Raw genomic sequence first — 55,507 nt, 5'->3', positions numbered from 1 at the left:
CGGCACTCAGGGGTGAGTCGGAGGAAATCGACTGGTCCCCTCGGGCGGGGAACGGGGAGGATGGCCCGGATCGGCACCGTCAGCCCCGACCCGAGACCGGAGACCGCGCCCATGCCCGCCACCCACGCCCCCCGTCCCGTCACGCTCGACCGGCGCGAGGGGCCGTACGGCGAGGTCGTCCTGCGGGAGCGCGGTGACGACTTCGAGATCATCGCCAACGGATGCTTCCTGATGGACACCTCGGACGGGCGCTCCGAGCGGCTGCTGATCGACGCGGCGCTCGACGCGCTGCCCGCCGGCCGGCCGGATCCCTCCGTGCTCGTCGGCGGACTGGGTGTGGGCTTCTCGCTGGTCCGGGCCGCCGCCGAGCCGCGGTGGGGCCGGATCCTCGTCGTCGAGCGCGAGCAGGCCATCGTGGACTGGCACACCGAGGGGCCGCTCGGCCGGATCTCCGCCGCGGCCCTCGCCGACCCGCGGACCCGCATCCTGCGGACGGACCTGGTCGACCACCTCCGGACGACCACGGAGCGTTACGACGCACTGTGCCTGGACATCGACAACGGCCCGGAATGGACCGTTACCGAGGACAACGAAGGCCTCTATTCGCCCACCGGACTGGCCGCCTGCCGGGCGCGGCTGACGCCCGGCGGGGTCCTCGCCGTGTGGTCCGCGCAGCCGTCACCGGCCTTCGGGGAAGCGTTGCGGAATGCCGGATTCCACGCGGTACGGACCGAAGAAGTAGCCGTTGCCCGAGGTGTGCCGGACGTGGTCCATCTCGCACGCGCGGCGCACTGACCGCATCCCGGCCCCCGGAGTCCCCGCACCCCACGGATGGGAGCGCTCCGGGGGCGTACTCCGGCGTGACCGAGGGGGTAACGGCTTCACGTCGTACAACACCCTGCGTAGCCGGGAGCCGTCCTCTGCCTCTACGCTGCTGAACGGCACAAGGGATCACCGACGACATCCACAAGCGACAACCGTGCCTCCGGGGGAATGGCCTCCGCGAGGACGGGCAGGGGCGGGGCGATGGAACAGACACACACCACCCACAACGGCGTCGCGGCCACCCCCGGGGCTCAGCGCCGGGTGCTGGTGGTCGAGGACGACCCGACGATCGTCGACGCCATCTCCGCCAGGCTGCGGGCCGAGGGCTTTCTGGTGCAGACCGCGCTGGACGGACCGGCCGCGGTGGACGCGGCCGAGGCCTGGCAGCCCGACCTGATGGTGCTCGACATCATGCTTCCGGGCTTCGACGGCCTGGAGGTCTGCCGCCGCGTGCAGGCCCAGCGCCCGGTACCGGTGCTGATGCTCACCGCACGCGACGACGAGACCGACATGCTGGTCGGCCTCGGGGTCGGCGCCGACGACTACATGACCAAGCCGTTCTCCATGCGTGAGCTCGCCGCGCGGGTCCACGTCCTGCTCCGCCGGGTCGAGCGTGCCGCGCTGGCCGCCGTCACCCCGCGCAGCGGCATCCTGCGCCTGGGAGAACTGGAGATCGACCACGCGCAGCGCCGGGTGCGGGTGCGCGCGGACGACGTCCACCTCACGCCCACCGAGTTCGACCTGCTGGTCTGCCTCGCCAACACCCCGCGCGCCGTGCTCTCCCGCGAGCAGCTCCTGGCCGAGGTATGGGACTGGGCGGACGCCTCGGGTACCCGCACGGTCGACAGCCACATCAAGGCCCTGCGCCGCAAGATCGGCGCCGAGCGCATCCGTACCGTGCACGGCGTCGGGTACGCCCTGGAGACACCGGCGCCATGACGCGGCCCGGCTCCGGACTGCGGCCTTTCTCGATCAAGGCGAAGCTGGGCACGCTCGTCGTGATCTCGGTGTTCATCACCACGGGTCTGCTGATCGTCGCCCTGCGGACCAGGACCGAGTTCCGGTTCATCACGGTCTTCTCGGTGATAGCCACCCTGCTGATCACCCAGTTCGTGGCCCACGGTCTGACGGCCCCGCTGGACGAGATGCGGGCCGTGGCCCGGTCGATCTCGCACGGCGACTACACGCGGCGGGTGAGCGGTGCCGGGCGGCGTGACGAGCTCGGCGACCTGGCGCAGACGATCAACCGCATGGCGGACGACCTGGAGGCGGAGGACCGGCACCGCAAGGAGCTGGTCGCCAACGTCTCCCACGAACTGCGGACACCCATCGCCGCCCTCCGGGCCGTCCTGGAGAACGTGGTGGACGGGGTGTCGGCCGCCGATCCCGAGACGATGCGGACGGCGCTGAAGCAGACCGAGCGCCTGGGCAGGCTGGTGGAGACCCTGCTGGACCTCTCCCGTCTGGACAACGGAGTGGTGGCGCTGAAGGCGCGCCGCTTCGAGGTGTGGCCTTATCTGTCGGGCGTGCTGAAGGAGGCCAATCTCGCGGCCTCGCAGCGCCGGCTCTCGTCGGGCTCCGGCAACCACTCCCGTACGGACGTCCATCTGCATCTCGACGTGTCGCCGCCCGAACTGACGGCGTACGCGGACGTCGAGCGGCTGCACCAGGTGGTCGCCAACCTGATCGACAACGCCGTCAAGCACAGCCCGCCGCACGGCCGGGTCACGGTGCTGGCGCGGCGCGGGGACCATCCCGAGTCGCTGCAGCTCGAGGTCATCGACGAGGGTCCGGGCATCCCGGAGACGGAGCGGCACCGGGTCTTCGAGCGGTTCAACCGGGGCCGGGCGCCGTCCCCGCACGGCCCCGGCAGCGACGGAGGCACCGGTCTGGGGCTGGCCATCGCCCGGTGGGCGGTGGATCTGCACGGCGGCCGCATCGGTGTGGCCGAATCGGCTCGGGGCTGCCGGATTCAAGTCACCCTTCCGGGGAACCCGCAGCTCTGGGATTGACCGTGCGTTCGACCTGGAGGGCCTCGTTCTCCTCGTCGCCCGAGAAGAGATACGGTCCAGGGGGCCGTACCACCGGCCTCGCGTACCCGAAGTGCAGCGGAACCCCGGTTGTTTCCCGCCATTTCATGCACCGAAACCCGGCTTCGGATGTGATGTGCACGACGAAGACCGGCCCGGCCTGCACGTTACGGTTGGGGAGGCGTAGCCTTGATTCCCGCTGTCCATCACCTTGTGAAGCGGAAGAGGGCGGTTGCCGCCGTGTCGTCTCAGTCCCCCAGTAACTCGAGCATCTCGACCGATCAAGAAGCAGGCTCCGGTTCCAACCCGGCCGCCGCTTTCGGCCCCAATGAGTGGCTCGTCGACGAGATCTACCAGCAGTACCTGCAGGATCCCAATTCGGTCGATCGCGCCTGGTGGGACTTCTTCGCCGACTACAAGCCGGGCACGTCCGGCACGGCGGACAAGCCCGTTCCCACAGCTGCGGCCGCGCCGGCCGCGCCGGCCGTGAACGCGGTCGACAACGCCGCTCCGGCCAAGGCTCCGGCACCCGCGGCTCCCGCCCCGGCGCCGGCCGAGGCGGCTCCCGCCCCGGCCGCGCAGCCCGCGGCACCGGTCAAGGCGGCAGCCCCGGCCAAGGCGGCCGCACCGGCCGCCGCGCCGGCGAAGGCCGCCCCGGCGCCCGCAAAGGAGGAGGCCTCCACCGAGGCCCCGGCCGGCCCTGAGTACGTGACGCTGCGCGGCCCGTCGGCCGCCGTCGCGAAGAACATGAACGCCTCGCTGGAGCTGCCGACGGCCACGTCCGTCCGCGCCGTCCCGGTGAAGCTGCTCTTCGACAACCGCATCGTCATCAACAACCACCTCAAGCGCGCCCGCGGCGGGAAGATCTCCTTCACGCACCTCATCGGGTACGCGATGGTGCAGGCCCTCAAGGCCATGCCGTCGATGAACTACTCCTTCGCGGTCAAGGACGGCAAGCCGACCCTGGTCAAGCCGGAGCACATCAACCTCGGCCTGGCCATCGACCTGGTCAAGCCGAACGGCGACCGCCAGCTGGTCGTCGCGGCCATCAAGAAGGCCGAGACGCTCAACTTCTTCGAGTTCTGGCAGGCGTACGAGGACATCGTCCGCCGCGCCCGCGTCGGCAAGCTGGGCATGGACGACTTCACCGGCGTCACCGCCTCGCTGACGAACCCCGGCGGCATCGGCACCGTCCACTCGGTGCCCCGCCTGATGCCCGGACAGGGCCTCATCATGGGCGTCGGCGCGATGGACTACCCGGCCGAGTTCCAGGGCACCTCGCAGGACACGCTGAACAAGCTGGGCATCTCGAAGGTCATGACCCTGACCTCGACGTACGACCACCGGGTCATCCAGGGCGCCGCCTCGGGCGAGTTCCTGCGCGTCCTGTCCCAGCTCCTGCTCGGCGAGAACGAGTTCTACGACGAGATCTTCAAGGCGCTGCGCATCCCCTACGAGCCGGTCCGCTGGCTCAAGGACATCGACGCCTCGCACGACGACGACGTCACCAAGGCGGCTCGGGTCTTCGAGCTGATCCACTCCTACCGGGTCCGCGGCCACGTCATGGCCGACACCGACCCGCTGGAGTACCGCCAGCGCAAGCACCCCGACCTGGACATCACCGAGCACGGCCTCACCCTGTGGGACCTGGAGCGCGACTTCGCGGTCGGCGGTTTCGCCGGCAAGACGCTGATGAAGCTCCGCGACATCCTCGGTGTGCTGCGTGAGTCGTACTGCCGCACCACCGGCATCGAGTTCATGCACATCCAGGAGCCGAAGGAGCGCAAGTGGCTCCAGGACCGGGTGGAGCGCCCGCGTCCGAAGCCCGAGCGCGAGGAGCAGCTCCGCATCCTGCGCCGCCTGAACGCCGCCGAGGCGTTCGAGACGTTCCTGCAGACCAAGTACGTCGGCCAGAAGCGGTTCTCCCTGGAGGGCGGCGAGTCCGTCATCCCGCTGCTCGACGCCGTCATCGACTCCGCGGCCGAGGCCCGCCTCGACGAGGTCGTCATCGGTATGGCCCACCGCGGCCGTCTGAACGTCCTGGCGAACATCGTCGGCAAGTCGTACGCGCAGATCTTCCGGGAGTTCGAGGGCAACCTCGACCCGCGGTCGATGCACGGCTCCGGCGACGTGAAGTACCACCTGGGCGCCGAGGGCACCTTCACCGGTCTGGACGGCGAGCAGATCAAGGTCTCGCTGGCCGCCAACCCCTCGCACCTCGAAGCCGTCGACCCGGTCCTGGAGGGCATCGCCCGCGCCAAGCAGGACATCATCAACAAGGGCGGTACGGACTTCACGGTCCTGCCCGTCGCGCTCCACGGCGACGCGGCCTTCGCCGGCCAGGGCGTCGTCGCCGAGACGCTCAACATGTCGCAGCTGCGCGGCTACCGCACCGGCGGCACCGTCCACGTGGTGATCAACAACCAGGTCGGCTTCACCGCCGCCCCGGAGTCCTCGCGCTCCTCCATGTACGCCACGGACGTGGCCCGCATGATCGAGGCGCCGATCATCCACGTCAACGGTGACGACCCGGAGGCCGTGGTCCGCGTCGCCCGCCTGGCCTTCGAGTACCGCCAGACGTTCAACAAGGACGTCGTGATCGACCTCATCTGCTACCGCCGCCGCGGTCACAACGAGGGCGACAACCCGGAGTTCACCAACCCGCAGATGTACACCCTGATCGACAAGAAGCGCTCGGTGCGCAAGCTGTACACCGAGTCGCTCATCGGTCGTGGCGACATCACCCTGGAGGAGGCCGAGCAGGCGCTCCAGGACTTCCAGGGCCAGCTGGAGAAGGTCTTCGCGGAGGTCCGCGAGGCCACCTCGGCTCCCTCGCAGCCGCATGTGGCCGACGTCCAGGCGCAGTTCCCGGTGGCTGTGACCACCGCGATCTCCCCGGAGGTCGTGAAGGTGATCGCCGAATCGCAGGTGAACATCCCCGACGGGATCACCGTCCACCCGCGTCTGCTGCCGCAGATGCAGCGCCGCGCGGCCTCGGTGGAGAACGGCACCATCGACTGGGGCATGGGCGAGACCCTCGCGATCGGCTCGCTGCTGATGGAGGGCACTCCGGTCCGGCTCGCCGGACAGGACACCCGCCGCGGCACGTTCGGTCAGCGTCACGCGGTCCTCGTCGACCAGAAGACGGGCGAGGACTACACCCCGCTGCTCTACCTCTCCGACGAGCAGGCCCGTTACAACGTCTACGACTCGCTGCTCAGCGAGTACGCGGCGATGGGCTTCGAGTACGGGTACTCGCTGGCCCGTCCGGAGTCGCTGGTCATCTGGGAGGCGCAGTTCGGTGACTTCGTCAACGGCGCCCAGACCGTCGTGGACGAGTTCATCTCCTCGGCCGAGCAGAAGTGGGGCCAGACGTCCGGCGTCACCCTGCTGCTCCCGCACGGTTACGAGGGCCAGGGCCCGGACCACTCGTCCGCCAGGCCGGAGCGCTTCCTCCAGCTCTGCGCGCAGAACAACATGACGGTCGCGATGCCCACACTGCCGTCGAACTACTTCCACCTCCTGCGGTGGCAGGTGCACAACCCGCACCACAAGCCGCTGATCGTCTTCACCCCGAAGTCGATGCTCCGCCTCAAGGCGGCCGCGTCGAAGATCGAGGAGTTCACCACCGGCGGCTTCCGCCCGGTGATCGGCGACGAGTCGGTGCAGGCCGAGGCGGTCCGCAAGGTCGTCTTCGTCTCCGGCAAGCTCTACTACGACCTCGACGCCGAGCGTGAGAAGCGGGGCGACACCGAGACGGCGATCATCCGTCTGGAGCGCCTGTACCCGCTGCCGGGTGCCGAGATCCAGGCCGAGATCGCCAAGTACCCGAACGCCGAGAAGTACCTCTGGGCGCAGGAGGAGCCGGCGAACCAGGGTGCGTGGCCGTTCATCGCGCTCAACCTGATCGACCACCTGGACCTGGCCGTCGGCGCCGATGTGCCGCACGGCGAGCGCCTGCGCCGCATCTCGCGTCCGCACGGCTCGTCCCCGGCGGTCGGCTCGGCCAAGCGCCACCAGGCTGAGCAGACCCAGCTGGTCGCCGAGGTCTTCGAGGCCTGACCCCGGAGGCCGTCGGAGGCCGAGGCCGCCGACGGCCAACCGGCCGCTTACCACAGAGGGCCCGGCCCCGCGCTCGACGCGCGGGGCCGGGCCCTCGGTGGCAGAGCCGCCCGGAACGATCCCGGCGGTTCCCGTAGCCCTACCCTTGCAGTGACCACCACTGTCCCCACCCGGAGCGAGCACAGGCATGTATTTCACGGACCGCGGCATCGAGGAACTGGAGAAGCGGCGCGGTGAGGAGGAGGTCACCTTCGAGTGGCTCGCCGAGCAGCTGCGTACGTTCGTCGATCTCAACCCCGACTTCGAGGTTCCCGTCGAGCGACTCGCGACCTGGCTGGCACGGCTGGACGACGAGGACGAGGACGAGTAGTCACCGCATGCGGCCGCTCACGGCCTTACGGCCCGCTTCGCCCCTGAACCTGTTGTACGCGAGCCCCAACGTGCCGTGGAGCAGCAGGATCAGGCCGGCCGCGAGCCAGCCGCCGCTGCGCCGGCGGGCGCCCCACAGGGTGAGCGGCACCCCCGCGGCGACCTGCGCCACGGCGACCGCGCGGGCCTTCGGACCGAGGACCCAGGGGCCGAGACTGCCGCTCTCCAGGGCGTCGAGTTCCAGCCGCACCGCATCGCGCCGGCCGCCCCACTCGATCTGCCGCACCTCACGGTGGGCCCCGGCGGACGCACGCAGCCGGTCGGCCGGTTCGCCCGGCGACAGTCCGGGCGGCAGCGACAGTCCGGTGCGGGCGAGGACGGCCAGCAGCCCACGGAGCCGGGCGTCGGCGTCGGCCTCCGGGTCCGGACGGGTGAGGGTGTCGAGCACCTGGGCGTCCAGGACGGGGTCCAGGCCCAGCCGGGCGGCGAACGACCGCATGGCCTCGTCCTCACCGGCCGGGGTGCCGTCGGCCAGCCAGACGTAGCCGACCGGGCGGCGGAAGCCCGCGGCCAGGGTGTAGCCGGACCTGTCGCCGTCCCACCACAGGGCGAGGGCGGGCCAGGCGGAACCCACGGCGAGCGCCGTGGCCCAGCCACCCACGACCCGGTCGACGGGCTCCGGGCCCGTGTCGCCCGTCACGCCGCCGCCGGCCTCGTGGCCCTCCGGCTGCCAGGGCTTCCCCTCGGGGACGAGCGCGCTCCAGCCGTCCCCGGCGGGCACGAGCAGCATGCGCTCCCGCAGGAGATGGGCCACGGGCCGTACGGTCTCGGGGTCGGCCCGGCACAGCAGCAGAGCGCCCACGGATGTCGCGGTCATGGTCCACACGCTAGGGCAATGTGCCCGCGTATGAGCTCTTTGATCCCTTGAGGGGCGACCCGTCGGCCTCCGTCGCCCCGCCGGACCACCTCCCGGATTCGCTCTTGACTTCGGCAATCCGCGATATATCGTGTTCCCAGAAGACGCGATATGTTGCGTCATGCCGCACACCAGGGAGGCCGGATCCATGCCCGAGTCGAGGTGGAACGTCGCCGAGCCGCAGAGGCTTGCCTTCGGCGAGCCCGTGACAGCGCTCCATGTGCGTATCGTCGACGGCACGGTCAACGTCGTCGGCACCGATGAGGCGACCGCACGCCTGGAGGTCTCCGAGATCGAGGGCCCGCCCCTGATCGTGACCCAGCAGGACGGCAGGATCACCGTGGCCTACGAGGATCTGCCCTGGAAGGGATTCCTCACCTGGCTCGACCGTAAGGCTCCGCGCCGCCGGGCCGTCGTCTCGCTCGCCGTACCCGCCGGCGCGGCGGTGGAGGTGGGGGTCATCGGTGCCGGAGCGGTGGTTTCCGGGATCCGAGGGCGCACGGAACTGCGCGGCATCACGGGCGACACGACCTTGGTCGGCCTCACGGGCGCGGTCCGCGCCGAGACCGTCTCCGGCAGCCTCGAGGCACAGGGTGTCATCGGGGACCTGCGCTTCCAGTCCGTGTCCGGCGACCTGACGGTCGTGGACGGCGCCGGCACCTCGGTCCGGGCCGAGTCCGTCACCGGTGACATGGTGCTGGACCTCGACACGTCGGACAGGCCGACGGACATCCGGCTGACCACGGTCTCCGGCGAGGTCGCCATCCGGCTTCCGCACCCGGCCGACGCCAGGGTCGAGGCGAACACAGCGAGCGGCGCGGTCTCCAACGCCTTCGAGGCTCTCCGGGTCAGCGGTCAGTGGGGCGCGAAGAAGATCACCGGCACCCTGGGGGCGGGCACGGGGAAGCTGAAGGCCACCACCGTCTCGGGGTCGATCGCCCTGCTGCGCCGCCCACCCGCCGAGGACGACGACCTGGTCGACGCCGAGCCGACCGGAAAGGTGCTCTGACATGGCCCCCGTATTCGCCCACGGCCGTCTGCGCCTCTACCTCCTGAAGCTGCTGGACGAGGCCCCGCGCCACGGCTACGAGGTGATCAGGCTCCTGGAGGAGCGTTTCCAGGGGCTGTACGCACCGTCGGCCGGCACGGTGTATCCGCGGCTGGCCAAGCTGGAGGCCGAGGGCCTGGTCACGCATGCCACCGAGGGCGGCCGCAAGGTCTACTCGATCACCGAGGCCGGGCGTGCCGAGCTGGCGGGCCGCAGTGGCGAGCTGGCCGATCTGGAGCTGGAGATCCGGGAGTCCGTCTCCGAGCTCGCCGCCGAGATCCGCGACGACGTGCGCGGTGCGGCGGGCAAGCTGCGCAGTGAGATGCGTGCTGCGGCGTCCGAGACCCGGCACGCACCGGACGGCGGACGGAGCGGCTGGGAGCCCGGCTTCGGCGAGGATCCCCGCGAGAGCGAGGCGTGGCGCATGGCCAAGGAGGAGCTGCGCAAGGCCAGGCACGAGTGGAAGGAACAGGCACGCCGGGCGAAGGACGAGTCCCGCCGTGCTCGCGAGGACGCCGAGCAGGCCCGCCGTCAGGCTCAGGAAGCGCACGAGAAGGCACGTGAGCAGATGCAGAACGCCGCCCGCCAGGTGCAGGAGCACTTCGCCCGCGGCGACTGGCCGACGGGTGTGCGGGAAGGACTCGCCGAGATCACCGGACAGCTCGGCGGCTTCGCCAGGACGGGCACCTGGCCGTCGTACAGCAGGCCGGACCCTGCGGCCCCGGACATCGAGTGGGCCGCGGACACGGCCTCCACAGGAGATCCGGCCCGTGATCTGGACCGTCTGCTGGACCGATTCCGCGACGACGTCCGGGACGCCGCCCGGGACCATGGCGTCACCGACGCCCAGCTCACGGAGGCCCGCGGTCACCTCGCCGCGGCAGCGACCCGGATAGACACGCTCCTGCGGAGAACGGCAGGGGACGGGGCGGCCTCGCGCAAGAAGCCCTGACCGCCGGGTCGCTTCCGGCCGGCCGCCGGTTGTCCTCCGTCTGCCCTCTCACCGTCCGGCGATGAGAGGGCGGACGGACGAGAGGGGGGTGGATGGCGCAGCACGGGTCGAAGGGGCGAAGGGAGCCGCGGCCCCGTCGCCGTACAAGGGCCGGGCCGGGGCCTCAGCGGGAAACCTCGGGATGCGGGGGTTCCGCCGCAGTCGTCACGAGGCGCTGAGCACGATCTTCCCGAACAGGTCCCCGGCGGCAAGCCGCTCGAATCCCTCGCGGGCCCGGTCCAGCGGCAGGGTCGCGTCGATGACGGGCCGGACCCCGGTGGCCGAGCAGAACGCCAGCAGGTCCTCCAGTTCGTCCTTGGTACCCATCGTGGAGCCGACCACCTTGAGCTCCAGGAAGAAGATCCGGGTCAGTTCGGCGTGTGGGGGCCGGTCGCCGCTGGTCGCCCCCGAGATGACCAGCGTGCCTCCGGGGCGCAGCGACTTGACCGAGTGCGACCAGGTGGCGGCCCCGACCGTCTCGATGACGGCGTCGACCCTCCGGGGCAGCCGCGCACCGGGCTCGTAGGCCTCGACGGCGCCCAGTTCGACGGCCCGCTCGCGCTTGGCCTTGTCACGGCTGGTGGCGAACATCCTGAGTCCGGCGGCCTTGCCCAGCACGATCGCGGCGGTGGCCACGCCACCGCCCGCGCCCTGGACGAGGACGGAGTCGCCGGGCCGGACACCCGCGTTGGTGAAGAGCATCCGATACGCGGTCAGCCAGGCGGTCGGCAGACAGGCCGCCTGCTCGAAGGTCAGTTCCTTCGGCTTGGGCAGCACGTTCCAGCTGGGGACGGTGACCAGTTCGGCGAAGGTGCCCTGGTAGCGCTCGGTCAGGATGGATCGGGGCTCGTCGGGACCGACCCCGTGGCCCGTCTGGCCGATCACGGAGTGCAGGACCACTTCGTTGCCGTCCTGGTCGATCCCGGCGGCGTCGCAGCCGAGGATCATCGGCAGCTTGTCCTCGGCAAGGCCCACGCCCCGCAGGGACCAGAGGTCGTGGTGGTTGAGCGACGCGGCCCTGACCTGGACGGTGGTCCATCCGGGTCGCGGCTCCGGTGCCGGGCGTTCGCCCAGTTCGAGTCCGTCGAGGGGCTGGTCACGGTCGATGCGTGCGGCGTAGGCGGCGAACATGGCCACGACCCTAGGGCGTGACGCCCCGTGACGTAACCGTTCGATGGTGTGACACACGCCCCAGCCGGCGGGAAGCGGCGAGGCGGTTGGTGGCCCCACCCCGGAGGACGCGACGCGAGGCGGTTGGTGCCCCCACCCCGGAGGACGCGACGCGAGGCGGGGAGCGGCCCACTCGGAGGGCCCGCACCCCGCCCCGCCCCGGTTCGCCCGCGTCAGCGGCGGGCGACGCCCTCGGCCCGCGCGGCCGCGGCCACGGCCGCGGTGACGGCCGGCGCGACCCGCTCGTCGAACGGCGACGGGATCACGTAGTCCGCCGCCAGCTCCTCGCCGACGACATCCGCCAGCGCGTTCGCCGCAGCGATCTTCATGCCTTCGGTGATCCGGGAGGCCCGGACCTGCAGCGCGCCGGCGAAGATGCCCGGGAACGCCAGCACGTTGTTGATCTGGTTCGGGTAGTCCGACCGCCCGGTCGCCACGACGGCCGCGTACTTGTGCGCGACGTCGGGGTGGACCTCCGGGTTCGGGTTGGCCATGGCGAAGACGAACGCACCGGGCGCCATCGAGGCGACGGCCGGCTCGGGGACCGTACCGCCGGAGACACCGATGAACACGTCGGCGCCCGCCAGTGCCGTCTCCAGGGGGCCCGAGAGGCCCGCCCGGTTCGTGAGCTCGGCGAGCTCACGCTTGACGTCGGTGAGGTCGTCCCGGTCCCTGCTGACGATGCCCTTGCGGTCGGCGACGGCGACGTCGCCGATGCCCGCCTCCAGGAGGAACTTGGCGATGGCCACACCGGCCGCGCCCGCTCCGGAGATGACGCCGCGCAGGTCGCCGAGCGTCCGGCCGGACAGCTTCGCCGCGTTGCGCAGCGCCGCGAGCGTCACGACGGCCGTGCCGTGCTGGTCGTCGTGGAAGACCGGGATGTCGAGGCGCTCCTGGAGCTTGCGCTCGATCTCGAAGCAGCGGGGCGCCGAGATGTCCTCCAGGTTGACCCCGCCGAAGGACGGCGCCAGCCGCACGACGGTCTCGACGATCTCGTCCGCGTCGGTGGTGGCGAGCGCGATCGGCACCGCGTCGACCCCGCCGAACTGCTTGAAGAGGATCGCCTTGCCCTCCATGACCGGGAGGGACGCCTCGGGGCCGATGTCCCCCAGGCCGAGCACTGCGGTGCCGTCCGTCACGACGGCCACGACCTGCGACTTCCAGGTGTAGTCGTGGACGAGTTCGGGATTGTCCGCGATGGCGCTGCACACCTTGGCCACGCCGGGCGTGTACGCGAGGGACAGGTCGTCCTTGTCGCGGATCGGGACGGTGGCCTGCACGGCCATCTTCCCGCCGCGGTGCAGGGCGAAGGCCGGATCGAAGGCCTCTTCCGCACCGGTGAGTCCGTCCGCACCGGCCGTACCGTGCGTCTTGCTGTCGCTGCGAGGATTGACGATCTCCGCTGCCATTGTGTTGACCCCTTAAGTCTTCATCAGTTGAGGGTGGCCACTCCTGGTTGAGGAGGGGTGGGCGGGCACCGCGTACGTTCCCGGCCCTGAGCGGTTGGCCCGCTCCGGCTGGGGAGTCACCTACGCGCGGGCGCGCCGCACACGCGCCCTGAGCCCCGGATGAGGGGTGTAAAGGTCTTTCTTACCGGACGGACCGGGCCTCGGACGAGTCGGTATCGACGCGGTGACATGACTCATAGTCGAATATCTGGACAAGTCCACTAAGCGCCACAAAGGTCGCCCGAAGGCTGAGACGCACCGGAGATCCTCCGGAGGGAAGCTCTGATTCCAACAGATGGTCCGGCCATGCGTACCGGCCTGTTGAGGTTCGGGGGTCGCCCGTTACCCGATTTTGACATGACTGGCCCCCTGGATGGGCTAGTCCGAATGGCAAGATGCCGTCATCACGCAAGGTGCGGCACTCGAAGGTGCGTGCGCATCCATCTGACCAGCACCCCTCACCGCCGGAGGATTCCCACCATGACCGCAAGCTTCATCTGCCGTTCGACCGCGAAGTCCCGGATAGCCGCGGTCTGCGCAGTCGCGGTCGCGGGCACCATGCTGCTGAGCGCCTGCGGTGACCAGACCGACAGCGGCAGCAAGAAGACCTCGGGTGCGGCCGCCGCCAAGGACGCCCCGCTCGCCGATCTCCTGCCCCAGGCGGTCAAGGACAAGGGCGAGATCAAGGTCGGCTCCGACATCGCGTACCCGCCGGTGGAGTTCAAGGACAAGTCCGGCAAGACGGTCGGCATCGACCCCGATCTCGGTGACGCCCTCGGCAAGCAGCTCGGAGTGAAGTTCGTCTTCGAGAACGGCACCTTCGACACGCTGCTCACGGGCCTGCGCTCCAAGCGCTACGACCTGGCGATGTCGGCGATGACCGACACCAAGGACCGTCAGGAGGGTGTGGACTCCGAGACGAAGAAGAAGGTCGGCGAGGGCGTCGACTTCGTCGACTACTTCACCGCCGGCGTGTCGATCTACACCAAGAAGGGCGACGACAAGGGCATCAAGACCTGGTCGGACCTCTGCGGCAAGAAGCTCGTGGTGCAGCGGGGCACGGTCTCCCACGACCTCGCCAAGGCCGAGAACGCCAAGTGCGGCAGCAAGGGCAAGATCAGCATCGAGGCGTTCGACAACGACCTCGAGGCCCAGACCCGCCTGCGCGGCGGCGGCGCCGACGCCGGCTCCTCCGACTTCCCGGTCGCCGCGTACGCGGTGAAGACCTCGGGCGGCGGCAACGACTTCCAGCTGGTCGGCGAGCAGGTCGAGGCGGCCCCGTACGGCATCGCCGTCGCCAAGGGCAACGACGAGCTCACCAAGGCGGTGCAGGCCGCCCTGGACGCGCTGATCAAGAACGGCGAGTACGGAAAGATCATCGCCAAGTGGGGTGTCGAGGCCGGAGCGGTCACCGAGGCCAAGATCAACGGCGGGTCGTGACCGGCGACCGGCACCGAAAGGCATCACCTGTGACTGACATCAAGAAGGCGGGCCCGGCGGCCACCCCGCTCATGCCGCCGACGGGGCCGGAGGCGATCAAAGCCATCCCGGTGCGTCACTACGGCCGGTACGTCTCGGCGGTCGTCGCTCTCGGCCTGCTGGCCTCGCTCGTCTACGCGTTCGCCCAGGGCGACATCAACTGGGGCGCCATCCCGGACTACTTCTTCGACGCCCAGATCCTCGAAGGCGTCAAGAACACCGTCATCATCACCGTCCTGGCGATGCTCATCGGCGTGGTGCTCGGCATCGTCCTCGCGGTGATGCGGCTGTCCAAGAACCCGGTGACCTCCGCCATCGCGTGGGGGTACATCTGGTTCTTCCGCGGCACCCCGGTCTACGTGCAGCTGCTGGTCTGGTTCAACCTCGGCATCGTCTTCGAGTACATCAACCTCGGGCCGATCTACAAGGACGAGTGGTCGTCCTTCATGACTCCGTTCCTCTGCGCGCTGCTGGGCCTCGGGCTCAACGAGGCCGCGTACATGGCGGAGATCTGCCGGGCCGGCCTCCAGTCCGTCGACGAGGGCCAGACCGAGGCGGCGCACGCGCTGGGCATGAGCCACAACAAGACGCTGCGCCGGATCGTCGTCCCTCAGGCGATGCGCGTGATCGTGCCGCCGACGGGCAACGAGGTCATCAACATGCTGAAGACCTCGTCGCTGGCGGTCGCCGTCCAGTACACCGAACTGCTGCGCTCCACCCAGAACGTCTCGCAGACCTCGGGTGCCACCGTGGAGATGCTGTTCCTGGCCGCGGCCTGGTACATGGTCCTCACCTCCCTGCTCAGCATCGGCCAGTACTACCTGGAGCGGTACTACGCGCGGGGTTCCAGCCGCAGCCTGCCGGACACCCCGTTCCAGAAGATCAGGGCCACCATGCTCTCGCTGGGCCGCCCGAAGGGAGGCGCCGCATGACCGCCATGGTGAAGGCCGAAGGCGTACACAAGTCCTTCGGGCCCGCGCACATCCTCAAGGGCATCGACCTGGAGGTCGCCCCCCGCGAGGTCTTCTGCCTGATCGGCCCGTCCGGTTCCGGCAAGTCGACGTTCCTGCGGTGCATCAACCACCTGGAGAAGATCAACGCCGGGCGGCTGTCCGTCGACGGTGAGCTGGTCGGCTACCGCCAGAAGGGCGACAAGCTCTACGAGCTCAAGGACAGCGAAGTCGCCCTGAAGCGCCGGGACATCGGCATGGTCTTCCAGCGCTTCAACCTGTTCCCGCACATGACGGCGATCGAGAACGTCATGGAGGCGCCGATCCAGGTCAAGGGGGAGTCCAAGGCCGTCGCCCGCGCCCGCGCGGAGCGTCTCCTGGACCGGGTCGGGCTGTCCGACAAGGCGAAGAACTACCCGTCCCAGCTCTCCGGCGGACAGCAGCAGCGGGTGGCCATCGCCCGCGCGCTGGCCATGGAGCCGAAGCTGATGCTCTTCGACGAGCCGACGTCGGCGCTCGACCCGGAGCTGGTCGGTGACGTCCTCGACGTCATGCGCGGGCTCGCCGAGGACGGTATGACGATGGTCGTCGTCACGCACGAGATGGGCTTCGCCCGCGAGGTCGGTGACGCGCTGGTCTTCATGGACGACGGGGTGGTGGTCGAGTCGGGCCACCCGCGCGACGTGCTGACGAACCCGCAGCACGACCGGACGAAGTCGTTCCTGTCGAAGGTGCTGTAGCCGCACACAGGTCCGCGGCGACAGGCGCGCGCACGGCGGCCGGCAGGGCGGTACGGGACCTGGTCCCGTACCGCCCTGCCGCGCGTTCCCCCTGCCCGGGGCAGCAGGTCCGGTCGCGGCATCAGCTACTTCAGGGCCAGCACCACACTGTCCGACGGGGAGGCCCAGACGGCACGCGCCTCGGTGAAGCCGGCTGCCAGGAGGGTGCGGGCGTGCCACTGCGGAGACGGCATGTCGCCGTCGGCGTGGTCGCCGTACAGGGTGAAGCGTTCGGCGGTCGGTCCCGCGAGGACCGGGTCCTCGGCGGCGAGGGCCCACCACTCGGACCAGTCCACCGCGCCCTCGGCCTTCGCCCGGTCCATGGCGGCGTGCCGATGGGCGCGCTCGGCCGCGTTGATGCGCGGCGTTCCGGTGTCGATCATGTGGTCGGCGTTCATGAAGACCCCGCCGTCCCGGACCAGCGTGCCGATCCGGCCGTACAGCGCGGTCAGCGGTTCCTCGTGGAGCCAGTGGAGGGCCGTCGCGGTGAGCACGGCGTCGTACGAGGGGTGCGGCAGCCGCTCGGTCCAGGTGGGGTCCTTGAGGTCCGCGGTGACGAAGGTGGCCCGGTCGTCGCCGTCGAACGTGCCGCGGGCGATGGCGAGCAGCGCGGGGTCGAGATCGACACCGGTCGAGGTGGCACGGGGGAAGCGCCTGAGGAGCCGGTCCGTGATACTTCCCGTACCGCACGCGAGGTCGAGGACTCTCGGTGCGGTTCCGACCACGGCCTCGACCATGTCCAGCATCACCCGGAACCGCTCCTCGCGGTCCGGCATGTACCACTCCTGCTGGCGGTCCCAGCTCTCCTGCCAGGCCCGCCAGTCGCCGCCCGCCGCCTTCTCCGTCATCCCGGCCTCCACGTGACACGCATGCGTGTATGTAATACCCGTTATCGAGTCCCAGCCATTACACTGGTCGACGCATCGACCATAGACCGACGCCGTAAGGACTACAAGTGGAATTGGCCTATTACTCGGATTACGCCGTGCGTCTGGTCAACACCGAGGAGCCGGCCCGCGGCAAGGACTCCCTCACCACGGTCGAGGCGGTCCGCGAGCTCTTCGGGGCGAACGCGCAGGCGGCCCGCCGCGCGACCGATGCGGACGTGACCCGTTTCCGTTCGGTACGGGCCCGACTGCGGGCGGTGTTCCAGGCGGCGGACAGCGGCGACGAGACCCTCGCGGTCGACCTGCTCAACTCACTGCTGCTGGAATTCCCCGTGAGCCCGCAGATCTCCGGCCACGACACCAGGGCCGAGGACGGGACACCGGACTGGCACATGCACCTCGCCGACCATCCGTCCAACGCGACGGCCGGGTTCGCGGCGATCGCGGCGATGGGCCTCGCCTTCCATCTCACCTCGCACGGCGTGGACCGGCTCGGCCTGTGCGAGGCAGCGCCCTGCCGCAACGCCTACCTCGACACGTCCACCAACCGGTCGAGGCGGTACTGCTCCGACCGCTGCGCGACCAGGGCCAACGTGGCCGCCTACCGGGCCCGCAAGCGCCTGGAGACGGAACGGTCCGAGGAGACGGGCCGCAGCGCGGACACCGCCCAGGCCAGCAGCCCGAACACCGACCGCTGATCCTTGCGCAGCGGCCGGTAGCGCGCCCGTACCCGGGCCAGCACCAACTCCTCGGGCACCGCCCCGTAGTCCGTGCTGTCCCCGCCCGCGAACGAGTTGTCGCCCAGCACCCACCAGCCGGTGCCGCGCCGTTCGGCGGCCCGCTTGACCACCAGCAGGTCCTGCTGGAACGGGTGACGCAGGATCACCACGTCCCCCGGCCGCACCGGCACGCCGTGCTGCACCAGCAGCCAGTCCCCGTGGTAGAGCGTCGGCACCATCGAGGGCCCCGTCACCTCCACCACCTGGAACGAGCCCTTACCCGTCCGCCCGCGCCCCGCCCCCTGCGCCGCTTCCGGCATCTGTGACACCTCCCGGTCCGTCCTCCAGTACACCGCTGCGCGCACCGCCCAGTGGTTTCGGCCACGGGTCACCTCCTGACCCTGGACTTTTGGCCTAAGCCCATGGGGGCAGCCGCAAAAAGCGGGCGCCCACGGAGTAATGTCCCACCTGAGAAGACGATCACGAGGAAGGACAGCTCCATGCTTTCCCGCCTGTTTGCCCCCAAGGTGAAGGTCAGCGCTCACTGCGACCTGCCCTGCGGCGTGTACGACCCCGCCCAGGCCCGCATCGAGGCCGAGTCGGTCAAGGCCGTCCAGGAGAAGTACCAGGCCAATGAGGACGCGGACTACCGCACGCGCGCCATTCTGATCAAGGAACAGCGTGCCGAGCTCGCGAAGCACCACGTCTCGGTGCTCTGGAGCGACTACTTCAAGCCCCCGCACTTCGAGAAGTACCCGGAGCTGCACCAGCTGGTCAACGACACCCTCAAGGCGCTCTCCGCGGCCAAGGCGTCGAACGACCCGGCCACGGGCCAGAAGGCTCTGGACCTGATCGCCCAGATCGACAAGATCTTCTGGGAGACCAAGAAGGCCTGACCCGGTCGGCGTTCCGCTGGATCGAGGTGGCCGCGCCCGGTCCGCGGGGTCTCTCACGGGAGGCCCTCGCGGGCCGGGCGCGGCCGTCCGTCCGTCCGTCCGGAAGGTGACGCCGGGTGCGACCGGCGGTATTCGGCCGGGCAAGCCGGGCGACCGCGGTCCCCGTTCCGGACACGGCCAGTGCCCCGGCCGCCACCGCCACCGACGCCGACGCCGACGCCGACGCGAGGAACGGCCCGCACCGCGGCCGGGACCCGGCCGACCGCTTACCACCGGCTTGAGCCCGAGCCTCGCCCCCGTCCCCCTCCCCGTCCCCCGGCAGCGACGCGGTCGGCCCTTACCGGGGTGCGGTCTCCTCTCCCGCCCCGGGACCGGTCCAGGGCCGCACCTCCACCACGGCGCTCACCGGCAGCGGTCCGTAGAGGTGCGGGAACTCCTCGCCGCCGGGCGCCAGGGCCTCGTAGCGCACGGGGAATCCGAGCCGGTCCGGGTCGATGACCAGCACGACCAGCCCCTCGTCGGCCGTCCCGTAGAGCGCCCGTGCCACACCGGGAAGCTGGTGGGGCAACGAGCAGTGGATGAAGCCCTCCTCTGCCAGGGTGCGGCCGCGGGTGGACATCTCGTACGTCCCGGTCCTGAGGGCGGCCTCCCACAGGGGCTCTTCGGTGAGGTGCAGCAACTGTTCGCTCATCCGGCCACGTTACGGGCTTCCGGGCGCCGCGAGGAGCTGTGCCTCGGTCTCCGGGTCGAGGCCGAGCCGGGGCCGGTCCGGACGCTGTGGCGCGGTGCCGCCCTGCTCCCGCAGCCAGGTCCAGGTGTCGGCGACCGTCTCCCCGACGGGTCTGCAACGCAGCCCCGCCGCTTCCGCCTTGGAGACGTCACCCTGGTGCAGCGTGTCGTACAACTCGCCGGCGGGCAGCCAGACGGGCAGGTCGCTCCAGGGCTCCACGCCTGCCGCGAGAAGTACCTCCGGATCGGTCCAGCGCAGTTCGGCACGGGAGCCGGTCACCCGGACACAGGCGTCCAGCAACTCGCCCATGGTGGTGTGCCCCGGCCTGCTGACCGTGTTGTAGGGGCCGCCGAGGCCCTGCGTCGCGGCATCCAGCAGCCAGCTCGCGAGGTCACGGGCGTCGATGTACTGGAGCTCGGCGTCCCGTGGGCCCGGCGCTATCACCGGACCGCCACGGGCCGTCCGGTTCAGCCACCACGGCAACCGGCCCACGTTCTCCCCGGGCCCGAGGATCAGACCGGCCCGGGCCAGCAGCGCGCGGTCGCCGAAGGCGTCGAGCGCCGCCAGCTCACCACCGCGTTTGGCCAGGGCGTACGACACGTCGTCTCCCGCGTCCGGGGACGCGCCGGCGACCAGGGGGCCGTCCTCCGACAGCCCGGCCGGTGCGGGGTAGGCGTACACGGACCGGCTGGAGACGTAGGTGAAGTGCCCGGCCCGGCCGGAGAGCAGCCGGGCGGCGTCCCGGACTGCCGAGGGCGCGCCGCTCCACGTGTCGACCACCAGGTCCCAGCGGCCGTCGGCCAAGGCGGCCAGGCCCGCGCCACCCGCCGTGCGGTCCCCGGTCAGCGCCCGGACGCCCGGCGGTGGCGCGTGACGGCCCCGGTGGAACACCGTGACCCGCCAACCGCGTTGCGAGGCTTCCTCGGTGACGGCCCGTCCGACGAATTCCGTACCACCCAGCATCAGGAGCTCCATGTGATCACCCTGCCCAGGGGCCGGGGGCGGTACATGGTTCCTCGCTGTGGGCAGAACGGGGAACTTCCGCCGGTCAGAGGGAGTACGCGAGAGGGCTGTGGTGGCGCAGCAGCCACTGGTGGTAGCCGGCGGCCCGCTGGGCGGCCTCGCGGTAGGCCGCTTCCAGCTCCCCGTACACCGTGTCCAGGTCCGCGCCCGGCCGCGAGACCAGCAGGAGCCGCACGGCCAGCGGGTCCCCGCGCAGCGGGCGGATCGCCATGTCGTCGCGCGGGCCCGACGTCGGCTGGCAGGGGGCGACGGCCTCACCGAGGACGACCAGGGACGCCGCCGTGAGGTAGTCGCCGTGCAGGACGGGCGGGTCGAGGCCGGCGGCGCCCAGGACCCGGCGGACGCCGTCCCATTCGCCGTCCACCGAGGGATCCACCATCCACCGGTCGTCGGCGAGATCGTCGAGGTCCACCACCGGACGGCCCGCGGCGGGGTGGTCGCGCGACAGGGAGATGAACTGCGGCTCCCGCTCCAGGAGTACGCGCTGCCGCAGGCCGTCCGGCACCACCAGCGGGCTGCCCTCCACCTCGTGGACGAAGGCGACGTCCAGCCGGCCGGCCGCCACGGCGCGCAGCAGAGAACGGGCCGAGACGTCGACCCGGAGGGAGATGTCCGTACCGGGCAGCCGGACCCGGAGGCGGCGCAGCCAGCCGCCGATGACCCGGCTCGCGGTGGATCCGAGGCGCAGCCGGGCGCTGTCGGCCCGGGCCGCTTCGGCCTCCGCCATCGCCGCGCCGACCAGTGCGGACATACCGTCCACCAGCGGGCGGGCCCGGCTGAGGACAGCGCGTCCGAGCAGGGTCGGCCGGCAGCCCGTCCGCTCCCGGCGGAAGAGTTCCGCCCCCATGGTCTTCTCGATCCGCTGCAGCTGGGTCGTCAAGGAGGGCTGACTGACACCGAGTCGCCGTGCGGCTTGGTGCAGGCTGCCCGTGTCCGCGATGGCGCAGAGCGCCCTGAGGTGTCTGACCTCAAGCTCCATGACGAGGAGCGTATGGCTGTTCGCGCGCTGAACACCAGATGGCCCAACCCCACTAAACAGGCCGATTCGGGGGCCGTTGGGGCGCCCGGTGCCCGGCCCTCCCGTGGGAGACGCACGGCGCTGATAGGGCGGCGCTATCGCCGGTTGACATCATCCGCCGCGGCCCCGACTGCCCTGACACTCACTCCGTACCCGCAACCCCCCACCCGTGTCCCGTCCGGCCCGCCGGACGGGACACGGCGGACAGGTAGGAGAGAACCCCCCATGAGACACCCCAGGACAGCCGTCATGTCGGCCGTGGCCGGTCTCGGTCTCGCCCTCGCCGCCGCTTTGGGCACGACCCCCGCGGTCGCCGCCGCCCCGGCCCCCGCCTCGGCCTCCGCGCCCACCACCCAGGCGGGTTACACCGCGTACGCCGGCTCCAAGGAGAACGCCGCCGCCAACAAGGCCTTCTTCGATGCCGTCATGAAGTCGGTCGCCGAGAAGCGGGCCGCCCAGCCGGGCGCTCTGGCCGTCACCGTGGTCTACAGCACCGCGAACGCCCCGAGCTTCCGCAGCCAGATAGCGAGCAGTACCAGCATCTGGAACAGCTCCGTCAGCAACGTCAAGCTGCAGGAGGGTTCCAACGCCGACTTCGCCTACTACGAGGGCAACGACTCGCGGGGCTCGTACGCGAGCACGGACGGGCACGGCAGCGGCTACATCTTCCTGGACTACGCGCAGAACCGGCAGTACAACTCGACCCGGGTCACGGCCCACGAGACGGGGCACGTACTCGGCCTGCCGGACCACTACAGCGGTCCGTGCAGCGAGCTCATGTCGGGCGGCGGTCCCGGCACGTCCTGCACCAACGCCTACCCGAACAGCACCGAGCGCTCACGGGTGAACACCCTGTGGCAGAACGGCTTCGCGGCCGCGCTCGCCACCGCGACCCGGTCCTGACACCTGGCGCGGCCACGCGTGACGCGCCGGGACCGTTCCGCCTCGCGGAGCGGCCCCGGCGCCCCCGCGGCCGGGCACCGCGGACGTGCTCAGGCGGTTTCCAGCGGGAAAGCACCCCGGTGGCCGGTTCCGGCGCCCTCCGCCGGACGCGGCTCGAACTCCCGGCAGCTCCATATCTCCTGGACGAATCCGGTGCGCCGGTCCCAGAGGCCGGCCACGGCATCCGCGCCCGCCGCGTCGCGGTAGGCGTCCTTCGCGTCCCGGAAGCAGGCGAGTCCGCCGGAGAGGCCCCGGCCCGGGGCGGGGAAGTAGTCGGAGAGTGCGCAGGCTATGCAGGTCTGCAGACGGATGCCCGGCGGGAGGATCCGCTGGATCGTGGCCAGCGCCGCGGCGAGGTCGCTCTCAGCGCGGTACGACTCGTACACCGCGCCGTCGAGGTGGAGGGCGAGGTACAGATCGGGGTCGTCCCGCCGCAGGGACAGCAGGCAGCTGAGGGTGGCCTGGCGCACCGTGCCGGACGTGAGGACCGGCAGGGGCAGGTCCCACTCCAGGACGCAGTCGCCGAGTACCCCGTCCACCAGGTCGAACACGCCGCCCTCGACCGGAACACCGGTCACGGGGCGCAGGCCGTCGAAGCTCGTGCCCTCGAAGTCGGTCCCCCGGACGCGGATGCGAAGGTGCTGCCCGTCCGTGGTGAGAATGACGGCCTCGGAACCGTGACCGTCCCGGTACCAGCCTGCCCACGACTCATCTGTCATGAGCAGGGACTGTAGCCCGTGGCCGACGTCCTTCCCCTGGCACCCTCCCCTTGCGTCCCGGCGGGTGCCGCATGCCCGTCAGACCGCCTATGGCACAAGCCCCATGGGCCACATCGAGGGGCCGTCCGGTGAAGGTGAAGCCGAGGCGCTCGTACTGCCTGCGGCTGAGCTCGCCGCTCCCCGCTTCCAGGTGGGCGGCGACGCGGGCCGTCCGGTCCACCGCGCCCGGCCGCGGCCGCCACCGGGCCCCGGGCCCCGGCGGGACGTCACCGCCGGCGGCCGACCTCGACGTTCTCCAGGACGCCGAGGGCGTCGGGCACGAGAACGGCGGCGGAGTAGTAGGCCGTCACGAGGTACGAGATGATCGCCTGCTCGTCGATGCCCATGAAGCGGACCGACAGGCTCGGCTCGATCTCGTCCGGGATACCGCTCTGCCGGAGCCCGATGACGCCCTGTTCCTCCTCTCCGGTCCTCATGCAGATGATCGAGGTGGTGTGGGCCTCGGTGACCGGGATCTTGTTGCTCGGGAAGATCGGGACTCCCCGCCAGGCCGGCACGTGGTGACCGCCCACCTCCACGCTCCCCGGGACCGGTCCGCGCTTGTTGCACTCGCGGCCGAACGCGGCGATGGCCCGGGGATGGGCGAGGAACAGCTTCGAACCATGCCTGCGCGACAGGAGTTCGTCCATGTCGTCGGGGGTCGGCGCCCCGTCGTGCGGCTGCAGCCGCTGCTCGTAGTGACAGTTGTGGAGCAGCCCGAACTCCCGGTTGTTGACGAGTTCGTACTCCTGGCGCTCGCGGAGTGCCTCGACCGTGAGCCTCACCTGCTGCTCGGTCTGGTTCATCGGCTGGTTGTAGAGGTCGGCGACCCTGCTGTGGACCTTCAGCACCGTCTGGGCGACGCTCAGTTCGTACTCGCGGGGTGACGTCTCGTAGTCGACGAAGGTGTGCGGGACGACGCTCTCCCCCACGTGGCCCGCCGAGAGATCGATCTCCGCCTCGCCGTAGGAGTTGGTCCGCTGCTGCGGAATGGCGAGGAGTCCGGCGAGGTGGTCGCGGAGCGGGGTCGCCCGGGCCGCGAGGTTGAGCACGTCCGAGCGGCGCAGCGTCAGGAGGGTGCACGCGGTGACGGCACGCACCGTGTACTCCCAGGCCGCGTCTCCGTCGACCAGCGCGTGGTCCCCGAAGTAGGCGCCGTCGGCGAGGACCCCGAGGACGGTCTCGTCCCCGTAGGGACCGGACCCGAGCTTCTCCACCCTGCCGTGGGCCAGCAGGTGCACACGGTCCGCCGTGTCGCCCGCCGAGGCGAGGACCTCACCGGCCTCCACCTCCCGCTGCTCGCATCTGCGTGCCAGTTCGGCCAGGACCTCCTCGTCCCCGAAACCACGCAGGGCGGGCAGCTCTCCGAGCTCCGCGGGGATGACAGCGACCCGATCGCCCGTCTGCACGAACGTCACCCGGCCGTCGCCGACCGCATAGCTGAGCCGGCGGTTCACCCGGTACGTCCCGCCCTGCACCTGCACCCACGGCAGCATGCGCAGCAGCCACCGCGAGGTGATCTCCTGCATCTGCGGGGCGGACTTGGTCGTCGTCGCGAGGTTCCGCGCAGCCGCTGTGCCGAGACTCTGCTGCGGCGGCTGCGTGTCGCGAACCTCTTCACCAACGGACATCCGACATCCTCTCGATCATGGGCTGAGCTGCGAGAAGAAGCCTTTCAGCTGGTGGACACCGTGCGCTATTACACAAAAGAGTGTGACTGTTCCGGCTCCTGGTGGGGCACGTCACCCGGCGCCGGGGCCCGCCCGGGTTAATTTGCATACCAGATGCAACTTACATAGTCTCAGCCCATGCGGCTGACGAGATTCACCGACGTGGCGCTCCGCGTGCTCATGCGCCTGGCCGTCGCGGCGGACGGCGACGACCCGCCGACCACCCGAGAGGTGGCGGCCGCGATGCAGGTGCCGTACACCCACGCCGCCAAGGTCGTCGCCCGGCTCCAGCACCTCGGACTGGTCGACGCCCGCCGCGGTCGCGGCGGGGGCCTCACGCTCACACCCGCCGGCCGGACCGCGTCGATCGGCGCACTGGTGCGCCGGCTGGAGGGCCCCGGCGAGGTGGTCGAATGCGAGGGTGCCACTCCGTGCCCCCTGCGTTCGGGCTGCCGGCTGCGCTCCGCGCTGCGCCGGGCCGAGGAGGCCTTCTACGCCTCCCTCGACCCGGTGACGGTCGCCGATCTCGTCTCCTCGCCCACGGGGCCGCTGCTGCTCGGCATCAGCGCCGGGCGCCCCGCACCCGGCTGATCGCACACCGGCGCACCCACCCGTGCGCCGGCCGCCGCGCGGCTCGAAATAGGTATCTCAGATGCACATTCGAAGCCGTATCGGCCCGGCCGTCGGGGCCTCGCCCCGCCTCCGCCCATCCCACGCACCCACCCCCAGGAGTCGACCGATGCTCTCCGAGACCTCGACCGCCACCGTCCGAGCCACCCTCCCCGCCGTGGGAGCCGCCATCGGGGAGATCGCGGACCTCTTCTACCGGAAGCTGTTCACCGTCCACCCCGAGCTGCACCGCGACCTGTTCAACCGCGGCAACCAGGCGTCCGGTACGCAGCGCCAGGCGCTCGCCGGCTCCATCGCGGCCTTCGCCACCCGGCTCGTCGAGCACCCGGACACCCGGCCCGACGTGATGCTCGGCCGCATAGCCAACAAGCACGCCTCGCTCGGCATCACCGCCCCGCAGTACGAGGTCGTGCACACCCACCTCTTCGCCGCCATCGCCGAGGTGCTCGGCGACGCGGTCACCCCCGAGGTCGCCGCGGCCTGGGACGAGGTCTACTGGCTGATGGCCAACTCCCTGATCACCCTCGAGAACCGGCTGTACGCACAGCAGGGCGTCATCGCGGGCGACGTGTGGCGGGAGTGGACGGTGGCCTCGCGGATCGAGGAGACCGCGGACGTGGTCACCTTCCAGCTCGCACCCGCCGACGGGGCCCCGGCCCCCGCATTCCGCCCGGGGCAGTACGTCTCCGTGCAGGTGGAACTCCCCGACGGTGCGCGGCAGATCCGCCAGTACAGCCTCTCCTGCGCACCGGGGTCCACCCTGCGCTCCCTGACCGTGAAGCGGGTACAGGGCGAGGGGACCCCGGACGGCGAGGTCTCCCGGCACCTGCACACCCACGTCCGGGAGGGCAGCGTGCTGCGCGTCTCGGCCCCCTACGGCGACCTGGTGCTGGAGGACGGCGACGCACCGCTGCTCCTCGCGTCGGCCGGTATCGGCTGCACCCCGATCCTGTCGATGCTGGACCACCTGGTCGCGCTGGACCACCGCGCACCCGTCACCGTGGTGCACGGCGACCGCTCGCCCGCCGACCACGCCCTGCGCGCCGACCACACCCTGCTCACGGGCAAACTGCACGACGCCGCCGCGCACTTCTGGTACGAGACCCCCGAGCCCGGCCACCCCGCGGAGCGGACCGGCCTGGTCGATCTGGCAGGGCTCCCCGTCGCCACAGGGACCCGTGCCTACCTCTGCGGTCCGCTGCCGTTCATGCGTGCCGTGCGCTCCCAGTTGCTCGCCAAGGGCGTCGCCCCGGCCGACATCCACTACGAGGTGTTCGGACCCGACCTGTGGCTCGCCCAGGACTGAGGCCGCGGATCACCCGTTGCTCGCGGGCGTACTCGGATCGGCTCGAACAGGGACCGAACAGGGGGCGAACAGGTAGCCCTGCCCCCCGCGTTCCGGTAGAAGCGGAGTAGGGACACACTCCCCCACCGGAAAAGGAGTCGGCCATGTCCTCACCGATGTCCGCGAGCAACTTCCTCAAGGCCCTCAAGGACGAAGGGCTCACCGTCGTCCAGGTGGGTGACTGGCGTACGCACAACCGCGACCACAAAGGTCCCTGGGGACCGGTGCACGGCGTGATGCTCCATCACACCGCCACCAAGGGCTCCGCACGCACCGTCGACATCTGCCGTGACGGATACTCGGGCCTCCCCGGCCCGCTGTGCCACGGGGTGATCACCAAGGACGGCAGGGTCCACCTGGTCGGTTACGGCCGCGCCAACCACGCCGGACTCGGTGACCACGACGTCCTGCGGGCCGTCAAGGCCGAGAAGCGCCTCCCGCGGGACAACGAGGCCGACACGGACGGGAACCGGCACTTCTACGGGTTCGAGTGCGAGAACCTCGGCGACGGGGACGATCCCTGGCCCGCCGTCCAGCTCGAGGCCGTCGAGAAGGCCGCGGCCGCGGTCTGCCGGTTCCACCACTGGGACGCCCCTTCGGTCATCGGGCACCGTGAATGGCAGCCCGGCAAGGTCGATCCGCGCGGCTTCTCGATGAACGGGATGCGCACCAGGATCCACGACCGCCTCAAGTAGTCCCGCCGATCCGCCGGCGGCACCGGCGAACCACAATGGGCACATGCCCCACGAAGCGCCCGGCCTCTCCCGGCTGCAGCCGGTTCTCCCCTCGCCCCTGCAGCCGGCCGATGACGAGCGCTTCGCGCGCAACGGTGTGACCCTGCTGCTCAAGCGCGACGACCTGATCCACCCGGACCTGCCCGGGAACAAGTGGCGCAAGCTCGCCCCCAACCTGCGGGCCGCCGCCGGCCGCACCGTACTGACCTTCGGCGGGGCCTACTCCAACCACCTGCGTGCCACGGCCGCCGCCGGGCGCCTGCTCGGCTTCCCCACCGTGGGCGTCGTGCGGGGCGACGAGCTGGCCCACCGGCCCCTGAACCCCTCCCTCGCCCACTGCGCGGCCGACGGCATGCGGCTGCACTTCGTCGACCGCGCCACCTACCGCTCGAAGACGTCCCCCGGGGTCCTGGAGGGCCTGCTGCGCCTCTTCGGCGACTGCCTGGTCGTCCCGGAAGGCGGCAGCAACGCGCTCGCCGCTCAGGGCTGCACAGCGCTCGGCCGCGAGCTGCGCGGACCGGGCGGCACCGTCGCCGTCGCCTGCGGCACGGGGGGCACACTGGCGGGGCTGGCGGCCGGACTCGGGCCGGACCAGCACGCCCTCGGCGTGCCGGTCCTGCGCGGCGGCTTCCTGGGGGACGCCGTGCGCGGCCTCCAGCGGGAGGCGTTCGGCGCGCCGGCGGGCCGGTGGTCCCTGGACGAGCGGTTCCACTTCGGCGGCTACGCCCGGACGACACCGGAGCTGCACGCCTTCGCCGACGACTTCGAGGACCGACACGGCCTGCCCGTCGAACGGCTCTACGTCGCCAAACTCCTCTACGCGCTCACGCGCCTCGCCGGCGAAGGCGCCTTCGCCCCGGGCTCCACGGTGACGGCGGTCATCACCGGACGGCCGTGAACCCCTGGGTGGCCGCCGCGGCCTGCGGGGCCCCTCAGGCGGCCTCCGGACGGAGCGCCGTCCGCGCGGAGGGCAGGACCGGCGGCGGCCGGTGCGCGCGATCGCACGGCGGAGGGCGTCCCCGGTACCGGACGCACCAGGGCGGTCCCGACGGCGCGGCCAGGCGCCGCCCGGGCGGACGGGACCATCGCAGCACGCCCTTAAGCCCCGTCCGACTCCCGGTAGGCCGCGGCCTCCTCCAGGTCCAGCCGGCGCAGCAGGGCGCGCAGCATCTCGTCGTCGATGCGCCGCTCGTCCCTGAGGCGGACGAAGACCTCCCGCTCGGCGCCGATCATCTCCCGGGCCAGCCGCCGGTACGTGTCGTCCGCCGACTCCCCCGTGACGGGGTCGGCCGCGCCGAGCCGCTCCCAGACGGCGTTGCGGCGGCGCTCCATCACGGTGCGCAGCCGGTCCGCGAGCGGGCCGGGCAGGGAGTTGCCGGGGCGGGCCAGCAGCTCGTCCAGCCGCGCCTCCGCGGCCGTGGACGCCTCGCTCTGCGCCTGCGCCTCGGCCAGCGTCTCGGCCTGTACGTCGCTCCCCGGGAGCCTCAGGACACGCACCAGCAGGGGCAGGGTGAGCCCTTGGACGACCAGGGTCCCGATGACCGTCGTGAAGGTCAGGAACAGCACCAGGTTGCGGGCCGGGAAGCCGTCACCGTTGTGGATGACCATGGGGATGGAGAAGGCGATGGCGAGCGAGACGACGCCCCGCATGCCGGCCCAGCTCACGATCAGGGGTGAGCTCCACGGCAGGGCGGGCTCACGTGCCCTGATGCGGCGCGAGAGCCACAGGGGCAGGTAACTCGCCGGGTAGACCCAGGCGAAGCGCACCACGACGACGGCGAGGAAGACGGCGACCGCGTACAGGCACAACTGGGTGGCGTCATAGCCGCCGAGCCCCTTGAGCACGAAGGGAAGCTGCAGCCCGATGAGTGCGAAGACCGCGGACTCCAGGATGAACGCGACCATCTTCCAGACCGCCGCCTCCTGGAGCCTGGTCGCGAAATCGACCTGCCACGAGCGGTGCCCCAGGTAGAGCGCGACGACGACCACGGCGAGCACCCCGGAGGCATGCACCCGCTCAGCGGCCGCGTACGCGACGAAGGGGATCAGCAGCGACAGGGTGTTCTGGAGCAGTGCCTCCCTGAGGTGCGTGCGCAGCCAGTGCAGGGGCACCATCAGCACCAGGCCGACGCCGACACCTCCGACCGAGGCCAGCAGGAACTCACCGACCCCCTCGCCCCAGCTCATCCCCTCCCCGACGGCTGCGGCGAGCGCCACCTTGAAGGCAGTGATCGCGGTGGCGTCGTTCACCAGGGACTCGCCCTGGAGGATGGTGGTGACCCGGGCGGGCAGCCCGACCCGGCGGGCGATCGCCGCGGCCGTGACGGCGTCCGGCGGGGCGATCACCGCCCCGAGAACCAGCGCGGCGGTGAGCGGCAGGTCCGGCACGACCAGGTAGGCCAGCCAGCCGACGGCGAACGTCGCGAACAGGACGTACCCCACGGAGAGCAGCGCGACCGGCCGCAGATTGGCCCGCAGGTCGAGGTAGGAACTGTCGATCGCGGCGGTGTGGAGCAGCGGCGGCAGCAGCAGGGGCAGCACGATGTGCGCGTCCAGCGTGTACGCGGGCACGCCCGGCAGGTACGAGGCCAGCAGACCGGCGGCGACCAGCAGCAGCGGCGCGGGCACCGGCGTGCGGCGCGCGGCACCCGCGACCGCGGCACTGGCGGCGACAAGGGCCACCAGCGGCAATGCGTCCATCTCACCGTCCTCGCGTACGACGTAACGTGGCCATCATGAGTGAGTGCCTCCATGTTCTCGAACTGCCGCGCCCCGAGCCCGCCCCGCTCAGCGACACCTGTCCGGAGTGCGTGGTGGCCGGCACCCATCCCGTGCAGCTGCGGCTCTGCCTGTCCTGCGGCCATGTCGGGTGCTGCGACTCGTCGCCCCTGAAGCACGCCGCGGCGCACTTCAGGGAGACCGGTCACCCGGTGATGCGGAGCTTCGAGCGCGGCGAGAGCTGGCGCTGGTGCTTCGCGGACGGTTCGATCGTCTGACGTCTGGGTACGTCAAACCGGCGCCGGTTCTTCGCAATTGACGGCCGCAGACCTCTAGCCACCGTGCGTACCCATGTGCTTACCATGAGTGACTACCGGGCATGAGCCTTCGGCGACACGGCATCATGGGGCGCGATAGCGTCGCCGGACCACGGAAACCGACGACGCACCGCACGGCTCCGGGCACTCGTCCCGGAGCCTCGAACGAGTTTGTGCCACCTTGGAGGTGAGGGTGTCCCACATCGCAGGCGAGCCCGGGAGCCAGGACTTCGTCGAGGTCCGGCTGCCCGCTGCGGGTGCCTACCTGTCGGTGCTGCGTACGGCCACGGCCGGTCTCGCAGCACGCTTGGACTTCACTCTCGACGAGATCGAGGACCTTCGCATCGCGGTCGACGAGGCCTGCGCGATCCTGCTCCAGCAGGCCGTGCCCGGTTCCGTCCTCAGCTGCGTCTTCCGCCTCGTGGACGATTCCCTCGAAGTGACGGTGTCGGCGCCCACGACCGACGGCCGCGCGCCCGAGCGCGACACCTTCGCCTGGACGGTGCTCTCCGCGCTGGCCGGCAAGGTCGACTCCACGGTCGCCGACGACCGTACGGTCAGCATCAGCCTCTACAAACAGCGCGGCGCGGGACCCGGGCCGGCGTGAGCGAGGGGAACGGGGACGGTCCTGTGCGGGACGAGACGATCCGGTCCGGGGTGGTGCGCCCAGCAGCCGTCCCGGAGCAGCAGGCCCGGCCGCATCCTGTGGACGGTGCGGACGGGACACGGGACCGTACGGCCGCGGAGGAGCAGTCGCAGGCGGAGCGGGCGGGCCAGATGAGCGAGCACGGGCATCACGATCCACAGGACCGCAGCGGGGCACGGGCGCTCTTCGTGGAGCTTCGGGAGCTCCCCGACGGCTCCGCCGAGAAGGCGGAACTGCGCAACCGGCTGGTGCGGATGCACCTGCCGCTCGTGGAGCACCTGGCCCGCCGGTTCCGCAACCGCGGGGAGCCTCTGGACGACCTGACCCAGGTCGCCACGATCGGGCTGATCAAGTCGGTCGACCGGTTCGACCCGGAGCGCGGCGTCGAGTTCTCGACGTACGCGACGCCCACGGTCGTCGGTGAGATCAAGCGCCACTTCCGCGACAAGGGATGGGCGGTGCGGGTGCCGCGCCGTCTGCAGGAGCTGCGGCTGTCGCTGACCACGGCCACCGCGGAGCTCTCCCAGCAGCACGGCCGCTCGCCGACCGTGCACGAACTGGCGGAGCGGCTGGGCATCTCCGAGGAGGAGGTGCTGGAGGGCCTGGAGTCGGCCAACGCCTACAGCACGCTCTCGCTCGACGTGCCCGACACGGACGACGAGTCGCCCGCCGTCGCGGACACCCTGGGCTCCGAGGACGAGGCGCTGGAGGGTGTCGAGTACCGGGAGTCGCTCAAGCCGCTGCTGGAGGACCTCCCGCCGCGCGAGAAGCGGATCCTGCTGCTGCGCTTCTTCGGCAACATGACCCAGTCGCAGATCGCCCAGGAGGTCGGCATCTCCCAGATGCACGTCTCCCGGCTCCTGGCCCGCACGCTCGCGCAACTGCGTGAGCGCCTCCTCGTCGAGGAGTAGGCGGGAAGCAAGCGGCGAGCGGGGCCGGGGAAGCCCGAAGGGCGCCCCGCCGGCGGCGCCTCAGGCCTCGGGGGTCGTCCAGGGCCCCCGGATTCCGAGCGCCCTTGTGGTCGCCGGGTTGAACAGCAGGACGAGCGCCGTCACGGCGACGGCGGCGAGCGCGATCCCGGCGGGGATGAGCGCGCCCTGGGACCGCAGCAGCGTCCAGGCCACCGGCAGGGCCATGAGCTGCGTGATCAGCGCGGGGCCCCGGCTCCAGCTGCGCCGCCGCAGCAGCCCCCGGGCCGCGAGGAGCGGGATCAGGCCGAGGGCGATCAGAGTGAGTCCGCCCATCTCGGCCTGCTGGGGACTGTCGGGCCGGCCGAGGAGGCCCATGACCAGCATGGAGACACCGCCGACGGCGAGTGCGGCGCCCTCGATGGCGGTCAGTGCGGCCAGGGCGGCGATCCGTCCCGGCTTCTCCGGGCCGGCCGGGGGCGAGGAGGCGGGCGTGTTCTGCTGAGTGCTCACGCCTTTCAGACTGGCATCCCGGCGCCCCGGACGTGAAACCGGGGCGCCCCCCGGCCCGCCCGACGCCACCCTGAGACCATCACTCCCCGTGACCGATTGCGGACGTAAATGATCAGGACTTCAGACCGGTACCGCGCGGTAGGTACTCTGACGGGCATGCGCGCACTCCTCGTGGTCAACCCAGCTGCCACCACCACCAGCGCGCGGACGCGTGACGTCCTCATCCACGCCCTGGCGAGCGAGATGAAGATCGAGGCCGTGACCACGGAGTACCGGGGGCACGCCCGGGACCTGGGGCGACGGGCGGCGGACGCCGACGACATCGACCTGGTCGTCGCCCTCGGCGGGGACGGCACGGTCAACGAAGTGGTCAACGGCCTGCTGCACAGGGGCCCCGACGTGGAAGGGCTGCCGAGTCTCGCCGTCGTGCCCGGCGGCTCCACCAACGTCTTCGCGCGCGCCCTGGGGATCCCCAACGACGCCGTGGAGGCGACCGGCGCCATCCTGGACGCCCTCGCCGCCCGGAGCGAGCGCACGGTGGGCCTCGGTCTCGCCGCCGGCACCCCGGGGACGCCGGACGAGGCCGTCCCCGAACGCTGGTTCACCTTCTGCGCCGGGCTCGGGTTCGACGCGGGCGTGATCGGCCGGGTCGAACAGAAGCGGGAACTCGGCAAGCGCTCGACGCACGCCCTGTACGTGCGCCAGGTGGTCCGGCAGTTCCTCGGGGAGCCGCACCGGCGCAACGGCCTGATCACCCTCGAGGTCCCCGGCCAGGAGCCGGTGACCGACCTCGCCCTGTCGATAATCTGCAACACCGCACCCTGGACCTACCTGGGGAACCGTCCGATATACGCCTCTCCGAAGGCGTCGTTCGACAGCGCCCTGGACGTCCTCGGACTGAAGCGTCTGTCCACTCCCGCGGTCACCAGATACGCCACCCAGCTGCTCACTTCCAGCCCGGAGAAGGGCCCCCACGGCAAGCACGCGGTCTCCCTCCACGACCTGACGGACTTCACCTTGCATTCGAAGGCGCCACTGCCCTTCCAGATGGACGGCGACCACTTGGGACTGCGTACGAGCGTGACGTTCACAGGCGTACGCCGTGCACTGCGTGTGATTGTGTGAGTGGAAGACCCCAAAGTCCTTTGACTCGAACGTTTGGGCTGGCCCCCACCCCTTAGAAGTACGGCTGTGACCTAGTCGACACCGAGGAATCAAAAAAAACTTTCCAGAAGGGGTTGTATCCGCCGCCGAGGTTTGCGAATCTCTACATGGCGATCGAGACGGCCCGCACCACCGGCCTCCACTGAGAGCCAGAACCCCTCCTCATCACAACAGGACCACAACCAGTTCATCTGGGCGTCGGACCTTCGTCTGCGGGGGGATTCGTGAAAGCGTTCACATTCACAAGCACCGTATGTAATACCAAGGAGAGGTAGCAGCCATGGACTGGCGTCACAACGCCGTTTGTCGTGAGGAAGACCCCGAGCTGTTCTTCCCCATCGGCAACACCGGTCCTGCGCTGCTGCAGATCGAGGAAGCCAAGGCCGTCTGCCGTCGCTGCCCCGTCATGGAGCAGTGCCTGCAGTGGGCGCTCGAGTCCGGCCAGGACTCCGGCGTCTGGGGTGGCCTCAGCGAGGACGAGCGCCGCGCAATGAAGCGTCGTGCCGCTCGCAACCGGGCGCGTAACGCCAGCGCCTGACCGACGCCCCCCGCACACGAGCCTCAGCCAGGCGGCGCGTACAGAGCGTACGCACAGTCCCGCCTTCGAGTCGCAGCGCGCAGTACCCCCGAAGCGCATCGCACCGTGAGCACCACAGTGGGCCCGGACCGTCACCACGGTCCGGGCCCACTGTGCTGTCAGGCCCCCACTACGTGACGCTGTTGCGGACGGGGATGTCCAGCACGACCTGGGTGCCGCGCTCGGGACCGGGAACCATGCCGAACGTCCCGCCCAGTTCCCCTTCGACCAGGGTGCGCACGATCTGCAGTCCGAGATTGCCGGCCCGCTGCGGGTCGAATCCCTCGGGCAGACCACGCCCGTCGTCCGCGACGGTGATCAGCAGCCGGCCCTCGGACGGCGAGCCGCCACGGACCGCGGCCACCTCCACCGTGCCGCGCTCGGCCACGGTGAAGGCGTGCTCCAGTGCGTTCTGCAGCACTTCGGTGAGCACCATGGAGAGCGGAGTGGCGACTTCCGCGTCGAGGATCCCGAAGCGGCCGGCGCGCCGGCAGGTGACCTTGCCGGGTGAGATCTCGGCGACCATCGCGATGACGCGGTCTGCGATCTCGTCGAACTCGACCCGCTCGTCCAGATTCTGGGACAGCGTCTCATGCACGATCGCAATCGAACCGACGCGCCGCACCGCCTCGTTGAGCGCCTCCCGGCCCTGCGGCGAATCCATCCGGCGGGCCTGGAGGCGCAACAGGGCCGCCACCGTCTGGAGGTTGTTCTTCACCCGGTGGTGGATCTCCCGGATGGTCGCGTCCTTGGTGATCAACTCCCTCTCACGGCGGCGGAGTTCCGTGACGTCCCGGAGCAGTACGAGTGAACCGATGCGGACGCCTTTGGGTTTGAGCGGAATGGCGCGCAGCTGGATCACCCCGCCGGCCCCCTCCACCTCGAACTCCCGGGGCGCGTACCCGCTCGCCACCTTCACCAGGGCCTCGTCCACCGGTCCGCGGGACGGGGCGAGTTCGGCGGTCGTCGCACCGAGGTGGTGGCCGACGAGATCGGAGGCGAGGCCGAGCCGGTGGTAGGCGGAGAGGCCGTTGGGGCTGGCGTACTGGACGACCCCGTCGGCGTCCAGCCGGATGAGACCGTCACCCACGCGTGGCGACGCGTCCATGTCCACCTGCTGACCGGGGAACGGGAAGGATCCGGCGGCGATCATCTGGGCCAGGTCGGAGGCGGACTGGAGGTAGGTGAGCTCCAGCCGGGAGGGGGTGCGCACGGTGAGGAGGTTGGTGTTGCGGGCGATGACCCCGAGGACCCGCCCCTCGCGGCGTACGGGGATCGACTCGACCCGTACGGGCACCTCTTCGCGCCATTCCGGGTCGCCCTCCCGCACGATGCGGCCCTCGTCCAGCGCGGCGTCCAGCAGGGGCCGGCGGCCGCGCGGCACCAGATGGCCGACCATGTCGTCCTGGTAGGAGGTGGGGCCGGTGTTGGGCCGCATCTGCGCCACGGACACATAGCGGGTCCCGTCACGTGTGGGCACCCACAGGACGAGGTCGGCGAAGGACAGGTCGGAGAGCAGCTGCCACTCCGAGACCAGCAGGTGGAGCCACTCGAGGTCGGTATCGCTCAGGGCTGTGTGCTGGCGGACAAGGTCGTTCATGGAGGGCACGGGTGCGAGCGTACCTGTGGAAACCGAGAGATTCCGAACCCGTCCGCCCCGGGATACGTGACACTGTGCGGGGACGGACCCTCCGCGAAAAGACCGTGCCGGCGGATGGACACGGACTTTGGTCTAGTCCACAATGCAGCGTGTGCGTGCATCACGCACACGACGACCTCCGCTCTCCCCGCACAGGAGAGCGGACCGAGGTGACCGGCGCTCTCTGCCCTGACTGCGCCGGCCCTCCAGTGGCCGGGGGCACCGCACACCACCGGCCAGGCAGCTCCGGGCTGCGGTGCCGGACGGGCCGAGGGTCCCGCCCCGGCGCCGCGGCCCGCGGGTGTTCACGGCCCCTCCCACACCCCCGCCGGCGGGGCCTCCCCCGCCGCACCGGACCCCGCCCCCGCCCCGCACGCACGGGGCCGCGGGCCTCCGTCCTCCGTCCTCCGACGGGGCGACAGCGGGCGGCGTACGCAGGACCGATTCACCGCAGGGCCCTCCTGTTCTGCTAGATTGGGCTCTCAATTGGTCTATACCACATGACGGCACTCGCCAGATCGGCAGGCACAGCGTGGAAGTTGTCATCGTCCCGGACGCCACGGCAGGCGGCGAACTCATCGCGGAGGCCATCGCGGCCCTGCTGAGCCGCAAGCCCGACGCCCTGCTCGGCGTGGCCACCGGCTCGACCCCGCTGCCCATCTACCGGGCTCTCGCGGCGAAGGTCCGCTCCGGTGCAGTCGACGCCTCCCGCGCCCGCATCTGCCAGCTGGACGAGTACGTCGGGCTGCCCGCCGGCCACCCCGAGTCCTACCGTTCGGTCGTCCTGCGCGAGGTCGTCGAACCGCTCGGCCTGCCGGAGACGTCTTTCATGGGCCCGGACGGCAGCGCCGAGGACGTCCAGGCCGCCTGCGAGGCCTACGACAGATCGCTGGCCGAGGCGGGCGGAGTGGACCTGCAACTGCTCGGCATCGGCACCGACGGGCACATCGGCTTCAACGAGCCGTGCTCCTCCCTCGCCTCCCGCACCCGGATCAAGACGCTGACCGAGCAGACCCGGATCGACAACGCCCGCTTCTTCGACGACGACATCGAACAGGTGCCGCGCCACGTCATCACCCAGGGCATCGGCACGATCCTGGAGTCCCGCCACCCGGTGCTGCTGGCCACGGGGGAGGGCAAGGCCGACGCCGTGGCACAGACGGTCGAGGGGCCGGTCGCCTCGGTCGTCCCCGCATCGGCGCTGCAACTGCACCGGCACGCCACGGTGGTGGTCGACGAGGCGGCTGCGTCCAAGCTGAAGCTGGCGGACTACTTCCGCGCCACCTACGCGGCCAAGCCGCGGTGGCAGGGCCTGTAGGGCGCCGCGCCGTACGCCCGAGGGCCGGGGCACCCGTGACGGGTGCCCCGGCCCTCTCGCCGTGCCGTAGGCCGCGTCTACTGCGTCGGCGCCGTCCCCGTGATCACCTCGGCCGCCGCGACCCCGCAGACCCGGGCGGCGCCGTACGTGGCGACGTGCAGGGCTCCCCTGGCAGGCGCCGCGGGCAGTCCCATCTCGACCACGACCGTGTCCGGGCGTGCCGCCAGCAGGCCGTCCAGGGCCTGGCCCATCCACGCGTGGCGGTGTTCGTCGCGGACGACGGCGACGATGCGCCGCTCCCCCGCGGCCCGCAGCACCTCGTCCACCGCGGCCGAGCCGTACGTGTCGGTCCCGGTGCCCGGCAGGATCCGCGCCAGCTCCGCCGCGACGCCCCACGGGGTCTCGGCGCCCACCGCAATGTTCGCGACGGGGGTGAACGCGGCGACGTACACCGGCCCGGCCGGGGCCCTGGTGGACCCGGTCACCCGCACGGCGCGGCGGGCCGCGGCGAGTCCGACGTCCGCGGCGGGTCCGGTGCCGGGCGCGGTCCCCTCCTGCACTGCCGCGCCCGGCTCCGGCACAGCCCCCCTGACCCTCCGCGTCCAGGACGCGAGGGCCCGTACCCGTGCGGCGGCGTCGGCCAGCCGCTCCTCGGACAGTTCGCCGGTCCGTACCGCCGCGACCAGCGCGTCGCGCAGCCGCAGCACGGTGTCCTCGTCCGCGAGCCCGCCGCCGACACAGATGGCGTCGGCGCCCGCGGCGACGGCGAGGACGGAACCGCGCTCGATCCCGTACGTGCCGGCGATGGCGTCCATCTCCATGCCGTCGGTGACGATCAGGCCCTCGTACCCCAGCTCCTGACGCAGCAGCCCGGTGAGGATCCGGGGGCTCAGCGTCGCGGGCCGGGCGGGGTCGAGTGCGGGGAGCAGGATATGTGCACTCATCACGGATTTGGAACCCGCGGCGATGGCCGCCCGGAAGGGAACCAGCTCGCGGGCGTGGAGGGTCTCCAGGTCCACGTCGATCCCCGGCAGAGCGAGGTGCGAGTCGACCGCGGTGTCGCCGTGGCCCGGGAAGTGCTTGGTGCAGGCCGCCACGCCGGAGGCCTGGAGGCCCTCGACGTACGCGGCGGTGTGCCGGGCGACGAGGCCGGGGTCCGCGCCGAAGGAGCGCACCCCGATGACCGGGTTGGCCGGGTTGGAGTTGACGTCGGCGGACGGTGCCCAGTTGAGGTTGACCCCGCACTCGGCCAGCCGGCGGCCGAGTTCGCGGGCCACGGACCGGGTCAGCTCCACGTCGTCCACCGTGCCGAGGGCCAGGTTGCCGGGGAAGGACGAGCCGTCCCGGACCTCGAGCCGCGTGACGTCGCCGCCCTCCTCGTCGATCGCGACGAGGACGTCGTCGCGCTCGGCCCGCAGCCGGGCGGTGAGCGCGGCGAGCTGCCCGGGAGAGTGGATGTTCCGTCCGAACAGCCCGACGGACGTGAGGCCTTCGCCGACCCGGCGCAGCAGCCAGTCCGGTGCGGTCGTCCCGGTGAAGCCGGGCTGCAGGACGGCGAGAGCGTCACGGGTGACGGTGTCCGTGGTGGATACGAGCGTGGTCATGGGGTCATCCCTTCACGGCGCCGGAGGTGAGCCCTGTGGCCATCTTCCCCTGAATGATCATGAAGAAGATGACGACCGGGACGGAGATGAGCGTGGAGGCCGCCATCAGGGCGCCGTAGTCCGTACCGCGTTCCGTGGTGAAGGTCATCAGCCACACGTTGAGCGTGTACTTGGAGTTGTCGTTGATCAGGATGTAGGCGAAGAGGTACTCGTTCCACGCGTTGACCAGCGCGAAGATGGAGGCGGCCGCGAGGCCGGGGGCCAGCAGCGGGAAGATGACCCGGCGGAAGGCGCCCATACGGGTACAGCCGTCCACCATCGCCGACTCCTCGAGCTCGACCGGGATGTTGATCACGAAGCCGCGGATCATGATGGTCGCGAAGGGCAGCGTGGACACGAGGTAGACGACGATGAGCCCCCAGTACTCGTCGATGCCTCCCAGGGCGTTCAGCTGGAGGTAGATCGGGATCAGCATCGCGGTCGGCGGCAGCATCTGGACCAGGATCATGACCATCATCAGCGCCTTCCGCCCGAAGAAGCGGAAGCGCCCGATGGCGAGAGCCGCGAGCGTGGCGATGATCATCCCGCCGACGACGGCGGTGACGGAGACGATGAGGCTCGACTGGATCGCCGTGGCGAAGTTGTCCTGCTTCACCGCCCGCGCGAAGTTGTCGAAGGTGAGGGAGGACGGCCACAGCGTCTGGTCGTACGACCGGATCTCGTGGTTGGGGCGGAGCGAACTGACGATCAGCCAGTACACCGGGAAGGCCATGAGCGCGGCGGTGACCAGCGCCAGGATGTTGTAGCCGAGGCGGTTCCTGCCGCGGTCGGGCCGCAGGACCTGGGCCGGGCGGTCCGTGGGCGTGGAGGCGCTCATTCGACCTCTCCCGTCTTGATCAGCTGGCGCAGGTAGTAGACGGCGACACCGGAGAGCATCAGCACGGTGATCAGCGCGATCGCGCTGCCCTGGCTGAAGGAGGTGGACTCGAACGCCTTGGAGAAGGAGTAGAGGCCGAGTGTCTCGTAGTCGGGCTCCGGCTTGTTGCCGCGCAGCAGCCAGATCTGACCGAAGACGTTGAAGTCCCAGATGACCGAGAGTGTGGCCACCATGGTGAAGACCGGCTTGATGACCGGCCAGGTCACAAAGCGGTACACACCGAACGCGGAGGCCCCGTCGAGGGCCGCCGCCTCCTCCAGTTCCCTGGGGACCTGGGTGAGGGCCGCGTACATCGTGATCACGACGAAGGGGATGGCGCCCCAGACGACCAGGAGCGTGATGATGCCGAAGCCCTGCCAGGGGCTCAGGAACCAGTTGTGGCCGAGCCACCTGTCCTCGTCGCCGGTGATGTCGGCGAGCAGGGTGTTGATCAGGCCGTAGTCGGAGTCGGCCAGCCAGCGAAAGACCGACGCGGCGACCATGAGCGGCATCGACCAGGCGGCGATGAGCGCCACGGTGAGGGTGAGCCGCACCCAGGTGGACAGCCGCAGCATCATGAGGGCGATGAGCAGGCCGATGCCCATGGTCAGCACCACGCAGAGGGTCATGAAGACGACCGTCCGCCCGGTGACCGACCAGAACTCCGGGTCGCCGAGGATGTTGGTGAACTGCTCGAAGCCGACCCACGGAGTCTCGCCGTTGCCCCACAGCGCCGCCCGCCCCAGGTCCTGGAAGGACATGATCACGGTCTTGATCAGCGGGTAGACGTAGACGGCGGCGATCGCCAGGATCGCGGGCAGGATCAGGAGGTAGGGAAGGAGTTCCCCCTTCTTCCGCCGCTTCTTCGGGCGGGGCCCGGCGGCGTCCTGCCCGAAGGGCGGGGAGGACGGGGAGGGCGAGGTCCCGATCTTCGCCGGGGCACGCGGTACGGGCGGGACCGGTGGACCGGCGGCCTGGGTGTCGGCAGCAGTCACGTGACTGACCTTCCATCGGGATTCCGGGGGTCTGCACCCGGGAATCACGGCGTTCTCAACCTTGGAAAAGGGGGCGGGGGCCCGGTGTCCGCCGGGCCCCCGCCTGGAGAGCCGAAGGCTCGGGGCTACTTGTTGATCAGCTCGTCGATCTTGCCGTCGGCCTTCTTGGCGGCGTCGGCGACCGAGGCACCCTTGAGGATCTCCAGGAGCATGTTCTCCAGGACCTCCTCCTTCTCGATCGAGGTCCAGCCCGGCGCGATCGGCGTGAACCAGGCGTCCGGCACGGCGTTGGCGACGGCGGCGGTCTCGGGCTTGGACTTCAGCGGCTCGAGCTGCTTCTCGTTGTTCGGGAGGATGTTCTTCGCGGTGAGGACGTCCTGCGACTTCTCACTGGTGAAGAGGGAGACCCACTCCTCGCCCAGGTCGGTGACCTTGGACTTGGCGGTCACCGCGAGGTCCGAACCACCGATGAAGGACGGCAGGGCCTTGCCGTTCGGGCCGGGCATACCGGCCGTGCCGATCTTGCCCTCGAGCTTCGGGTTGCCGTTGTTGGCGCCGTCGACGACCGAGCCGGCCTCCCAGCCGTTGCCGTAGATCAGGGCCGCCTTCTCGTTGGCCATGACGTTGGCGTGGTCCTGCTCGTCCTTGGTCTGGTCGGCCTTGTTGTACTTCTTGACCAGGTTGACGAAGTGCTCGATGCCCTTCTGGGACTCGGGGGAGGAGAGGTTGCCCTTCCACTCCTTCGCGCCCTCGTCGTACTCGGCGATGGAGCCGCCGTACCCCGCGACGTAGGACATGGCCGCGTACCAGTAGCGACCGGGCAGGTAGAGGGACGAGAAGCGCTTGTCCTTCTTGCCGTACTCGGCCGAGACCTTGTCGAGTGCCGAGAGCATCTCGTCCTCGGTCTGCGGCAGGACGTCGCTTCCGGTGCCCTTCTTGAGCATGTCCTTGTTGTAGATAGCGACCCGGGCACCCGCGTAGTAAGGCACGCAGAACTGCTTGCCCTCGAACGTGCAGGTGTCCTTCAGACCCTTGATCCAGGAGTCCGAGTTGTCGTACTTCCCGGGGTCGATCTCGGCGAGGGCGCCGTTGAGGATGTACTGCATCGTCTCGGTGTTGCCGAGCTCGACGACATCCGGGAACTTGTCGCCGCCGAGGGCCGTGTCGAGCTTCTTGGCCTTGTCGGCCCACTGCTGGTACTGGACGTTGACCTTGACCTTCGGGTACTTCTTGTTGAACTGCGCGTTGACGTCCTTGACCAGTTCCGGCCACGTGCTCTGCGCGTCGACCATGAGCCAGACCGTCAGGCTCTCGGTACGGTCCTTCGGGTCCTTCGAAGCGTTGTCATTGCTGTCCCCACCACACGCCGCGATACCGGACATCATCGCCGCGACGCCTACCGCCGCTATGAGCTTGCGCTTCATGCCACACCCTCCTCAGGGAACCAGCAACCCCCCGCCCACCGCGAAGACGTACGCCTGGTACTGCCTGTGGGGCTGGGACCTGGTCTTTAATGGTTTAGACCAGTACCGGGAGCTTGGCCTAGACCTTTAGGGGTGTCAAGGGTGTATAAGAAGTGCACTCGCGTCCGTTACAGGACCGACACCTAAGGGAGGGCGACGACCCGTGACCGGACCGTGCCACCATGTGAGCCGCTACAGACGGAGGAGCCGGTGACGGCAGCAACGCAGCAGTCGGGAAGGCGGGCCATGGGTGCCGACGGGGGCAGCAGTACGACCGAGACCGGCGCGGGTGCGGGCGCGCGTACCGCACGCGTCCCCAAGTACTACCGCCTCAAGCGCCATCTCCTGGACATGACGGGCACCATGCCGCCCGGCACCCCGGTGCCGCCCGAACGCACCCTGGCCGCCGAGTTCGACACCTCGCGCACCACCGTGCGCCAGGCCCTCCAGGAGCTGGTCGTCGAAGGCCGGTTGGAACGCATCCAGGGCAAGGGGACCTTCGTCGCCAAGCCGAAGGTCTCCCAGGCCCTGCAACTCACCTCGTACACCGAGGACATGCGCGCCCAGGGGCTGGAACCCACGTCCCAGCTGCTGGACATCGGATACGTCACGGCGGACGACACGCTCGCCGGGCTGCTGGACATCACGGCGGGCGGCAGGGTGCTGCGGATCGAGCGGCTGCGCCTGGCCAGCGGTGAGCCCATGGCCATCGAGACCACCCACCTCTCGGCCAAACGCTTTCCCGCGCTGCGCCGTTCACTGGTGAAGTACACCTCGCTCTACACCGCGCTGGCCGAGGTGTACGACGTCCGGCTCGCCGAGGCCGAGGAGACCATCGAGACCTCGCTGGCCACCCCGCGTGAGGCGGGGCTGCTCGGCACGGACGTGGGCCTGCCGATGCTCATGCTGTCCCGTCACTCCGTCGACGGGCACGGCGAACCGGTGGAGTGGGTGCGCTCGGTGTACCGCGGCGACCGCTACAAGTTCGTGGCCCGCCTGAAGCGGCCCACCGACTGAGCGTCCCCGCTCCGGAGAGGCGGCCGGCAGCGGCGGACCCCCTGCGACCGCGAGGGGTCCGCCGCGCCGGACCGTTGCAGGACCGCAATGCGGACAGGGGGTGACGGTGGCCGGAACCCTCGCCTAGATTTCCTGCGCATTACGACAGGTGATCAGCGAGGGGACGGAGTCGCCCTATGTCAGAAGATACCGATGCCAGGCCACCGGCCGTGACGCCCGCGAGGGTGGTCATCGCACTCTGCCTGATCGCACCGTTCGTGGCGATGCTCTGGGTGAGCTCGTACGCGAAGGTCGAACCCACCTTCATCGGCATTCCGTTCTTCTACTGGTACCAGATGCTCTGGGTGCTCATCTCGACCGCACTCACCATGGTCGCGTACAAGCTGTGGCGGCGTGACCAGCGCGCCCGCAAGGGAGGTGCGTCAGCATGAAGGACGGCGTGAACGGCGTCGCGCTCGCCGTGTTCATCTTCTTCTTCGTGGCCGTCACGGTCATCGGGTTCATGGCCGCGCGCTGGCGCAAGGCGGAGAACGAGGCCAGTCTCGACGAGTGGGGCCTGGGCGGACGGTCCTTCGGCACCTGGGTCACCTGGTTCCTCCTCGGCGGCGACCTCTACACGGCGTACACCTTCGTCGCCGTGCCCGCGGCGATCTACGCGGCGGGAGCGGCGGGCTTCTTCGCCGTTCCGTACACGATCCTCGTGTACCCGCTGATCTTCACCTTCCTGCCGCGTCTCTGGTCCGTCTCGCACAAGCACGGCTACGTCACCACCTCGGACTTCGTCCGCGGCCGGTTCGGCTCGAAGGGCCTCTCGCTGGCGGTCGCCCTCACCGGCATCCTCGCCACGATGCCGTACATCGCGCTCCAGCTGGTCGGCATCCAGGCCGTGCTCGACGTCATGGGCGTCGGCGGCGGCGAGACCACGCACTGGTTCGTCAAGGACCTGCCGCTGCTGATCGCGTTCGCCGTGCTCGCCGCGTACACCTACTCGTCGGGGCTGCGCGCGCCCGCGCTCATCGCCTTCGTCAAGGACGGCCTGATCTACCTGGTCATCGCGGTGGCGATCATCTACATCCCGATCAAGCTCGGCGGTTTCGACGACATCTTCGCCAAGGCGGGCGAGGCGTTCTCGCAGACGAACGAGGCCACCGGCAAACCGCGCGGCGCCCTCGTCCCGGGCGAGATGGGGCAGTGGGGTTACGCCACACTCGCCCTGGGTTCCGCACTCGCGCTCTTCATGTACCCGCACTCGATCACGGCGACGCTCTCCAGCCGCAGCCGCGAGGTCATCCGGCGCAACACGACGATCCTGCCGCTGTACTCGCTGATGCTCGGCCTGCTGGCCCTGCTCGGGTTCATGGCCATCGCGGCAGGGATCAAGGTGGACAACGGCCAGCTCGCCATTCCGCAGCTGTTCGAGAACATGTTCCCGGACTGGTTCGCGGGGGTGGCGTTCGCCGCCATCGGTATCGGTGCCCTCGTGCCGGCCGCGATCATGTCGATCGCCGCGGCCAACCTCTTCACCCGCAACATCTACAAGGACTTCCTCAAGCCCGACGCGACACCCGCGCAGGAGACCAAGGTCTCCAAGCTGGTCTCGCTCCTGGTCAAGGTCGGGGCGCTCGCCTTCGTCCTCACCATGGACAAGACCGTCGCGATCAACTTCCAGTTGCTCGGCGGCATCTGGATCCTCCAGACGATGCCCGCCCTGGTGGGCGGGCTGTTCACCCGCTGGTTCCACCGATGGGCCCTGATCGCGGGCTGGGCGGTCGGCATGGTCTACGGCACGGTGGCCGCCTACGGCGTCGCCAGCCCCACGCAGAAGCACTTCGGCGGCTCCTCCAAGGAGATCCCGGGCATCGGCGAGATCGGGTACATCGGTCTCACCGCGTTCGTGCTCAACGTCGTCGTGGTCGTCGTGCTGACGTTCGTCCTGAACGCCGTGAAGGCCCCGGCGGGTGTGGACGAGACCTCGCCGTCCGACTACACGGCCGACGCCGGCGACCCGGGTGTCCAGGTGGAGCTGCCGCCGGCCACGGCGGGCGCCCCGGGCGGGCACTGACACCGCCGTCCCCCCGGGCCGCCACGTCCCCGCCACACGGGGGCGTGGCGGCCCGGGGCGTTGCGGGCACCCCCGGAAGCGCGGAGCGGGCGCCGCTCCCCGCCGGGCCCGCGACGCCCCCGCACGCACCGGCACCCGGCACAGACCCCGGCGCGCCGTAGGCACCCGCTGCGGCAGAATGCCGCCATGGACGTAGCGATCAGGCCGGTCGACCCCGCGGAGTACGAGGCCCTGGGAGAGATCACGGCCGCGGCGTACCTCGGGGACGGGCTGCTGGACTTCGGCGCCGACGACCCGTACCTCGAACAGCTCCGAGCCGTGGAGCGGCGGGCGGTCGAGGCCGAGGTGCTGGTGGCGGTGGACGCCGACGGCCGGTTGCTGGGCGGTGTCACCTACGTCGCGCCCGGCAGCCCGTGGGCGGACGTCGCCGGCCGGGACGAAGCGGAGTTCCGGATGCTGGCGGTCTCCCAGGAGGCCCGGGGGCGGGGAGCGGGCGAGGCGCTCGTACGGGCCTGCATCGACCGCGCGCGGGCCGACGGGAGGCTGACCGGCCTCGTCCTGTCGACGCAGGCCGCCATGCGGGGGGCCCACCGGATCTACCGGCGCCTCGGCTTCCTGCGTACCCCGGAACGCGACTGGGAGCCCATCCCGGGCTTGCCGCTCATGACATTCCGGCTGGGTCTCTGACCCACTGCGACACAACATGTGGGGGCTGTCCCAGCAGGCGGCCCCCACATGTATGCTCGTGCTCGCTGTCGCCGCAGGGGAATCCGGTGCGAATCCGGAACTGTCCCGCAACGGTGTGACCGGTGTGCCCCGCGCACCCGGAAGTCCGAAGACCTGCCGACGGTGCGTCCGGTTCGACCGAGCCGGACGCCGAGACGTCCGGGCCCCGCGGAGGGCCGGTGGACGCCGTGCGCAGTGCTGCCCCTCCACGGGCACCGCCCTGTTCCGGCTGCCCCCTGCCTCCGCCGGCCCCAGCCGAGCGAGGGATAGCCCCAGTGACCATCGCGCCCGCCGACCCGGTCTCAGCGACCGCGTCAGCCGAGTCCACGCACACCACGGCCGACGGGCCGGGGACCGCGCTCCTGCGTACCCTGACCGAGCTGACCGCCGATCTCCCCGACACCGACCCCGGCCGGGTCGCCGCCGCGGCGCTGCGCGGCCGCAGCGCCGCGGCGGACGAGGCGGAGCTGTGCGCACTGGCCACCGAGGCCGCGGCCGGGCTGATCTCCGAGGACCCGGCCTACTCCCGGCTCGCCGCCCGGCTCCTCACCCGCGCCATCGCCGACGAGGCCGCCGGCCAGGGTGCGGTCTCCTTCTCCGCCTCCGTCTCCGTGGGGCACCGCGAGGGCCTGATCGCGGACCGGACCGCAGAGTTCGTGGCGCTGCACGCGCCCCGGCTCGACGCACTGGTCGAGCGGTCCCTCGCGGAGGGCGCCGACGACCGTTTCGGCTACTTCGGGCTGCGGACGCTGCACAGCCGCTACCTGCTGCGCCACCCGCTCACCCGGCAGGCCGTCGAGACCCCCCAGCACTTCCTGCTGCGGGTCGCCTCCGGACTGGCCGAGGACACCTCGGAGCGCGCCCTGGAGGAGGTCGAGGCGCTGTACGGCCTGATGAGCCGCCTCGACTACCTGCCCTCCTCCCCCACGCTGTTCAACTCCGGCACCCGGCACCCCCAGATGTCCTCCTGCTACCTGCTGGACTCCCCGCTGGACGAACTCGACTCGATCTACGACCGCTACCACCAGGTGGCACGCCTCTCCAAGCACGCGGGCGGCATCGGCCTCTCGTACTCCCGTGTCCGTGCCCGCGGCTCGCTCATCCGGGGCACCAACGGGCACTCCAACGGCATCGTGCCGTTCCTCAAGACGCTCGACGCGTCGGTCGCCGCGGTCAACCAGGGGGGCCGCCGCAAGGGCGCCGCCGCCGTCTACCTGGAGACCTGGCACGCGGACATCGAGGAGTTCCTGGAGCTGCGCGACAACACCGGTGAGGACCAGCGGCGTACGCACAACCTCAACCTGGCGCACTGGATCCCCGACGAGTTCATGCGCCGCGTGGACGCGGACACCGAGTGGTCGCTGTTCTCCCCGGCCGACGTGCCCGACCTCGTGGACCTGTGGGGCGACGCGTTCGACGCCGCCTACCGTGCGGCGGAGGCGGCGGGCCTGGCCCGCCGGACGATCCCGGCGCGCGAGTTGTACGGCCGGATGATGCGGACGCTCGCGCAGACGGGCCAGGGCTGGATGACGTTCAAGGACGCCGCCAACCGCACCGCGAACCAGACGGCGGAGCCGGGCCGGGTCGTGCACTCGTCGAACCTGTGTACGGAGATCCTGGAGGTCACCGACGACGGTGAGACGGCCGTCTGCAACCTGGGCTCGGTCAACCTCGGCGCCTTCGTCGACGGCGGCACGATGGACTGGGAGCGGCTGGACGCCACCGTCCGTACCGCCGTCACCTTCCTCGACCGCGTCGTGGACATCAACTTCTACCCCACCGAGCAGGCCGCCCGGTCCAACGCCCGCTGGCGGCCGGTGGGCCTGGGCGCGATGGGTCTGCAGGACGTCTTCTTCCAGTTGCGGCTGCCGTTCGACTCGCCCGAGGCGCGGGCGCTGTCCACCCGGATCTCGGAGCGGATCATGCTCGCCGCCTACGAGGCCTCCTGCGACCTCGCCGAGCGGTCCGGCCCGCTCCCCGCCTGGTCCGCGACCCGCGCGGCGCGCGGCGTGCTGCACCCCGACCACTACGACACCGAGCTGAACTGGCCGGAGCGCTGGAAGGCCCTCCGCGCCCGGATCGCGAAGAGCGGAATGCGCAACTCGCTGCTGCTCGCCATCGCGCCGACGGCCACGATCGCCTCGATCGCCGGCGTGTACGAGTGCGTCGAGCCGCAGGTGTCCAACCTCTTCAAGCGCGAAACGCTCAGCGGCGAGTTCCTCCAGGTCAACGCCTATCTGGTGGACGAACTGAAGAGGCTCGGCGTGTGGGACGCCAGGACCCGGGAGGCGCTGCGCGAGGCCGGCGGCTCCGTGCAGGGCTTCGCCTGGGTCCCCGAGGACGTCCGGGCCCTGTACCGCACGGCGTGGGAGATCCCGCAGCGCGGCCTGATCGACATGGCGGCGGCCCGTACGCCGTTCCTGGACCAGAGCCAGTCGCTCAACCTGTTCATGGAGACGCCGACGATCGGCAAGCTCTCCTCGATGTACGCGTACGCCTGGAAACAGGGGCTGAAGACGACGTACTACCTGCGGTCGCGCCCGGCGACACGCATCGCCCGCGCGGCCTCCGCCGCGGCGGCCGTCCCCGTCCAGCAGACGCCGGCCCCCGACGCGGACGCCGTCGCCTGCTCGCTCGAGAACCCCGAGTCCTGCGAGGCATGCCAGTGATGAGCGCGCACACCGAGAAGAACCTGCTCGACCCCGGTTTCGAACTGACCCTGCGCCCGATGCGCTACCCGGACTTCTACGAGCGCTACCGGGACGCGATCAAGAACACCTGGCACGTGGAGGAGGTCGACCTCCACTCCGACGTGGCCGACCTGGCCAAGCTCACGCCCGGCGAGCAGCACATGATCGGGCGGCTGGTCGCGTTCTTCGCGACGGGTGACTCGATCGTCTCGAACAACCTGGTGCTGACGCTCTACAAGCACATCAACTCCCCGGAGGCGCGGCTGTACCTGTCGCGTCAGCTGTTCGAGGAGGCGGTGCACGTCCAGTTCTACCTGACCCTCCTGGACACCTATCTGCCCGACCCGGAGGACCGCGCGGCGGCCTTCGACGCGGTCGAGGAGATCCCCTCGATCCGTGAGAAGGCGCAGTTCTGCTTCCGGTGGATGGACTCGGTCGAGAAGATCGAACGGCTGGAGACGCAGGCCGACCGGCGCCGCTTCCTGCTCAATCTGATCTGCTTCGCGGCGTGCATCGAGGGGCTCTTCTTCTACGGGGCGTTCGCGTACGTCTACTGGTTCCGCTCGCGCGGTCTGCTGCACGGGCTCGCCACGGGCACCAACTGGGTCTTCCGTGACGAGACGATGCACATGAACTTCGCGTTCGAGGTCGTGGACACCGTCCGCAAGGAGGAGCCCGAGCTCTTCGACGACACCCTCCAGCAGCAGGTCACCGACATGCTGCGGGAGGCCGTCGAGGCGGAACTGCAGTTCGGCCGCGATCTGTGCGGCGACGGCCTGCCCGGGATGAACACGGAGTCGATGCGCCAGTACCTGGAGTGCGTCGCCGACCAGCGCCTCACCCGCCTGGGTTTCCCGCCCGTCTACGGCTCGGAGAACCCCTTCTCGTTCATGGAGCTGCAGGGGGTCCAGGAGCTGACGAACTTCTTCGAACGGCGGCCGTCCGCCTACCAGGTGGCGGTGGAAGGGTCGGTCGGCTTCGACGACGACTTCTAGCCCGCGCCCCCTTCCGGCGAACGGGCGCCGCGTGGCCAACGGCTGCGCGGCGCCCGCCGTTCGGCCGGATGGAGCGGATCGCCCGTGCCTTCGCGCGCCGCTTCCAGGCGACGGGCACCACGCCTACCGCCGGCTGCTGCGGCAGCGTGTGCTGCCGGTGCAGCACCCGCTGGAGAGCTCGGACGAGACCGTGGACGTGATCGCGGGGCGGACCGGCGCCGGGAACGCGGCGGCGCTGCGCCGTCAGTTCGTCCGCTCCTGGGCACCGCGCCGAACGACTGCCGACGCACGTTCCGGCGCCGGCCCCCCTTGACCGAGGTGGCTGACGGAAGAGCCCCGCCGGGGTGGTGGGACGATCACCCCCCGGCGGGGCCGGATCCGCTACGGGAGTGCGGTCAGATACCGCACTGCGAGGCCGACCAGAAGTGGTTCGGCCCCTGGTTCACGTGGATGTGGTCGCTGTGCCCGGCGTAGCCCGGGCCGAGGATCCCGTTGAAGCCGTGGTAACGCGCCTGCTTGGCGATGGTGCACAGGGAGTGCGGGCCCGACCCGAGGTCGACCGCGTCCCCGTAGAGATGACGGCTGTTCGACGCCCCGCCCACCGCGGAGTTGCACGCGTAGGACCGGAAGCCGCTGGTGACGCGGATGGACTGGTCACCGAGCGCGTGCCGGAGGGCCTCCAGCTTCCACATGGAGCTCAGGGCGTTGGCCTTGGCGGTACCGGCCGCGACGGCGCCGCCGGCCCAGGTGGTGTTGCACTGGTTGAGCTCGCCGTACGTGAAGTGGGCGGGCGTGCAGTCCTCGTCCTGGAGCGCGTAGAGCTTGGACTGCGTGGCGGGGCCGGCGACACCGTCCGCCGCGAGGCCGTAGGCCGCCTGGAAGCGCTTGACCGCGGCGGTGGTGGCGGGGCCGTACGAGCCGTCGATGGCGAGCACGGAGTTGTAGCCCGGGTAGCCGGCGACCCGGATCTGGAGCTGGGTGACGTCACTGCCGGTGGCACCGGGCGACAGGGTACGGCTCCATGTGTAGCAGCCGTCTGCCTGCGCGGTCCCTGCGGTGACCAGGGCTCCACCCACCGCGAAAGCCATGATCATGACAAGGCCGAGCAGCAAGTGTGCGGAACGTCTGAGCATGGGATCTCCCAATCACGGTGAGCTGTCGGAGTGAGCCTGTCGGAGGAGTCGACGCGCGTCAACAACCCCTGAGGGAAAGGATGTCGGCATCTTGTTGCCAACCGTCGCCACCGCTCCGGCGCCAGTGAAGGGCCGCGCTCCGAGGTAACCGGAGCGCGGCCCTCCCCGGGCTGCGTCAGGCGTTCGGGACGACCTCGTAGCGGGGCGTCCCCTCCTCCATCTGCCGCAGCGCGTCCTTGCGGTCCCGCTTCGAGAGCCGGTCGATGTAGAGGTAGCCGTACAGGTGGTCGGTCTCGTGCTGCAGGCAGCGCGCGAAGTAGCCGTTGCCCCGGACCTTCACGGCGTTACCCCGGGCGTCCTGGCCCCGCACCACGGCGTAGTCGGGGCGGGCCAGCGCGGCGTAGGCCGTCGGGACGGAGAGGCAGCCCTCGTTGGAGTCGTCGAGGTGGCGCTGCTCGGGAGACAGCTCCTCGAGCACCGGGTTGCAGATCGCGCCCACGTGACGCACCCCGTCGTCGTCCATGCAGTCGTAGACGAAGACCTTGAGGTCCACACCGATCTGGTTGGCGGCCAGGCCCACGCCCTCGGCCGTCCGCTGGCTGGCGAACATGTCGTCGATCAGCTGCGCGAGCTCGTCACCGAACTCCGTGACGTCTCTGCACTCCTTGTGCAGGACCGGGTTGCCGACCACCGTGATCGGGCGGGAGGTGCCGCGCTCGCGGTGCGCCGCCTCACGCGCCTCGCAGTCCTCGGTGTCCACGAGGAAACCCTCGTCGTCCACGCCGACCTGCTCGTCCGTCTCCTGCTGCGACATGTCCGCCGTACGCCTTCCTGCAAACCTGAAACCCGTGAGGACCGCACCGCAATCGGTGCCCGTACAGCCTACGGGCACCGCTCAGCAGACTTCTTCCAGATCCCGCCACTCACGGGTGTCCGGACTGTCGGCGACCCAGCCGTCCAGGAGCCCACGCACCAGTGCGGCCGGGGCCGCTATCCCGCACTCGCGCTCCGGGGCCCACAGGTCGCCCGCGGTGCGGTGGCCCAGCGGCCCGGGGTGTCCCGGCTCGCTGTGGTCGTGCGGGTCCAGGTGCTCCCCGTCACCCTCGTCACTCTCCATCCGGCTCTCCGAACAGGCGCGGCAGAGCAGCCGCACGGAGGACGACCAGTCCTCGGCGGCGAACCCGGCGTCGGAGGCCAGCCGCTCGAGCGCGTCCCGGTCGCTCTCGGTGGCGGCCTCCAGCAGCACCACCCAGGTGGGTACGGGAGAGGGCGCCCACAACTCGATCTCGTCGAAGACCGGGTACGACGGCCCGGCCGCGGTGACCCGCTCCCCGTTCGGCACGCCGTCGTGCAGGACGACCTCGCCCCACCGGCGCCCGGACGAGGGCAGCGGGATGGAGAGCACTTCCAGGCGCGCAGGGTCCAGCCGACGGCCCCAGACGACCTCGGCCTCACCCTCCGGGGAGAGGCGTACCGCCGCGCTGCCCAGCTCCATGCCCGTCGGTTCGCTGGTGGACGCGGCGTTGTACTGGCCACTGCCCGGCACCTTCAGCCCGTACGCCTGCCAGGCCCGCCGCGCCAGCGGCCAGTCCTGCAGGGCGGTGGCCGCGATACCGACGTTCCACCAGTCCGGCGCGCCGGACTCCCGGTCGAGCAGGGCCACGGCCCGCAGGCCCGCGGCCCTCGCCTGCTCCCAGTCGTGCCGGAACTTGTGCAGCAACGCCAGGTTGAACCACGACTCGGAGAGCCAGGGTTCCAGATCCGCCGCGCGCGTCAGCAGCGCCCCCGCGTCCTCGTACCGGCCGTCGCCGATCAGCGTGAACGCGCGGTCCGTGGCCTGCCGCCACGAGGCGGACGGCCGATGCCGTACCTTCCCGAAGATCCTCACGATTCCCGCCTGTCCCGACTGGACACCCTCAGTTTTCCGCTCTCTTCGCATCCAACCATGCCCGGCCGGACGCTCGCTCATTACCCATGGGTTAACCCGTTCCGAGCGGGGACGGACCCTCGCGTGCGAGGACTCCGGCCAGTGCTTCCACGACCCGTGGCTGGTAGTCGCGGCCGGCGCCCAGTCTGAGCTGCTCGAGCGCGTGCAGGGCTCCCCCGGCATGTTCCCCGCACAGGTCGTCGTACGCGTTGACCACCCGGATGATTCTGGCGGCGACCGGCTGCTCCCGGTAGGGGTCGGCCTGCTGTTCCACCACCACGGCGACCGCGGTGTCCACCCCGGTCCGCCGGACGACGGCGCCCCCCAACAGGGCGATCCTGCGCTGTTCGGCGGCCGGGAGCGTGGCGGTCGCCCCGCACGGGACCGGGTCGACGAGGGAGAGCTGGCCGATGTCGTGCATCAGCGCCGCGTATTCCAGCACGGTCAGCTCGGGGCCCGGCAGCCCCAGCTCCTTCCCCACCGCCGTGGAGAGCCGGGCCACTCTGCGGGCATGGCCGTGCGGGGTGTAGCCGGCGATCTCGGTGGACCGGGCCAGCGAGGCGATGGTCTGCCGGTAGGTGGCACGGACCCCGGCGTACCGCCGGAACGACACCTGGGTGAGCAGCAGCGGCACGCACAGGACGGGCAGCGCCCACAGCCCGGCGGCGGCGACCCCGAGCGCCACGACCGCACCGGTCGCGCAGACGGCCGTCCCGATGCCTCCGAGGGCGCGGAGCTCGTCCCGGAGCAGCGGCCCGAAGGGGCGGGGGGCCGCCGCCGCGAGCGCCGCGAGGACCGCGTCGCACAGCGCGGTGAGGCCGAGCAGCACGAACAGGAAGAGGGTGAAGCAGGGACCCTCGCCGAACCAGCGCGGGGACCGACCCGAGGCGTACAGCGGCTGGAAGCACACCGCGGCGAAGGCGACGGCCAGGATCCGGCGGGCCACCAGGTCAGGATCCGGACCGCTGCCGCGCGCCAGGTGGGGCACGGCGGCGAGCAGCTGGGCGGCGGCGACGACCGTGATCACCTGCGGTACGCCGTGCGTGGTGGCCTCCCCGCCGCTGCGTCCGAGCAGGGCGTAGGCGAGTGCTCCGGCCGCGCCCAGGGGCGCCGGCTCGCGTTCCCCGGGCAGGGAGCCCCACCGGGCGAGCTCGCCGACCGTGATGAGCGCCCCGAAGGCGAGCGCGTGCCCCGGTTCCCGGACCCCGTGCCACAGGGTGTGCGCCAGCGCGAGGACGGCCAGGGCCACCGCCGCCCCGCGTACCGCGAGGGCGGCCACGGGCGGGCGGAGCCGCGTCACCGGGGCCGCCCGGGCCGGTCCGTGGCCGCCCCGGTGGCCGGCGCGCCGCCCACCGTTCCCTGTCTGGGCAGCCCTGCCGGTTCCTCGTCCGAGGTGACGGTGTTGGCGGCGGCGGACCAGCCGTGACGGTCCAGGGCGCGTACCAGCGCCCGTACCATCCGCGGGTCGAACTGGCTGCCCGCACAGCGCTCCAACTCCCGCACCGCCGCCGGTACGGGGCGTCCGCGCCGGTAGGAACGGGTCGAGGTCATCGCGTCGAAGGCGTCGGCGACGGCGACGACCCGGGCGAACTCCGGGATCTCGTCCCCGGCGAGGCCGTAGGGGTAACCGCTGCCGTCGAGCCGTTCGTGGTGGTGCAGGATGGCGGCGCGCGCCTCGTCGAGGAAGCCGATGCCCCGGACGATCTCGTGGCCGTACTCCGGGTGCAGTTCGACGGCACGGCGCTCCTGGGGGGTGAGCGGCCCCTCCTTGCGCAGGATCCGCGTCGGGACGCCGAGCTTGCCCACGTCGTGCAGGATGCCCGCGAAACGGAGCGCCTCGGTGCGCTCCTCCTCCATGCCGAGTTCGCCGGCGATCAGCTCGGAGGCGCGGCCCACGCGCTCGCTGTGTCCGCGGGTGTATCCGTCCTTGATGTCGACGGCCTGGACCAGTGCCCTGATGGTGGCGCGGTGCGCGGCGTGCTGCCGGTGGTACTGGGCGAACACCCAACTGGAGATGTACATGGGCAGCAGGACGACGAGGGCCGACACCGGCCCGTACGAGCTGCGCCACAGGACCGCCGTCATCAGCGCCGCGCACCCGTGGACGACGTGGGGTCCCGTGGAGCGCGCGGCCGGTCCGCGCCAGGCGTGCCGCGCGGCGACCCGCTCGGCCGTGACCAGGATGCCCCCGTCCAGCGCGGCCAGCAGAAGGCCGAAGACGAGCGCTGCCGCGCCCGCAGGGACCAGGGCGTAGGGGAGGTCGGGGGCCGGGCCCCCTCCGGCCCCGTCGCCGGTCCCGCCGAGCGCGGCCGGACCGCCGAGCGCCGCGTGGACCCACGAGGCCACGCCCACGGCCGCCGCGAGATGCGCGGCCCGCCAGACACGGCGGGCCGCCACGGGCGGCCGGTCGACGGCGCCGGCCAGCGCGCCGGGTACGGGCACGAGGACGGCCGCGGCGGGCGGCAGGAGGAACGCGGCGGCAAGGAGCAACGGGAAGAAGGCTCCCCCGCCCGCCGGGACGGCGTCGCCGGGGCGGGACCGCCGGGCCGCGAGTTCACCGGCCAGGCAGAGAGCGGCCAGGAGCGCGACGGTGTCCCAGGGAGTGCCCGCTCCGGGGGAGAGAGCCGGGAACGCGAGAAACCCGGCGCCTGCCGCGGTGCACAGGATGTAGACGCGCGCTGCCCCCGGTGTTCCCTTCACCCTTACCGCCCGCTCCCCGCCTGGCCCGTGAAGGCGCCAGGCTAACGAGCGGTGGGCAGC

General features: G+C 70.9%; 52 protein-coding genes, 1 pseudogene and 1 riboswitch. Of the genes and pseudogenes, 31 read left to right on the top strand and 22 right to left on the bottom strand.

Features of this window, described 5'->3' with window-relative positions; translation table 11 throughout:
- The first annotated feature begins 111 nt into the window (after window positions 1-111).
- From ACH4VO_RS01575 to ACH4VO_RS01555, 5 genes are all read left to right on the top strand, one after another.
- Entirely contained in the window at window positions 112-795 is a 684-nt protein-coding gene (locus ACH4VO_RS01575; protein ID WP_360984334.1) for a spermidine synthase, read from the top strand.
- A 231-nt stretch (window positions 796-1,026) separates the two neighbouring features.
- The gene (locus ACH4VO_RS01570) at window positions 1,027-1,764 is read left to right on the top strand and encodes a response regulator transcription factor (RefSeq protein ID WP_056794186.1); all 738 of its coding nucleotides are present in this window, start codon (window positions 1,027-1,029) and stop codon (window positions 1,762-1,764) included.
- Window positions 1,761-2,837, top strand: coding sequence for an ATP-binding protein (locus tag ACH4VO_RS01565; protein ID WP_360983576.1), 1,077 nt, complete (start codon window positions 1,761-1,763; stop codon window positions 2,835-2,837). The genes ACH4VO_RS01570 and ACH4VO_RS01565 overlap by 4 nt, the downstream gene beginning before the upstream one ends.
- A gap of 258 nt (window positions 2,838-3,095) precedes the next feature.
- Window positions 3,096-6,917 (top strand): multifunctional oxoglutarate decarboxylase/oxoglutarate dehydrogenase thiamine pyrophosphate-binding subunit/dihydrolipoyllysine-residue succinyltransferase subunit, encoded by a 3,822-nt coding sequence (locus ACH4VO_RS01560; RefSeq protein ID WP_360983573.1) that lies wholly within the window; start codon window positions 3,096-3,098, stop codon window positions 6,915-6,917.
- Window positions 6,918-7,104: 187 nt separating this feature from the next.
- Window positions 7,105-7,287 (top strand): DUF6104 family protein, encoded by a 183-nt coding sequence (locus ACH4VO_RS01555; protein ID WP_003961784.1) that lies wholly within the window; start codon window positions 7,105-7,107, stop codon window positions 7,285-7,287.
- Here ACH4VO_RS01555 and ACH4VO_RS01550 read toward each other — a convergent pair whose 3' ends face one another.
- A complete protein-coding gene (locus ACH4VO_RS01550; RefSeq protein WP_360997103.1) occupies window positions 7,288-8,163 on the bottom strand; it encodes a hypothetical protein in 876 nt (291 codons plus the stop codon). It lies immediately after the preceding gene.
- Window positions 8,164-8,350: 187 nt separating this feature from the next.
- Between ACH4VO_RS01550 and ACH4VO_RS01545 the strand changes: the two genes are divergently transcribed.
- A complete protein-coding gene (locus ACH4VO_RS01545; RefSeq protein ID WP_360997105.1) occupies window positions 8,351-9,211 on the top strand; it encodes a DUF4097 family beta strand repeat-containing protein in 861 nt (286 codons plus the stop codon).
- Between the two features lies 1 nt (window position 9,212).
- The gene (locus tag ACH4VO_RS01540) at window positions 9,213-10,202 is read left to right on the top strand and encodes a helix-turn-helix transcriptional regulator (RefSeq protein WP_360997107.1); all 990 of its coding nucleotides are present in this window, start codon (window positions 9,213-9,215) and stop codon (window positions 10,200-10,202) included.
- Between the two features lie 204 nt (window positions 10,203-10,406).
- Here ACH4VO_RS01540 and ACH4VO_RS01535 read toward each other — a convergent pair whose 3' ends face one another.
- The gene (locus ACH4VO_RS01535; RefSeq protein ID WP_360997109.1) at window positions 10,407-11,372 is read right to left on the bottom strand and encodes a zinc-binding dehydrogenase; all 966 of its coding nucleotides are present in this window, start codon (window positions 11,370-11,372) and stop codon (window positions 10,407-10,409) included.
- A gap of 212 nt (window positions 11,373-11,584) precedes the next feature.
- Window positions 11,585-12,820, bottom strand: a complete 1,236-nt coding sequence (locus ACH4VO_RS01530) for an NADP-dependent malic enzyme (protein ID WP_360997110.1) — start codon at window positions 12,818-12,820, stop codon at window positions 11,585-11,587.
- A 519-nt stretch (window positions 12,821-13,339) separates the two neighbouring features.
- Between ACH4VO_RS01530 and ACH4VO_RS01525 the strand changes: the two genes are divergently transcribed.
- The 3 genes from ACH4VO_RS01525 to ACH4VO_RS01515 all read left to right on the top strand — a co-directional run bounded on the left by ACH4VO_RS01525 (window position 13,340) and on the right by ACH4VO_RS01515 (window position 16,028).
- Window positions 13,340-14,299, top strand: coding sequence for an ABC transporter substrate-binding protein (locus tag ACH4VO_RS01525; RefSeq protein ID WP_360997112.1), 960 nt, complete (start codon window positions 13,340-13,342; stop codon window positions 14,297-14,299).
- A 71-nt stretch (window positions 14,300-14,370) separates the two neighbouring features.
- On the top strand, window positions 14,371-15,270 hold the full coding sequence (locus tag ACH4VO_RS01520; protein WP_360997207.1) for an amino acid ABC transporter permease: 900 nt from the start codon (window positions 14,371-14,373) through the stop codon (window positions 15,268-15,270).
- Window positions 15,267-16,028 (top strand): amino acid ABC transporter ATP-binding protein, encoded by a 762-nt coding sequence (locus ACH4VO_RS01515; protein ID WP_360997114.1) that lies wholly within the window; start codon window positions 15,267-15,269, stop codon window positions 16,026-16,028. Before ACH4VO_RS01520 ends, ACH4VO_RS01515 begins: the two co-directional genes overlap by 4 nt.
- Window positions 16,029-16,153: 125 nt before the next feature.
- Here the strand turns inward: ACH4VO_RS01515 and ACH4VO_RS01510 are convergent, their stop codons facing one another.
- Window positions 16,154-16,915, bottom strand: coding sequence for a class I SAM-dependent methyltransferase (locus ACH4VO_RS01510; protein WP_360997116.1), 762 nt, complete (start codon window positions 16,913-16,915; stop codon window positions 16,154-16,156).
- Between the two features lie 107 nt (window positions 16,916-17,022).
- On the opposite strand from ACH4VO_RS01510, the gene ACH4VO_RS01505 reads away from it, so the two are divergent.
- A complete protein-coding gene (locus tag ACH4VO_RS01505; RefSeq protein WP_360997118.1) occupies window positions 17,023-17,652 on the top strand; it encodes a CGNR zinc finger domain-containing protein in 630 nt (209 codons plus the stop codon).
- Here ACH4VO_RS01505 and sodX read toward each other — a convergent pair.
- Window positions 17,556-17,993 (bottom strand): nickel-type superoxide dismutase maturation protease, encoded by a 438-nt coding sequence (gene sodX, locus ACH4VO_RS01500; RefSeq protein WP_360997208.1) that lies wholly within the window; start codon window positions 17,991-17,993, stop codon window positions 17,556-17,558. The two genes, ACH4VO_RS01505 and sodX, sit on opposite strands and share 97 nt — an antisense overlap.
- Window positions 17,994-18,173: 180 nt before the next feature.
- On the opposite strand from sodX, the gene sodN reads away from it, so the two are divergent.
- Together sodN and ACH4VO_RS01490 are read left to right on the top strand one after the other, a co-directional pair.
- Window positions 18,174-18,569, top strand: coding sequence for a superoxide dismutase, Ni (gene sodN, locus ACH4VO_RS01495; protein WP_358678295.1), 396 nt, complete (start codon window positions 18,174-18,176; stop codon window positions 18,567-18,569).
- Window positions 18,570-18,685: 116 nt separating this feature from the next.
- Window positions 18,686-18,850, top strand: a complete 165-nt coding sequence (locus tag ACH4VO_RS01490; protein ID WP_398440844.1) for a hypothetical protein — start codon at window positions 18,686-18,688, stop codon at window positions 18,848-18,850.
- A gap of 56 nt (window positions 18,851-18,906) precedes the next feature.
- Here ACH4VO_RS01490 and ACH4VO_RS01485 read toward each other — a convergent pair whose 3' ends face one another.
- The 3 genes from ACH4VO_RS01485 to ACH4VO_RS01475 form a co-directional block, all read right to left on the bottom strand.
- Window positions 18,907-19,260 carry a DUF952 domain-containing protein gene (locus tag ACH4VO_RS01485; RefSeq protein WP_360997120.1) on the bottom strand — a complete coding sequence of 118 codons (354 nt, stop codon included), beginning with the start codon at window positions 19,258-19,260 and terminating at the stop codon, window positions 18,907-18,909.
- Between the two features lie 9 nt (window positions 19,261-19,269).
- A complete protein-coding gene (locus tag ACH4VO_RS01480) occupies window positions 19,270-20,274 on the bottom strand; it encodes an NAD-dependent epimerase/dehydratase family protein (RefSeq protein ID WP_360997122.1) in 1,005 nt (334 codons plus the stop codon).
- 73 nt (window positions 20,275-20,347) lie between these two features.
- Window positions 20,348-21,301 carry a LysR family transcriptional regulator gene (locus ACH4VO_RS01475; protein WP_360997124.1) on the bottom strand — a complete coding sequence of 318 codons (954 nt, stop codon included), beginning with the start codon at window positions 21,299-21,301 and terminating at the stop codon, window positions 20,348-20,350.
- A gap of 264 nt (window positions 21,302-21,565) precedes the next feature.
- Between ACH4VO_RS01475 and snpA the strand changes: the two genes are divergently transcribed.
- The gene (gene snpA, locus ACH4VO_RS01470) at window positions 21,566-22,243 is read left to right on the top strand and encodes a snapalysin (RefSeq protein WP_360997126.1); all 678 of its coding nucleotides are present in this window, start codon (window positions 21,566-21,568) and stop codon (window positions 22,241-22,243) included.
- Window positions 22,244-22,332: 89 nt separating this feature from the next.
- Here the strand turns inward: snpA and ACH4VO_RS01465 are convergent, their stop codons facing one another.
- Both ACH4VO_RS01465 and ACH4VO_RS01460 read right to left on the bottom strand, forming a co-directional pair.
- On the bottom strand, window positions 22,333-23,001 hold the full coding sequence (locus ACH4VO_RS01465; protein WP_360997128.1) for a DUF6304 family protein: 669 nt from the start codon (window positions 22,999-23,001) through the stop codon (window positions 22,333-22,335).
- Window positions 23,002-23,267: 266 nt separating this feature from the next.
- Window positions 23,268-24,671, bottom strand: coding sequence for a family 2B encapsulin nanocompartment shell protein (locus tag ACH4VO_RS01460; RefSeq protein WP_360997129.1), 1,404 nt, complete (start codon window positions 24,669-24,671; stop codon window positions 23,268-23,270).
- 177 nt (window positions 24,672-24,848) lie between these two features.
- On the opposite strand from ACH4VO_RS01460, the gene ACH4VO_RS01455 reads away from it, so the two are divergent.
- The 4 genes from ACH4VO_RS01455 (at window position 24,849) to ACH4VO_RS01440 (ending at window position 28,317) form a co-directional block, all read left to right on the top strand.
- The gene (locus tag ACH4VO_RS01455; RefSeq protein ID WP_360997131.1) at window positions 24,849-25,301 is read left to right on the top strand and encodes an Rrf2 family transcriptional regulator; all 453 of its coding nucleotides are present in this window, start codon (window positions 24,849-24,851) and stop codon (window positions 25,299-25,301) included.
- Window positions 25,302-25,449: 148 nt separating this feature from the next.
- Window positions 25,450-26,646, top strand: coding sequence for a globin domain-containing protein (locus ACH4VO_RS01450; RefSeq protein ID WP_360997133.1), 1,197 nt, complete (start codon window positions 25,450-25,452; stop codon window positions 26,644-26,646).
- 143 nt (window positions 26,647-26,789) lie between these two features.
- Window positions 26,790-27,380, top strand: a complete 591-nt coding sequence (locus ACH4VO_RS01445) for an N-acetylmuramoyl-L-alanine amidase (RefSeq protein WP_360997135.1) — start codon at window positions 26,790-26,792, stop codon at window positions 27,378-27,380.
- Between the two features lie 43 nt (window positions 27,381-27,423).
- Window positions 27,424-28,317, top strand: coding sequence for a pyridoxal-phosphate dependent enzyme (locus ACH4VO_RS01440; RefSeq protein WP_360997136.1), 894 nt, complete (start codon window positions 27,424-27,426; stop codon window positions 28,315-28,317).
- A 200-nt stretch (window positions 28,318-28,517) separates the two neighbouring features.
- Here ACH4VO_RS01440 and ACH4VO_RS01435 read toward each other — a convergent pair whose 3' ends face one another.
- Window positions 28,518-30,119, bottom strand: a complete 1,602-nt coding sequence (locus tag ACH4VO_RS01435; protein WP_360997138.1) for a Na+/H+ antiporter — start codon at window positions 30,117-30,119, stop codon at window positions 28,518-28,520.
- Between the two features lie 35 nt (window positions 30,120-30,154).
- Here ACH4VO_RS01435 and ACH4VO_RS01430 point away from each other — a divergent pair, with 35 nt between their 5' ends.
- From ACH4VO_RS01430 to ACH4VO_RS01420, 3 genes are all read left to right on the top strand, one after another.
- Complete coding sequence (locus ACH4VO_RS01430) at window positions 30,155-30,415, top strand: UBP-type zinc finger domain-containing protein (protein ID WP_360997140.1); 261 nt, start codon at window positions 30,155-30,157, stop codon at window positions 30,413-30,415.
- Between the two features lie 232 nt (window positions 30,416-30,647).
- Window positions 30,648-31,061: an anti-sigma regulatory factor gene (locus ACH4VO_RS01425; RefSeq protein WP_360997142.1), complete on the top strand. Its 414-nt coding sequence runs from the start codon at window positions 30,648-30,650 to the stop codon at window positions 31,059-31,061.
- Window positions 31,058-32,011, top strand: coding sequence for an RNA polymerase sigma factor SigF (locus ACH4VO_RS01420; protein ID WP_360997144.1), 954 nt, complete (start codon window positions 31,058-31,060; stop codon window positions 32,009-32,011). Before ACH4VO_RS01425 ends, ACH4VO_RS01420 begins: the two co-directional genes overlap by 4 nt.
- 60 nt (window positions 32,012-32,071) lie before the next feature.
- Here ACH4VO_RS01420 and ACH4VO_RS01415 read toward each other — a convergent pair whose 3' ends face one another.
- Window positions 32,072-32,521, bottom strand: coding sequence for a hypothetical protein (locus tag ACH4VO_RS01415; RefSeq protein ID WP_360997146.1), 450 nt, complete (start codon window positions 32,519-32,521; stop codon window positions 32,072-32,074).
- Between the two features lie 156 nt (window positions 32,522-32,677).
- On the opposite strand from ACH4VO_RS01415, the gene ACH4VO_RS01410 reads away from it, so the two are divergent.
- Together ACH4VO_RS01410 and ACH4VO_RS01405 are read left to right on the top strand one after the other, a co-directional pair.
- The gene (locus ACH4VO_RS01410) at window positions 32,678-33,646 is read left to right on the top strand and encodes a diacylglycerol kinase family protein (RefSeq protein ID WP_360997147.1); all 969 of its coding nucleotides are present in this window, start codon (window positions 32,678-32,680) and stop codon (window positions 33,644-33,646) included.
- Between the two features lie 319 nt (window positions 33,647-33,965).
- A complete protein-coding gene (locus tag ACH4VO_RS01405) occupies window positions 33,966-34,223 on the top strand; it encodes a WhiB family transcriptional regulator (protein WP_003953983.1) in 258 nt (85 codons plus the stop codon).
- 169 nt (window positions 34,224-34,392) lie between these two features.
- On the opposite strand, the gene ACH4VO_RS01400 is transcribed toward ACH4VO_RS01405, so the two are convergent.
- A complete protein-coding gene (locus ACH4VO_RS01400; protein WP_360997210.1) occupies window positions 34,393-35,862 on the bottom strand; it encodes a PAS domain-containing sensor histidine kinase in 1,470 nt (489 codons plus the stop codon).
- Between the two features lie 571 nt (window positions 35,863-36,433).
- Here ACH4VO_RS01400 and nagB point away from each other — a divergent pair.
- Complete coding sequence (nagB, locus tag ACH4VO_RS01395) at window positions 36,434-37,219, top strand: glucosamine-6-phosphate deaminase (protein WP_360997149.1); 786 nt, start codon at window positions 36,434-36,436, stop codon at window positions 37,217-37,219.
- Window positions 37,220-37,296: 77 nt separating this feature from the next.
- Here the strand turns inward: nagB and ACH4VO_RS01390 are convergent, their stop codons facing one another.
- From ACH4VO_RS01390 to ACH4VO_RS01375, 4 genes are all read right to left on the bottom strand, one after another.
- Window positions 37,297-38,823, bottom strand: coding sequence for a glycoside hydrolase family 3 N-terminal domain-containing protein (locus ACH4VO_RS01390; RefSeq protein WP_360997151.1), 1,527 nt, complete (start codon window positions 38,821-38,823; stop codon window positions 37,297-37,299).
- Between the two features lie 4 nt (window positions 38,824-38,827).
- Entirely contained in the window at window positions 38,828-39,700 is an 873-nt protein-coding gene (locus tag ACH4VO_RS01385; RefSeq protein ID WP_360997153.1) for a carbohydrate ABC transporter permease, read from the bottom strand.
- Window positions 39,697-40,734, bottom strand: a complete 1,038-nt coding sequence (locus tag ACH4VO_RS01380; protein ID WP_360997155.1) for a sugar ABC transporter permease — start codon at window positions 40,732-40,734, stop codon at window positions 39,697-39,699. The genes ACH4VO_RS01385 and ACH4VO_RS01380 overlap by 4 nt, the downstream gene beginning before the upstream one ends.
- 125 nt (window positions 40,735-40,859) lie before the next feature.
- Window positions 40,860-42,158, bottom strand: coding sequence for a sugar ABC transporter substrate-binding protein (locus tag ACH4VO_RS01375; protein WP_360997157.1), 1,299 nt, complete (start codon window positions 42,156-42,158; stop codon window positions 40,860-40,862).
- A 285-nt stretch (window positions 42,159-42,443) separates the two neighbouring features.
- Between ACH4VO_RS01375 and ACH4VO_RS01370 the strand changes: the two genes are divergently transcribed.
- The 7 genes and pseudogenes from ACH4VO_RS01370 to ACH4VO_RS01340 all read left to right on the top strand — a co-directional run.
- The gene (locus ACH4VO_RS01370) at window positions 42,444-43,214 is read left to right on the top strand and encodes a GntR family transcriptional regulator (RefSeq protein ID WP_360997212.1); all 771 of its coding nucleotides are present in this window, start codon (window positions 42,444-42,446) and stop codon (window positions 43,212-43,214) included.
- 176 nt (window positions 43,215-43,390) lie between these two features.
- A complete protein-coding gene (locus ACH4VO_RS01365; protein ID WP_360997158.1) occupies window positions 43,391-43,645 on the top strand; it encodes a DUF3311 domain-containing protein in 255 nt (84 codons plus the stop codon).
- Window positions 43,642-45,276, top strand: a complete 1,635-nt coding sequence (mctP, locus tag ACH4VO_RS01360) for a monocarboxylate uptake permease MctP (RefSeq protein WP_360997160.1) — start codon at window positions 43,642-43,644, stop codon at window positions 45,274-45,276. The genes ACH4VO_RS01365 and mctP overlap by 4 nt, the downstream gene beginning before the upstream one ends.
- Before the next feature lie 186 nt (window positions 45,277-45,462).
- Window positions 45,463-45,963 carry a GNAT family N-acetyltransferase gene (locus ACH4VO_RS01355; protein WP_360997161.1) on the top strand — a complete coding sequence of 167 codons (501 nt, stop codon included), beginning with the start codon at window positions 45,463-45,465 and terminating at the stop codon, window positions 45,961-45,963.
- 45 nt (window positions 45,964-46,008) lie between these two features.
- Window positions 46,009-46,139: riboswitch (cobalamin riboswitch) on the top strand.
- A 138-nt stretch (window positions 46,140-46,277) separates the two neighbouring features.
- On the top strand, window positions 46,278-48,671 hold the full coding sequence (locus ACH4VO_RS01350) for a ribonucleoside-diphosphate reductase subunit alpha (RefSeq protein WP_360997162.1): 2,394 nt from the start codon (window positions 46,278-46,280) through the stop codon (window positions 48,669-48,671).
- Window positions 48,671-49,687: a ribonucleotide-diphosphate reductase subunit beta gene (locus ACH4VO_RS01345; protein ID WP_360997164.1), complete on the top strand. Its 1,017-nt coding sequence runs from the start codon at window positions 48,671-48,673 to the stop codon at window positions 49,685-49,687. The genes ACH4VO_RS01350 and ACH4VO_RS01345 overlap by 1 nt, the downstream gene beginning before the upstream one ends.
- An 83-nt stretch (window positions 49,688-49,770) precedes the next feature.
- A pseudogene (locus tag ACH4VO_RS01340) lies at window positions 49,771-50,011 on the top strand (helix-turn-helix domain-containing protein); the annotation flags it as partial.
- 71 nt (window positions 50,012-50,082) lie between these two features.
- Here ACH4VO_RS01340 and ACH4VO_RS01335 read toward each other — a convergent pair.
- The 5 genes from ACH4VO_RS01335 to ACH4VO_RS01315 all read right to left on the bottom strand — a co-directional run bounded on the left by ACH4VO_RS01335 (window position 50,083) and on the right by ACH4VO_RS01315 (window position 55,447).
- Window positions 50,083-50,820 (bottom strand): D-Ala-D-Ala carboxypeptidase family metallohydrolase, encoded by a 738-nt coding sequence (locus tag ACH4VO_RS01335; protein WP_360997166.1) that lies wholly within the window; start codon window positions 50,818-50,820, stop codon window positions 50,083-50,085.
- A gap of 175 nt (window positions 50,821-50,995) precedes the next feature.
- Window positions 50,996-51,634 carry a peptide deformylase gene (gene def, locus ACH4VO_RS01330; RefSeq protein WP_360997167.1) on the bottom strand — a complete coding sequence of 213 codons (639 nt, stop codon included), beginning with the start codon at window positions 51,632-51,634 and terminating at the stop codon, window positions 50,996-50,998.
- A gap of 81 nt (window positions 51,635-51,715) precedes the next feature.
- Entirely contained in the window at window positions 51,716-52,708 is a 993-nt protein-coding gene (locus tag ACH4VO_RS01325) for a hypothetical protein (RefSeq protein ID WP_360997169.1), read from the bottom strand.
- A gap of 91 nt (window positions 52,709-52,799) precedes the next feature.
- On the bottom strand, window positions 52,800-54,047 hold the full coding sequence (locus tag ACH4VO_RS01320) for a metal-dependent phosphohydrolase (protein WP_360997171.1): 1,248 nt from the start codon (window positions 54,045-54,047) through the stop codon (window positions 52,800-52,802).
- Window positions 54,044-55,447 carry an HD-GYP domain-containing protein gene (locus ACH4VO_RS01315; RefSeq protein ID WP_360997173.1) on the bottom strand — a complete coding sequence of 468 codons (1,404 nt, stop codon included), beginning with the start codon at window positions 55,445-55,447 and terminating at the stop codon, window positions 54,044-54,046. The genes ACH4VO_RS01320 and ACH4VO_RS01315 overlap by 4 nt, the downstream gene beginning before the upstream one ends.
- Between the last annotated feature and the right edge of the window lie 60 nt (window positions 55,448-55,507).

This window comes from Streptomyces sp. NPDC020780 (genome assembly GCF_044334475.1).
GTDB lineage: Bacteria > Actinomycetota > Actinomycetes > Streptomycetales > Streptomycetaceae > Streptomyces.
The sequence above is the reverse complement of the archived record's forward strand: the minus strand, read 5'-3'. Positions and strand labels throughout refer to the sequence as shown.

Bases quoted from the DNA above. Each gene is read 5' to 3' on its own strand.
- ACH4VO_RS01575 (WP_360984334.1), top strand. From the start codon at position 112: ATGCCCGCCACCCACGCCCCCCGTCCCGTCACGCTCGACCGGCGCGAG.
- ACH4VO_RS01570 (WP_056794186.1), top strand. From the start codon at position 1,027: ATGGAACAGACACACACCACCCACAACGGCGTCGCGGCCACCCCCGGG.
- ACH4VO_RS01565 (WP_360983576.1), top strand. From the start codon at position 1,761: ATGACGCGGCCCGGCTCCGGACTGCGGCCTTTCTCGATCAAGGCGAAG.
- ACH4VO_RS01555 (WP_003961784.1), top strand. From the start codon at position 7,105: ATGTATTTCACGGACCGCGGCATCGAGGAACTGGAGAAGCGGCGCGGT.
- ACH4VO_RS01550 (WP_360997103.1), bottom strand. From the start codon at position 8,163: ATGACCGCGACATCCGTGGGCGCTCTGCTGCTGTGCCGGGCCGACCCC.
- ACH4VO_RS01545 (WP_360997105.1), top strand. From the start codon at position 8,351: ATGCCCGAGTCGAGGTGGAACGTCGCCGAGCCGCAGAGGCTTGCCTTC.
- ACH4VO_RS01540 (WP_360997107.1), top strand. From the start codon at position 9,213: ATGGCCCCCGTATTCGCCCACGGCCGTCTGCGCCTCTACCTCCTGAAG.
- ACH4VO_RS01535 (WP_360997109.1), bottom strand. From the start codon at position 11,372: ATGTTCGCCGCCTACGCCGCACGCATCGACCGTGACCAGCCCCTCGAC.
- ACH4VO_RS01530 (WP_360997110.1), bottom strand. From the start codon at position 12,820: ATGGCAGCGGAGATCGTCAATCCTCGCAGCGACAGCAAGACGCACGGT.
- ACH4VO_RS01525 (WP_360997112.1), top strand. From the start codon at position 13,340: ATGACCGCAAGCTTCATCTGCCGTTCGACCGCGAAGTCCCGGATAGCC.
- ACH4VO_RS01520 (WP_360997207.1), top strand. From the start codon at position 14,371: ATGCCGCCGACGGGGCCGGAGGCGATCAAAGCCATCCCGGTGCGTCAC.
- ACH4VO_RS01515 (WP_360997114.1), top strand. From the start codon at position 15,267: ATGACCGCCATGGTGAAGGCCGAAGGCGTACACAAGTCCTTCGGGCCC.
- ACH4VO_RS01510 (WP_360997116.1), bottom strand. From the start codon at position 16,915: ATGACGGAGAAGGCGGCGGGCGGCGACTGGCGGGCCTGGCAGGAGAGC.
- sodX (WP_360997208.1), bottom strand. From the start codon at position 17,993: ATGCCGGAAGCGGCGCAGGGGGCGGGGCGCGGGCGGACGGGTAAGGGC.
- sodN (WP_358678295.1), top strand. From the start codon at position 18,174: ATGCTTTCCCGCCTGTTTGCCCCCAAGGTGAAGGTCAGCGCTCACTGC.
- ACH4VO_RS01485 (WP_360997120.1), bottom strand. From the start codon at position 19,260: ATGAGCGAACAGTTGCTGCACCTCACCGAAGAGCCCCTGTGGGAGGCC.
- ACH4VO_RS01480 (WP_360997122.1), bottom strand. From the start codon at position 20,274: ATGGAGCTCCTGATGCTGGGTGGTACGGAATTCGTCGGACGGGCCGTC.
- ACH4VO_RS01475 (WP_360997124.1), bottom strand. From the start codon at position 21,301: ATGGAGCTTGAGGTCAGACACCTCAGGGCGCTCTGCGCCATCGCGGAC.
- snpA (WP_360997126.1), top strand. From the start codon at position 21,566: ATGAGACACCCCAGGACAGCCGTCATGTCGGCCGTGGCCGGTCTCGGT.
- ACH4VO_RS01465 (WP_360997128.1), bottom strand. From the start codon at position 23,001: ATGACAGATGAGTCGTGGGCAGGCTGGTACCGGGACGGTCACGGTTCC.
- ACH4VO_RS01460 (WP_360997129.1), bottom strand. From the start codon at position 24,671: ATGTCCGTTGGTGAAGAGGTTCGCGACACGCAGCCGCCGCAGCAGAGT.
- ACH4VO_RS01455 (WP_360997131.1), top strand. From the start codon at position 24,849: ATGCGGCTGACGAGATTCACCGACGTGGCGCTCCGCGTGCTCATGCGC.
- ACH4VO_RS01450 (WP_360997133.1), top strand. From the start codon at position 25,450: ATGCTCTCCGAGACCTCGACCGCCACCGTCCGAGCCACCCTCCCCGCC.
- ACH4VO_RS01445 (WP_360997135.1), top strand. From the start codon at position 26,790: ATGTCCTCACCGATGTCCGCGAGCAACTTCCTCAAGGCCCTCAAGGAC.
- ACH4VO_RS01440 (WP_360997136.1), top strand. From the start codon at position 27,424: ATGCCCCACGAAGCGCCCGGCCTCTCCCGGCTGCAGCCGGTTCTCCCC.
- ACH4VO_RS01435 (WP_360997138.1), bottom strand. From the start codon at position 30,119: ATGGACGCATTGCCGCTGGTGGCCCTTGTCGCCGCCAGTGCCGCGGTC.
- ACH4VO_RS01430 (WP_360997140.1), top strand. From the start codon at position 30,155: ATGAGTGAGTGCCTCCATGTTCTCGAACTGCCGCGCCCCGAGCCCGCC.
- ACH4VO_RS01410 (WP_360997147.1), top strand. From the start codon at position 32,678: ATGCGCGCACTCCTCGTGGTCAACCCAGCTGCCACCACCACCAGCGCG.
- ACH4VO_RS01405 (WP_003953983.1), top strand. From the start codon at position 33,966: ATGGACTGGCGTCACAACGCCGTTTGTCGTGAGGAAGACCCCGAGCTG.
- ACH4VO_RS01400 (WP_360997210.1), bottom strand. From the start codon at position 35,862: ATGAACGACCTTGTCCGCCAGCACACAGCCCTGAGCGATACCGACCTC.
- ACH4VO_RS01390 (WP_360997151.1), bottom strand. From the start codon at position 38,823: ATGACCACGCTCGTATCCACCACGGACACCGTCACCCGTGACGCTCTC.
- ACH4VO_RS01385 (WP_360997153.1), bottom strand. From the start codon at position 39,700: ATGAGCGCCTCCACGCCCACGGACCGCCCGGCCCAGGTCCTGCGGCCC.
- ACH4VO_RS01375 (WP_360997157.1), bottom strand. From the start codon at position 42,158: ATGAAGCGCAAGCTCATAGCGGCGGTAGGCGTCGCGGCGATGATGTCC.
- ACH4VO_RS01370 (WP_360997212.1), top strand. From the start codon at position 42,444: ATGGGTGCCGACGGGGGCAGCAGTACGACCGAGACCGGCGCGGGTGCG.
- ACH4VO_RS01365 (WP_360997158.1), top strand. From the start codon at position 43,391: ATGTCAGAAGATACCGATGCCAGGCCACCGGCCGTGACGCCCGCGAGG.
- mctP (WP_360997160.1), top strand. From the start codon at position 43,642: ATGAAGGACGGCGTGAACGGCGTCGCGCTCGCCGTGTTCATCTTCTTC.
- ACH4VO_RS01355 (WP_360997161.1), top strand. From the start codon at position 45,463: ATGGACGTAGCGATCAGGCCGGTCGACCCCGCGGAGTACGAGGCCCTG.
- ACH4VO_RS01345 (WP_360997164.1), top strand. From the start codon at position 48,671: ATGAGCGCGCACACCGAGAAGAACCTGCTCGACCCCGGTTTCGAACTG.
- ACH4VO_RS01335 (WP_360997166.1), bottom strand. From the start codon at position 50,820: ATGCTCAGACGTTCCGCACACTTGCTGCTCGGCCTTGTCATGATCATG.
- def (WP_360997167.1), bottom strand. From the start codon at position 51,634: ATGTCGCAGCAGGAGACGGACGAGCAGGTCGGCGTGGACGACGAGGGT.